This window comes from Clavibacter sp. AC415 (genome assembly GCF_979252985.1).
Window position 1 is genome coordinate 164,645 of sequence record NZ_CEEDAR010000015.1, and the last position, 41,333, is coordinate 205,977.

The following is a 41,333-nucleotide window of genomic DNA, read 5'->3' on the forward strand; positions in this document are numbered from 1 at the left end:
GAGCGGCGCGTATCCGGGGAGCGGGGTCGCGCCGGCGTCGAACGCATCCGCCCGATCACCGCGGGCGTCCACCGGCGCCCGGCCGCTCTCCGTCATGTCCCGGCGTGCGCGCGCCTCCGCGACGGCGACCGCGAGCCATCCTCCCGTGCCCAGCATCCGGCTTCCCCTCTCGTGGTCGTCGGGGCGATCCTCTCGCCCCCGACGCGCGCGCACCAGGGCGCTCACGGGACCTCACCCCATGTCGGAGCCGAGCTCGACCGTCGTGAAGATCGAGCCGATCAGCACGCCCGCGGGCGGGGACGTGTCGGCCCCGAGCTCCGGGAAGCGGTGCGCGAAGACCTCGGCGTCGTCCTCCGGGTGGTACCCCATCGCCTCGCCGGCCGCGAGCGAGACCCAGCGGCGCGTGTTGCGGGAGACGCCCCAGACGATGCGGTGGCCGGGCTCGTCGAGCCGGAGCGCCGCCTCCACCAGCCGGGCCGCGTCGCCCGGGGAGAGCCAGGTGGAGACGCTGCGGGCCTGCGACGGCTCGGGCTCGGCGGTCATGATGCGCACGCTCACGACCACGTGCCCGTTGCGGTCGGCGTAGAGGCTGCCGAGCCCCTCGAGCAGCACCTTGCTCAGGCCGTAGAAGGTGTCGGGACGCGGGGCGGGGACGTCCTCGCGCGCCGCGTCGACGGCGGGCAGGAAGCCGACCGCGTGCACGGAGCTCGCCGCGAGGATCCGCGGGACGCCCGCCCGCACCACGGCCTCGTGCACGGCGTGGGCGCCGTCGTTGTTGACCGCCTGGATCGCCTCCCACGGGCGCTCGGCCGCGTGCGCCGCGAGGTGCACCACCAGGTCGGATCCGCGGAACGCCTCCGTGCACGCGTCGACGTCGGTCATGTCGACGATCGCGGAGGTCTCCCCCGCCTCGAGCGGCGTCGGCGGCTCCACCACGTCGAGCAGCCGCAGCTCGTGCCCGGCGGCGCGGAGGAGCGGACGGATGCTCGTCGCGATCCGGCCGGATCCTCCCGTGATCGTGATCGTGCCCATGTCGGATCCCCTCGTCGTCGAAAGCGCCGCGCCCGCGCGGCCGTCCTCCCATCCTCCGGGACGGACGGCCGCGCGAGAAGGGCCGATCGCCTCACTCGAAGAGCCGGTTGACCCGCTCGTTCACCCGGTCGAGGGAGTCGACCGGCTCGCTGCCGATGTAGATGCTGTCCATCACGGGCTTCATGATCGAGAGGATCTCCGCCGCGTTGTTCGTGACGGGGAACAGGATCGTGTCACCCGCGTCGACGAGGTCGGTGAACGGCTTCACGTCGAACCCCTTGTCGGCGAACGCCTCGATGGCGGCCTCCGTGCCGGCGGGACGCGCCGGGAAGATGACCCCCTCCTCGCCGACGATGGTCTGGCAGGCGTCCGAGCCGAGGAAGGCGACCCAGCGGGCCGACTCCTCCGGGGCGTCCGTCTGCGCGCTGATGGAGTCGCCGAGCCCGTTGTACATGGAGACGGGGTGCCCGATCGGCCCGACGGGCACGCTCGCGATGCCGAGGTCGACGCCCTGGAGGCGCGCGTAGCTCGAGATGGTCCACGAGCCGTCCGCGACGAGGGCCGCCTGGCCGGACCCGAGCTGCTGCACGAGGTTCGGCGCCGTGCCGACGCGCTCGTACGACGGCAGGTAGCCCTTGTCGACGAGGCCGAAGAGCCACGCGATGGAGTCCTTGAAGCGCGGGTCGTCGTAGTTGTACCGATCGCCCCAGACGGGGGCGTTGGTGAACTCCCACCCGGTGGCGCCCGCCAGCCACGACCACTGCGTCTGGCCGTTGGTGTCGCCCGCGCCGTTGGACCCGAGCCCGTAGGTGACGACGTCGTCGGGGTCGAAGCCCTCCTCGTCGCCGCGGACGCCGTTCGCGTCGATCGTCAGGTGCGCGATGACCTGCTCGAACGTGCCGCCGTCCTCCGGGTTCCAGGTGAGGCCCTGGAGGTCGGCGGGCGTCATGCCGGCCTCGGCCAGCACCGCCTCGTCGTAGAAGAGCGCGATGGTGTCGAAGTCCTTCGGCGACCCGTACTGCTTGCCGTCCTGGCCCACCCACAGCTCGGCGAGGCCCTCCTGGTAGTCGGCCGGGTCGAGGTCGGCGGTCGCGGCGAAGTCGTCGAGCGGCAGGATCACGCCGCGGCTGACGAACTCGGGGTACTTGGTGAGGTGGTCCGTGAAGACGTCGGGGCCGGCGCCCGCGACGAGCCCCTGCGGTGAGCTTCTGCCAGTAGTCGCCCCACCCGTACTGCGTGATGCGGATGTCGATGTCGGGGTTCTCCGCCTCGAAGGCGGTGGCGCACTTCTCGTAGCCGGGCAGCTGCAGGGACTCCCACAGCCAGTAGTCGACGGCCGTGGTGCCGGCCGCCGCGCCGGGGGCCGCGGCGCAGCCGGTCAGGGCCGCGAAGGAGGCGGCCGCGACGGCGGCGCGCGGCGAGCCTCCGCAGCCGGCGGCGCGCTCGGGTCGGACGGGGGGCGCGTGATGTCGTCGTCGACATGGTCGTGGTCCTCACTTGATGCCGTTGAAGCCGATGTTGTTGACGATGCGCTTGGCGAAGACCCCGAACAGCACGATCATCGGCAGTGCCGCCACGAGGGTCGCGGCCATGAGCCCCGACCAGTCGGGCCCGCCCTGCGGGCTCTGCGACTTGAAGGCGCCGAGGGCGACCGTCAGCACGCGCGAGTCGTCGGTGTAGCTGACCATGAGCGGCCAGAAGTAGTCGTTCCAGCTGGTCATGTAGGTGAGGATGCTCACCGTCGCGATGGGCGCCGCCGACATGGGGATGATCACCTTGAAGAAGATCGCGAGCTTGCTCGCGCCGTCGACCAGAGCCGCCTCCTCGACCTCCTTGGGCACGTTGAGGAAGAACTGCCGCAGGAAGAAGATCGCGAACGGCGTCATGAACAGCGACGGCAGCATGATGCCGAGCAGGCTGTCGATGAGGCCCAGCTGCTTCACGAGCAGGAAGTTCGGCAGCAGCGTGAAGATCACCGGGACCATGAGGGACAGCAGGAAGAACCCGAACACGAAGTCCCGGCCCCGCCAGACGAGGCGCGAGAACGCGTAGGCGGCCATGGCGGAGAAGAACACCTGGCACACCGTGACGGTCGTGGAGACGACCACGGAGTTGCCGAGGTAGCGCCAGAAGTCGAGCTTCGCGCCCGACCCGCCGTCGGCGATCGCGTCGTCGACCGACTGCAGGCCGAACACGCGGAGGAAGCCGTTCCAGGTGAAGTCGACGGGCAGGAGCGAGGTGGCGTTGCCGTAGAGGGCGCCGTTGCTCGAGAGCGCCGTGCGGAGGATCCAGTAGAAGGGGAACACCGTCGCGAGGATGAGGAGGCCCATCACCACCCACGCGGCGATGCGGCCCCAGGGGACGGGACGGCGGGGACGGGCCGGGGCGGGGCGCCCGAGGCGGGGCGTCGGCGGCGTCGGGACGGGGACGCGCCGTGGGCGGGCTCTGCAGCTGGGTCATGACGTCTCCTAGTTCAGGTCGGACTGGCCGGCGCGCGTGAGGCGGTACTGGAAGTAGGTGACGATGACCAGGATGATCAGCATCGCGACGCTCAGCGTCGAGGCGTAGCCGAAGTCGAACTGCGCGAACGCCTTGTCGTAGATGTAGACCTGCAGCAGCCGGGACGAGTCGACCGGCCCGCCGTTGGTCGTGACCGAGACGGTGTCGAACACCTGGAACGAGCCGATCACCGAGATGATCAGCACGAGGCCGAGCACCGGGCGGAGCAGCGGCATCGTGATGCCGCGGAACATGCGGAACTCGCTCGCGCCGTCGACCCGGGCGGCCTCGTAGTAGTTGGCGGGGATGGCCTGCAGGCCGGCGAAGATCAGGAGCGCCGTGTAGCCCATGTGCCGCCAGACGTTCACGCCGGCGATGGTGGGGATGACCCACGCCTCGGTCGTGAAGAAGCCGATGCGGTCGAGGCCGACCCACTCGAGCAGCTGGTTGCCGATGCCGAGCTGGAAGTCGAGGATCCAGAGGAACACCAGGGCCGCGACCACGTTCGAGACGAGGTAGGGCGCGAGGATCACGCCGCGCAGCAGCGTCGACTGCGTCAGCCGCTGCATGAGCACGGCGATGCCGAGCGCGATCACGGTCTGGAACCCGATGTTGAGCACGACGTAGTAGATCGTGACGCGGGCCGCGTTCCAGAAGATGGGGTCGGCGAGCATCCGCTGGTAGTTCTCGATGCCGATGAAGCGGGCCGGGGACAGCAGGTCCCACGACGTGAAGCTCAGCCAGATGCCGCGCAGCAGGGGCCAGAAGTAGAAGACCACGAGCCCCAGGGAGGCCGGGATGAGGAACAGCGCGGCGAGGCGGGTGTCGTCCCGCCGTCGCCCCCGGCGGGGCGGCGCGCCCTGGGAGGGCGGCCGCAGGCCGGTGGTGAGGGGACCGCCGCCGGCGCGGGATCCGCGCTCCGGGCGTTCACGGAGAGTGCCATCGAGACTCCTTCGTCCATCCCGCTCCATCGCGGGCGGCGCGGCCGGTGGGGGCCCTTGCCGCCCTCAGTGTGACCACCGGCGCCGGGAGGCACAACGCGCTTCGGTCACAGAACGGTAACGAATGGAAACGCTTCCATTCAGTGCCCGAGCCGGGCTAGGGTCGCTCGTGACACCTGCCCGACGAAGCGCAACGGAGCCCTCGTGACCGTCATCGACACCGCCCGCACCACCCGGATCGAGTGGGAGGGCGGCGGCCTCGCCCTCGCCTTCGAGCACGACGAGGACGGGCCGGTGCGCCTCGTCGCGGTGGACGGGCCCGACGGCGGCACCGCCGCCCGTCCCGGCACCGACGCCGGGCGCGACGACCGGTCGACGCCCCGCCAGCCGCTCGTCGAGGTGCTCTCCCCCGCCTGGGGCCGCCTGAACAACAGCTACCGCTACGACGGCACCGCGCTCGGCGCGGGCCTCCGACTCGTCGACTCCACCGCCACCTCCCGCGACGGCGTCGACCGGCTCGAGATCGTGCAGCGTCACGCGGCGTCCGGCCTCGTCGCCACCACCGTGCTCGAGGCGCACGCGGGCGTGCCCGCCGTCCGCACCACCACCACGCTCGCGGTCGAGCCGGGCCACGCGCCGCTGCCCGTGTGGTCCGTCACGAGCCTCGCCACGGGCGCGTTCGTGTCCGACTCCCCGAACGACGTCGACCTGTGGTGGGCCGACAGCGGCTGGTGCTCCGAGAACCGGTGGACCTCCCGCCCGCTGCGCTCGCCCGGCCTCGTCGCGATCGACCGCACCGCGCGCGGCGAGACCAGCCGGAACCGGCTCGCCGTGTCGAGCCTCAGCACCTGGTCCTCCGGCGTCGCCAACCCCGCGGGAGCCGCGCAGGACCGTCGCACCGGACGCACGCTCGCCTGGCAGGTCGAGCACAACGGCGCCTGGGCGTTCGAGCTCGGCGAGGACCCCGACTGGGGCCACGGCGGCGTCCCCCTCGAGGACCGCCTGTTCAGCGAGACGCCCTTCGGCCCGCCGCGCGCCGACCGCTCCCGCGACGGCGCGTACGTCGCGGTGCTCGGGCCCACGGACGCGCTGCACCAGTGGTCGGTCGTGCTCGACGGGTCGACCTCGTTCACCACCGTCCCGGTCTCCTTCACCGCGGCCGGATCCCTCGACGACGCGCTCGGCGCCCTCGCCGCGCACCGCCGGGCGACCCGACGCCCCCACGCGGCCGGCGACGCCCTGCCCGTGGTCTTCAACGACTACATGAACACGCTCGAGGGCGACCCCACCGAGGGCAAGCTCCTGCCGCTCATCGACGCCGCCGCGCGCGTGGGCGCCGAGGTCTTCTGCATCGACGCGGGCTGGTACGACGACACCGCGGGGTGGTGGGCGAGCGTCGGCGACTGGCAGCCGTCGACCGCCCGCTTCCCCTCCGGCCTGCCGTCGGTGCTCGACCGGATCCGCGCGCACGGCATGGTCGCCGGGCTGTGGCTCGAGCCCGAGGTGGTCGGGCTCGAGAGCCGGGCCGCCCGCACCCTCCCGGACTCCGCGTTCCTGCAGCGCGGCGGCGTCCGCGTCGTCGAGAACGCCCGGTACCTGCTCGACCTCCGCTCGCCGGAGGCCCGCGCGCACCTCGACGAGGCCGTCGACCGGCTGGTGGGCGAGCTCGGGGTCGGCTTCTTCAAGCTGGACTACAACGTGACGCCCGGCGCCGGGACCGACCTCGACGCGCCCTCCGTGGGCGCCGGGCTCCTCGAGCACAACCGCGCCCTGCTCGGCCTGGCTCTCCGACGTGCTCGACCGGCACCCCGACCTCATCCTCGAGAACTGCGGATCCGGTGCCATGCGGTCGGACGCCGCCATGCTGCGGGTGCTCCAGATGCAGTCCACCTCGGACCAGCAGGACCCGCTGCTCTACCCGATGATCGCGGTGGGCGCCCTCGCGCACATCCTCCCCGAGCAGGCCGGCAACTGGGCCTACCCGCAGCCCGACATGGACGACGAGATGGTCGTCTTCACGGAGTGCACGGGGCTCGCCGGGCGCCTCTACCAGGCGGGCGTGCTCAGCGGGATGGACGACCACGGGCTCGACCTCGTCGCCGACGCAGTGCGGGTGCACAAGGAGACGCGTCACGACCTCGCCGCCTCCACGCCGCGCTTCCCCACCGGCCTCCCCTCGTGGGACGACGCGTGGACGACCGTGGCGTTCGACGTCGCCGACTCCCCCGACACCTACGTGATCGCCTGGCGGCAGGCGCACGCCGACCGCACCGTGGACCTCGCCCTGCCGCACCTGGGCGACGCGACCGTGGACGTCGCGCAGCTCTACCCGCCGCAGGGGATCGGCGCGGAGTGGTCGGCGAGCCGCACCGCGGAGGGCCTCCGCCTCGACTCGGGCGACGCCGCCCCGGGCGTCGCCTCCGCGCGCATGTACCGCGTGCGGCGCGCATGATGCCGCGCCGCCCCCGACGGGCTCCGTCAGCGGGGCGGCGCGGTGCTCTCGCGCACGATGAGCCGCGCGGGCAGGTCGACCTCGAGCGGGGCGGGCGTCCCCTCGATGCGCGCCACGAGCTGCTCGAGGACCGCGCGGCCGAGACCGCGGAAGTCCATCCGCACGCTCGTGAGGGCGGGCGAGAGGACCTGCGCGTAGGTCGCGTCGTCGAAGCCGACGACGCTCACGTCCTCCGGGACGCGGACCCCGCGCTCGGCGAGGGCCCGCAGCGACCCCAGCGCGATGTCGTCGTTGAAGCAGAACAGCGCCGTCACCCCGTCGTCGAGCGCCCGCTGGGTCGCGTCGTGCGCCTGCAGCGGGTGCCACCCCGTCATGGCCACCTCGGGAGCGCGGGCCCCCGCCCGGGTGAGCGTCTCCAGGTACGCGCGGGTGCGCCCGCGCCCGGACTCCGACGGGTGGTCGACGCTCAGGTGGTGCACGGTCGCGTGGCCGAGGTCGAGCAGGTGCTGGGTCGCGAGCCGCGCCCCGACCTCGTCGTCGATGTGCGCGTGGGGCACGCCCGACAGGTGCGTGCCCATGAGCGTGGCCGATGCGACGGGCAGGTCGGCGGGCAGGAGCTCCAGCGCGCGGCTGACGGGGCTGTCGAACTCGATCCCCACCACGCCCGCGAGCGGCAGCCGCAGCAGCAGGTCGACGGCCTCGCGCGCGTCGTCCGCGTGCCCGGTGCGCACCACGGCGACGGTCACGAGGAGGCCGTGCGCGATGGCGGCCTCCTGGATCCCCTGGATCGTGGAGGCGAAGCCGTAGCGCGTCGTGTCCTCCGCGAGGACGCCGACGAGCCGGTTCCGGCCGCTGACCAGCGCCCGCGCGGCCTCGTTCGGCCGGTAGCCGAGCTCGTCGACCGCGCGCATGACCGCGGCGCGACGCCGCGCGCTCACCTGCGGGCTGCCGTTCAGCGCCCGCGACGCGGTGGCGTTCGAGACCCCGGCGAGCCGGGCGACGTCGGCGAGGCCGGGCTGCTTGGCGCGTCGCGGCTCGCTCATGCTCCGACAGTAGCGGGAGCGCTCTCCCGCCGACCGGACCGCGGGGGCTCCCCGCGTCCCGCGGCCCGGGCGGCACCTGCCTCCCGCAGCCCCCGCATCCCGACCACCCGCACGATGGAAGGACACCGATGACCGCCCTCACGCCCCCCATGGGATGGAACAGCTGGGACAGCTACGGCACGACCGTGACCGAGGAGGAGGTCCTCGCCAACGCGCGCTTCATGGCGGAGCACCTCCTCCCCTCCGGCTGGGACACCGTGGTCGTCGACATCCAGTGGTACGAGCCGACCGCCCGCGCGGGCGGCTACAACGAGGACCCGCCCGTCGAGCTCGACGGCTTCGGGCGGCAGATGCCCGCCGTCAACCGCTTCCCGTCGGCGGCGGGCGGGGGCGGGCTTCGGGCCGCTCGCCCGGGCCGTCCACGACCTGGGGCTGCGGTTCGGCATCCACATCATGCGGGGGATCCCGCGCCGGGCCGTGCAGCTGGACCTCCCCGTGGAGGGGACCGACAGCACCGCCTCCCGGATCGCGGACACCTCCTCCGTCTGCGCCTGGAACCCCGACAACTACGGCCTCGACCACGACCACCCCGACGCGCAGGCGTACTACGACGGGCAGCTGGCGCAATTCGCGGCATGGGGTGTCGACCTCGTGAAGGCCGACGACATGCTCAGCCCGTACCACCACCGCGAGATCGCCGCGTACCACCGGGCCATCGAGCGGAGCGGGCGCGACATCGTGCTGAGCCTCTCCCCCGGCACCCACCTGTCCACCGCGCACCTCGACCACCTGCGCGCCTCGGCCGGGATGTGGCGCGTGTCCGACGACCTGTGGGACCGCTGGAGCGACGTGCACGACCAGTTCGCGCGCATGGCCCGCTGGGCGCCGTTCCAGCGCGCGGGCGGGTGGGCGGACGCCGACATGCTGCCGCTCGGGCGCATCGGGATCCGGGCCGAGCGCGGCGAGGACCGCGACAGCCGGCTGACGCTCGAGGAGCAGCGCACCCTGATGAGCCTGTGGATCATGTCGAGGTCGCCCCTCATGTACGGCGGCGACCTCCCGCGGAGCCGCCCGGAGACGATCGCGCTGCTGACCGTGCCGGACATGATCCGGATCCTGCAGCGCTCCGAGGACAACCGGGAGGTCGTCCGGGAGGGCGACCTGGTCGTGTGGACGGCCGTGGCGACGGACGCGGACGCCCGGTACGCGGCCGTGTTCCACCTGGGCGACGCACCGGCCGAGCACCGCGTGCCCGTGACCTCCGTCGGCGTGCGACCCGGGGAGGCGGGCTCCTGGACCGACGCGTGGACGGGATCGCGCGTGGCGGTGCACGGCGACGCGCTCGTGCTCGACGTGCCGGCCCATGGATCCCGCGTGCTGCGCTTCGATGCCGCCTGATCCCGTTCTACTCGAATAGCGCCATCCGCCGACTGCATGGCAACTCGCCGATAAATCCGCGGGCATTCGGGGTTTACACGAGTAGACCATGACCGTCACACTGGGGAGGCGCCGCAGCCGGGGACGATGCCGGTCGGCGCCTCCCGCACCCACCGAGCGATGACGCTCACCACCGAAAGGCCGTCCATGCTCTCCCTCGGGATCGTCGGCGCCGGGCAGTTCGCCGGGCAGTTCGCCAAGCTCTTCAGGATCCACCCCGACGTCGACCGGGTCCTCATCACGGACCTCCTGCCCGAGCGCGCGGAGGAGCTCGTCGCCCGCGAGGGGCTCGACGGCGCCGTCGCGTCGTTCGACGCGCTGCTCGAGTCCGACGTCGACGCCGTCGCCCTGTTCACGCAGCGCTGGACCCACGGGCCGCTCGTCGTGCGCGCCCTCCGCGCCGGCAAGCACGTGTACTCCGCCGTGCCCATGGCCGTCTCCGAGGAGGAGATCGCGGAGATCATCGAGGCCGTCCGCGAGACCGGGCTCACCTACATGATGGGCGAGACGAGCTACTACAACCCCGCCACCGTGTTCGCCCGCAAGAAGGTCGCCGAGGGCGCGTTCGGCCGGATCTTCTACGCGGAGGGCGACTACGTCCACGACATGGACCTCGGCTTCTACGCCGCGTACCAGTACAGCGGCGGCGACGACTGGAAGCGCACGGCCAGCTACCCGCCCATGCACTACCCGACGCACTCCATCGGCGGCGTGCTGGGCGCCATCCCCGGCCACGCGGTCAGCGTCAGCTGCATCGGCGTGCGCGACGACCGCGGCGACGGGGTCTTCGACCGCGAGGTGAGCCAGTTCGGCAACGACTTCTCCAACGCGACCGCGCTGTTCGAGCTGGACAACGGGGGCATCATGCGGATCAACGAGATGCGCCGCGTGGGCTACCCGTCGCAGATCCGGGAGTCGCGCTTCCGCTACTTCGGCACCGAGGCGAGCCTCGAGCAGATCGCGACCGTGAGCGTCTGGCAGGACAAGCAGGACGTGACCGACATCTCGGAGGAGCTCACCACCCGGCCGAGCATGCCGCTCGACGACCCCTCGCTCGCCCACATCGCGCCCGAGCTGCGGGAGGCCTTCGTCTCCGGCTACGCGCCCGTGCACGACGAGGACCGCCTGCCGGCGGTGTACCACGGCGTCCCGAGCGGGCACGAGGGCAGCCACCACTTCCTGGTGGACGACTTCGTGCGCGCGGTCGTCGACGGCACGCTCCCGCCCGTGAACGCGTGGGTCGCGGCGCGCTACACGATGCCCGGCATCGTCGCGCACCGCTCCGCCCTCCAGGGCGGCGAGCGCCTCGACGTGCGGGACTTCGGCGACGCCCCCGCGAGCACCGCCGCGAGCATCCCGGCGACCACCCCCGCGGACGCCGCGTCGGGCACCACGTCGGATACCGCGTCGGGCACCGCGGAATAGGATCCCCTGAGGATCCCGCCGACCGGCCGGGCGGGAGGAGCGAGGCGCATGCCGTCCCCCTCCCCCGCGGCCAGGTCACGCGGTCCGATGTCGCCCGGTACGCGGGCGTCTCCACGGCGGTCGTCAGCTACGTCGTCAACGGCGGCCCCCGGCCCGTCGCGGCGGCGACCGCGGCGCGGGTCAGCGAGGCGATCCGCGTCCTCGGCTACCGGCCGAACGCGAGCGCCCGGGCCCTCCGCACCGGCAGCACGCAGATGCTCGGCCTCGTCGTGCCGGAGATCGGCAACCCCCTCTTCGCGGAGCTGGCGGTCGCCGTGGAGCGCGCCGCGGCCCGGCGCGGCCACGCGGTGCTGCTCGTGGACAGCGGCAGCGACCCGCGGCGGGAGCGGACCCTGATGCGCTCGCTCACCGCGCGGCAGGTGGACGGGATCATCGTCAGCACGGCCCAGCGCAGCAGCCTCGCCGACGACCTCGCCGCCCTCGGCGCCCCGGTCGTCCTCCTCAACACCTTCGACGCGTTCGAGGGCGTCGAGACCGTGGGCGTCGACGCCCGCGAGGGCGCCCGGGTCGGCGTCGCGCACCTCGTGGAGCACGGCCACGCGCGGATCGCGCTGATCGTCGGAGGGCCCGAGGGCGAGGTCCGCGAGCACGGCTGGCAGGACGCCACGCGCGCCGCGGGCCTGCCGGACGGCCCCCTCGCCCGAGAGCCCTTCACGCGCGCCGGCGGCTACCGCGGTGCCCTGCGGCTGTTCGGCGGCGCCGACCGCCCGACCGCCCTGTTCGCGAGCTCCGACATGCAGGCCGTCGGCGCCCTGCGGGCGCTCGGGGAGCTCGGCCTCCGCGTGCCCGAGGACGTCGCCGTCGTGTCCTTCGACGGCACCGACGAGGCCGAGTACGCGACGCCGCGGCTGACGGTCGTGCGCCAGCCGGTCGACGAGATGGCGGAGGAGGCCGTGGCGCGGATCGTCGCGCCGGATCCCGACCGCGCCCCGCACCACGCGTCGTTCACCCCGACGCTGGTCGTCGGCCGGTCGTGCGGGTGCGCGGGGGCCCTGGAGGCCGGGACCGCACCGGCCGGCCCGGCGCCCGCCGCCCCGGCGCCGACCTCCTAGCCCGCGCCGCCGCGCGGCACGGTCGACCCGCGGACGATCAGCTCGAAGCCCATCGTCTCGCTGCGGAAGGGGCCCGCCTCGGCGCCGTGCTCGATGCGCTCGGCGAGCATGGCGACCGCGCGGCGGGCGATGGCGCGGCGACCGGGCGACACCGTGGTGAGCGGCGGCTGGGCGAAGCGGGAGTCGGCCGTGTCGTCGAGTCCCGCGACCGCCACGTCCTCGGGCACGCGGAGGCCGCGCTCCTGCAGCATCCACTGGGCGCCGAGCGCGATCGAGTCGTTGAAGCCGAAGACGGCGTCGAACGCGATCCCCTCGTCGAGGAGCCGCGCCGTCGCGGCGGCGCCGCCCTCGCGGCGCCAGGGGCCGGGATCCGCCCGGAGGCGCGGGTCGGGGACGATGCCGGCGGCGGTCAGCGCCTCCTCCGCGCCGCGGAGCCGCAGCGCGGAGCCGGCGGGCTCCCCGGCGTCGCGCGCGCCGATGAGGGCGACGCGGCGCCGCCCGGTCGCGACGAGGTGCGCGACGGCGGCGTGCGCGGCGTCCCGGTCGGCGATGAGCACCTGGTCCGCGAGCCCCTCGAGGAAGCGCTGCCCGATCATCACGAGCGGCATGCCCGGGTCGATGGATCCCACGTCCTCCTGGTGCAGGGCCAGCGGCTCGTAGATCACGCCGTCGAGCACCTGCCGGTGCAGGCCCGAGAGCGCGCCGATCTCGCGGTCGCGCCGGCCGGCGGTGGTCTCCACCAGCACCGACAGGCCCAGCTCGTCGGCGGCGTCGATGACGTCCTGCGCGAGGGGCGCGAGGTAGGCGCTGTCGAGCTCGGGGATGACGAGCGCGATCATGCGCGAGCGGCCCGAGCGGAGGCTCCGGGCCGACGCGTTCATGCGGTAGCCGAGCTCGGCGACCGCCGCCTCGATGCGCGCGCGGGTCCCGTCGCGCATGTACGGGTAGCCGTTGAAGAAGTTGCTGACGGTCTTGACGGAGACGCCCGCGGCCCGCGCGACGTCGCTCATCGTGGCCGCCATCCGCTCCCCCTCGCATACCGGCGCCGCCCGTCCGACCGTGCGGGCGTCGGGTGCGCCGCCCCAGCCTCGCACGCGGGGGCGGCGCGTCCCGCCGACTCGACCGCGCCGCTGATGAGGCCGGCCACGTAGTAGCGCTGGAGCAGCAGGTAGAGCACGACGCACGGGATCACCGTGACCGCGACGCCCGTCTGCATCAGGCCCCAGTCGACCGTGTTGTTCTGCCCGGCGGAGAGGATGTTGAGGCTCACCGGCAGCGTGTACAGGCTCTGGTCGGTGATGAGGATGAGCGTCGCGAAGAAGTCGTTCCACGCCGAGAAGAAGGTGAGGAGGGCGGTGGACACGACGCCGGGGATCGCGATGGGCAGCATCACGCGGCGCATCGCCTGGAGCGGCGTGTTGCCGTCGATGAGGGCCGCCTCCTCGAGGCTGGCGGGCACCGCTGCGAAGGAGTTCCGCATGAGGAAGATGCCGAACGGCAGGTTGAAGGTGGCGAGCACCAGCGAGAGGCCCACGAGGCTGTTGTCGAGGTCGAGCTCGATGAGCGTCAGGAACAGCGGCGTGATGATCGCCTGGAACGGGATCATGAACGTGATCAGCACCAGGAAGAACACCACGTCGCTCCCGCGGAACGGCAGCCGCGCGAACGCGTAGCCGGCGAGCGTCGACACCACGACCGTGAGCGCGGTGACCAGCAGGGACACGAACACGCTGTTGCGGAGGCTCGTCACGAGGTCGAGCCCGCCGGTGGGCGTGAGCAGCCGCTGCAGGTTGCCGAGGCCGACCGTGCCGTCCGGCGCCGTGAGCGCGGTGCCGAGCATGATCCCGAGCGGGTAGAGGAACAGCAGCGCCACGCAGGCGCACGCGGCGTACCAGGCGACGCGCGGCATGGAGGCGCGGACGGCGCCGAGGCCGCGGGCGTCCCGGCCGCGGACGGCGGGCGCCGGTCCGCGCGGGGCGTCGGCGGGCGAGGCGGGGGACGGGCGGGGGCCTGGGTGCTCATGCGTGGTCCGAGTTCCTGAGGAGCAGCATCTGCGCTGCGCTGACGAGGCCGAGGACGACCATGAGGATGATGGAGAGCGCGGCCCCGTAGCCGAGGTCGAGCCGGATGAAGGACGAGCGGTAGATCTCGTAGACGGCCGTGATCGTGCCGTTGTCCGGCCCGCCCGCGGTCATGATGTAGAACTGGTCGAACGCCAGCAGCGACCCGGCGACGCTGAACACCAGCACGAGCGCCAGGGTCGGCCGCAGCAGCGGGAGCGTGATGTAGACGAAGCGCTGCCAGCGGGTGGAGCCGTCCACCTCGGCGGCCTCGTTCACCTCCTGCGGGATCGACTGGAAGCCCGAGAGCAGGAGCAGCATCTGCAGCCCCGCGGACTTCCACGCGACCATGCTCACGACCACGAGGAACGCGGTCACGGGGCCGCCGAACATGTTGGTCGAGACGTCGACGATCCCGAGGCCCGCGAGGGCCGTCATGGTCGGCCCGATCACCGGCTGCCACATGAAGAGGAAGAGGTAGCTCGCGGAGGCGAGGCCCACCACGACCGGCAGGAAGAACACCGACTGGAACACGCGGGCCGCGCGGGTGCGGCGCTGGATGAGGAGCACCAGCGCGAAGCCGATGACGAGCAGCACCGGGGTCACGACCGCCGTGTAGACGAGCGTGAAGCCGACCGCGCGGAGGAACGCCTGGTCCTGGAACGCCTCGACGTAGTTGGCGAGGCCGGTGAAGGCGCGGTTGCCGAGGAGCGGCCACGTGTACGTCGACATGGCGACCGTCCGCATCAGCGGCCAGATGAAGAACGTGACGAGCATCGCGACGGCGGGCAGCACGAGGAGCATGCCGGTGCGGCGCCGCCGCCGGGCCATGCCGCCGCGGTCGCGCACGGCGGTGCGGGCGGGGGACGCGACGGCGCCCTCCAGCCGGGTGATCACGGGTGCGGTCACTTCTCGTCCTCCTCGACGTAGACGACGGAGTCGAGGATGCGCTGCGCGTCGGCCTGGGCCTCGCGCTGCGCCTCCGGGATGTCCCCGCCGAACACGGACTGCGAGATCAGGTTGACCCAGACCCCGTTGTTGTCGTTGAACAGCTCGTTCTCGACCGGGCTGAAGGGCACGTGGCCCACGCGGAGCGCGTCGGCGAAGACCTGGTAGCGCGGGTCCTGGGGCACGTACACGTCGTCGAGCAGGTCGGTGCGGATCGGCACGACGGACTGCTCGGCGAGGATCGTCTGCGCCTCCTCGCCCGTCGCCCACTCCACGAACTCCCACGCGGCGTCGACGTTCCGCGAGCCCTCGAGGATGGCGAGGGTGTCGCCGCCGCCGAAGGACGCGGATCCGCCGTCCCTCCCGGGCAGCGGGGTGACGCCGAAGTCGACCTTCCCGCCGGCGACGAGCGCGCCCATGGTGGCGGTGCCGTCGGCGATCATGCCGACGGTGCCCTGCTGGAACGCCGTCGCGGTGTTCGGGCCGGCGTCGGTGCGGGCGAGGGACGGCATGCTGCCGTCGGTCCACATGCCGCGCATGAGCTCGAGCGCGTCGGCCACCTCGGGGCTGTCGAGGGTGGCGGTGCGGCCGTCCTCGGAGAGCACGTCGCCGCCGCTGCCCCAGATGAGCGGGGTGAAGCCGAAGATGAGGCAGCCGCCGCATGCCCCGGGGATGGAGTAGCCGTAGGTGCTGCCGCCGAGCTCCGTGATGGCCTTCGCGGCGGCGCGGATCTCCTCGTGCGTGGTGGGCGGGTCCTCCGGGTCGAGCCCGGCCTCGGCGAACAGCCCCTTGTTGTAGAAGAGCACGGAGACGTCGCCGGTGAACGGGACGGCGTAGGTGCGGTCCTCGAAGGAGGAGACCGACGCGTGCGCGGGGCTGAAGTCGTCGGCGTAGCCGAGCGCGTCGACCCGGTCGGTGATGTCGACGAGCGCGCCGGCCTGCGCGAAGTAGGGCGTGAAGACCAGGTCGAGCGCGGCGACGTCCGGCGGGTCGCCGCCGGCGATGGAGGTCGCGAGCTTCTGCACGTAGCTCGGCGACGGCACGAGGGTGATCTCCACCTGCGTCTCGTGGGTGGCGTTGTAGGCCTCGGCGAGCGGCTCGACGAGCGCCTTCTCGTAGTCGCGGATCCAGAGCGTGACGGTGCCGTCGTCCGCGGATCCGGATCCGGACGAGCACCCGGTGAGCGCGAGGCCCGTGATCGCCAGGGTCGCCGCGGCGACCAGCCTCCTCGTGGTCCGCTTCATCGCGCTCCTCGTGTCCGTGACGTGTCGGCCCCGCGGGGCTCGGCCTGTCGGCCGCGCGCGCCACCATGGCGCCTTCTACATCGTTGTACTAGATTATGTGCATCGATGTACTGCCCGTCAAGGCCGCCACCTGGCCGCAGCGGGACCGCCCGGACCGCGTCCGGCATCGCGTCCCCGGCACCGCCGCCCGGGACCCGCCCCGTGGACCGACGGCCCGCGGCAGACCGACCCGAGGACCCCGATGACCGTCGCCCCCTCCGCCCCGCGCCTCGACCCGGCCGCCGTCCGCGGCTTCCCCCTCTCCGCCGTGCGGCTCGGCGACGGCCCGCTGCGGCACGCCCAGCTGACCGACGTCGAGTACGTGCTGCGCCTCGACCCCGACCGGCTGCTCGCGCCCTACCTGCGGGAGGCGGGCCTCGACTCCCCCGTCCCCTCCTACGGCAGCTGGGAAGCGATCGGCCTCGACGGGCACATCGGCGGGCACGTGCTCTCCGCGCTCGCGCAGCTGCACGCGGCGACCGGCGACCCGCGCCTCCTGCCCCGGCTCGAGCACATGCTCGACGTGCTCGAGCGGTGCCAGGAGGCGGCGGGCGACGGCTTCCTCGGGGGCGTCCCCGACGGGCGCGCGTTCGGCCGCGCCATCGCCGCGGGCCGCATCGACGCCGACACCTTCGACCTCGAGGGCCGGTGGGTGCCGCTCTACAACCTGCACAAGACGCTCGCCGGCCTGCTCGAGGCGCACGTGCACACCGGATCCGCGCGGGCGCTGCGCCTGGCCGAGGGCATGGCCGACTGGTGGCTCGGGGTCTCCGCGCACCTCTCCGACGACGCGTTCGAGGGGATGCTCGCGACCGAGCACGGCGGCATGTGCGACGCCTTCGCGACGCTCGCCGACATCACGGGACGCGACGACCTGCTGCGGGAGGCGGGGCGGTTCGTGCACCGGGCCCTCGTGGATCCGCTCGCCGCCGGCAGCGACCCGCTCGACGGCCTGCACGCCAACACGCAGATCCCCAAGATCGTGGGCGTCGAGCGCCTCGGCTCGATGACCGGCGACGCCCGGCTGCTCGCCGCCTCCGACGCCTTCTGGGACTCGGTGGTGCACCGGCGGAGCGTGGTGATCGGCGGGAACAGCGTGCGCGAGCACTTCCACCCGGCGCGCGACTTCACGCCCATGGTGCTCGACGAGCAGGGACCCGAGACCTGCAACAGCCGCAACATGCTCGAGCTCGCGCGGCTCCGGTACGCGCGCACGGGCGACGCGGCGATCCTCGACCAGGTGGAGCGCACCACGCTCGACCACGTGCTCTCCACCCAGCACCCCGAGCACGGCGGGCTCGTCTACTTCACGTCGCTCCGCCCCGCGCACCACCGCGTGTACTCGGTCGCGGAGGAGTCGATGTGGTGCTGCGCCGGCACCGGGATGGAGAACCACGCCCGCGCCGGCGAGCAGGTCTTCGCGCACGCCGACGACGCCCTGCTGGTGGGCCTGTACGTGCCGGCCGAGCTGGACTGGGCCGAGCGCGGGATCCGGGCGAGGATCGACGGCGACGTGGCGCGCACCGGCGCGACCACGGTCACGCTCACCGCCCAGGCTCCCGTCGACCTGGAGCTCCGGCTGCGCCGGCCGGGCTGGGCGACCTCCATGGTGGTCGAGGTGGCGGGCTCGGCCCCGGTCGCGCCCGAGCCCGGCGCCGCGGCCGCCGTGGTCCGCCGGACCTGGTCGGGCACCACGGTCATGACCGTGCGGCTCGGCATGGAGGTGCGCGCGGAGCCGCTGCCCGACGGATCGGCGTGGACGTCGTTCCGCTACGGCCCGGTCGCGCTCGCGTCGCGCGACGGCCGCGACGGCATCGCCACCTCCCTCGCCGCCGACACGCGCATGGGCCACGTGACGCCCGCGCCGAGGGTGCCGCTGGAGCGGACGCCCGTGGTGACCGCCGCCGATCCCGCGTCGGCCGTGACGCTGGTGGACCGCGACGCGCTCTCCTTCCGGCTCGACGCGTGGCGGGACGGCGGCCGGGTGGCGGTCGCGCTCGAGCCGTTCGCGGGGATCCATGACGAGCGCACGACGCTCGTCTGGCCGACCGGCGCGGATCCCGCGGCGCGCGTCGAGGAGCTGCGGGCGATGGACGCCGCCGGGACCGATGCGGACGTCCTCGACCGGGTCGCGGCGGGCGAGCAGCAGCCCGAGGTCGACCACGGGTTCCGCGGGGAGGGCACGCGGGCCGGCGGCGCGGACGGCCTGCACTGGCGGAGCGCGACGGGCTGGTTCTCCTACCGGCTACGCGCACCCGAGGGCGCCGCCGTCGTGCGCCTGCGCTTCCGGGCCGTCGACGGCACGGCCGGCCCGACGGACCAGGTCGTGCGCGTGGGCGGCGTCGACGTGCCCGGCCCGGCGGCGGGCGCCGACGTCCTCGACGTCCCCCTCGCCGACGCGATGCGCGGGGGCGGAGCGGACGGCACCGTGGAGGTCGCCCTGCGTGCTGCGGCGGGCGGCCGCACGCGCGACCTGGTCGAGGTGCAGGTGCGGCGCGCGCCCGGCGCCTGACCCGGGACGCGCGGAGCGCCCGGCACCCGAGGCGATCGGGTGCCGGGCGCTCGTCGTCCGGAGGGGTCGCGGCGGTCGCGGCGGTCGCGGCGGCGTCCGGCCGCGCGGTCAGGCCCGCGCGGCCTCCGCGCCCACGGCGTCGTCCGCGGATCCGCCCGGGTGCGCGGCGGCCGCCACGAGCCCGTTGGCGTGCCGCAGCACGAGCGGCGACAGGGCGGCGTCGGCGTCGATCGGCCCGTCGCCCGTGAGCGTGAGCACGCACGTCTCGCCGGGCAGCAGGCTGACGAGCCCCCGGTCGACCGCGGCGGACGGGTGCGCGCGGTCCGCGAGCACCGTGAGGTCGCGCACGTAGGAGGTCGCGGTGACGGTGATCCGGCAGCCGGTCGCGGTCTCCTCCACCGCGGCGACGAGCGGGTCGGCGTCGAGCGCCTGGTCGACGACCTCGGCGAGGTCGAGGATCGCCCGGTCGAGGCCGGACGCGGCGGTCGCCACCAGGAGCTCGCGCGCGGCGTCGCCCGCCGTGGCGAGGTCGGCCGGCACCGGGAAGGACGCCGATCCGCGGGCCGGCACCTCCACGCGCACGGTGGCGCTCGCCCGCACGTCGCCGTCGAGGTCGACGCGCGCGAACTCCACGTCGGTCGCGAGCGCCTCGGCCGTGTCGTTGAGCACGACGAGGGCGAGGCCGCCGTCGCGCGGCTGGAACGTGGCGAGCCGCGGCCGGTACGCGTCGCGGAGGGCGTGCCACAGGGGCTTCCGGCGCTCCGCGAAGTCGACGGCCGCCCAGGAGACCACGGGCCAGTCGTCGTTCAGCTGCCAGACGACCGTGCCCGTGTTGTACGGCGCGAGCGAGCGGAAGTGCTCGATGCCGAACCGGATCGCGTGGGCCTGGTTGAGCTGCGTGGCGAAGTGCCAGTCGTCGATGCCGCCGGGCGCGGGCAGGTGGCCCTGCATGCCGCGCTCGAGCTTGAGGTTGCCCTCGTGGGCCTTCTGGTGCACGAGCATCTCGTGGCCGTAGGGGTCCAGCGGCTCGTCGTGCACGGTGCTCATGAGCGTCGTCCAGGCGGCGGGCCCCTGGAAGCCGAACTCCGCGACGAAGCGCGGGTTCCACTCGCGGTAGGCGGTGTAGTCCTTCTGGTTCCAGACGTCCCAGATGTGGACGGTGCCGTCGGTGTCGACGTTGGGGTGGAGGTAGTCGTCGAACGAGTAGGGGCTGCCGGGCGTGTAGACGCGGCTCGGGTCGAGCTCCGCGAGGATCGCCGGGAACAGCTCCCGGTAGTAGCCGTTCCCCCACGTGCGGCCCGCGAGCCGCGGGCGCCAGCCCCACTCGGCGAACGCGACGATGTTCTCGTTGTTGCCGTTCCAGACCACGAGCGACGCGTGCGGCGACAGCCGCGTGACGGCCTCGCGCACCTCCGCGCGGACCTCCGCGGCCAGCCACTCCTCCTCCGCGTACGCGGCGCAGGCGAACAGGAGGTCCTGCCAGACCAGCACGCCGCGCTCGTCGCACAGCTCGTAGAAGTCCTCGGACTCGTAGATCCCGCCGCCCCAGACGCGCAGCAGGTTCATGTTCGCGTCGAGCGCGTCGTCGATGCGGCGGCCGTAGCGCTCGCGCGTCATCTCGGTGAGGAAGGCGTGGTCGGGGATCCAGTTGGCGCCGCGGATCATCACGAGCTCGCCGTTCACGCGCAGCTCGAACCGGTTGCCGTGCTCGTCGGGCGTGGTGTCGAGGGAGACCGTGCGGAAGCCGACGCGGGTGCGGCGGACGTCGCCCGCGACCTCGACCTCCACGTGGTGCAGCGGCTGGGCGCCGTGCCCGACGGGCCACCAGAGCGCGGCGTCGGGGACGGCCACGACGACGCTGCCGGAGGCGAGCACGTCCGAGGTGGCCGCCGCGAGCTCGCGGCCGTCGCGGGAGACGCGGACGGTGACGGGCACCGAGGCGCGCGCGCCCGACTGCTCGATCTCGACCGCGGTCGTGAGGATCCCGGTGCCGCCGGACACGTCGACGAGCGGGCGCACCGCGGCGATGCGGGCGCCCGACCAGGAGTGGATCCCGATGGGGCGCCAGATGCCGCTCGTCGCGACGTCGATGCCCCAGTCCCAGCCGAAGTTCGACGCGTTCTTGCGCAGCGCGTTGTAGGGGTGGTGGTTCACGTGCGGCAGCGCGCCGCCGTGCTCCGCGGAGAGGCGCTCGGCAGCCTCCACGGGCGCGTCGAACACGACCTCGATGCGGTTCTCGCCGGCGACCAGGAGGTGCCCGACGCTGAAGCGGTAGGACCGGTGCTGGTTGCGGGTCTGCGCGACCACGGTGCCGTTGAGCACCACGGTCGCGAGCGTGTCGAGCCCGTCGGCGACGAGGTCGTGCCGCTCCGAGCCGTCGTCCTGCCAGTCGAACGTGCGCGCGTAGCGCCAGACGGTGCTGCCGATCCACTGCTGCGCGGCCTCGGCGTCGCCGTCGAACGGATCGGTGATGAGGTCGGCGGCCAGCAGGTCGGTGTGCGCGCATCCGGGCACGGTGGCGGGGACGTCGCGGCCGAGGATCCCCTCGGGCGCGGCTCCGGAGACGGCGGTGAGGGTCCAGGGGCCGTCGAGGCTCAGGTGGGGCATGGGGTCCTTCCAGGGTCAGCGCGGCACTGCGCTCCGCCTGCCGGACGACCCGGTCCCAGGCGACCGACCTAGTTTCGTTCCCGACTTAAGTAATGTCAACCGACACGTCGGCGCGCGTCCCGGGACGGGCCCCCGCGTCAGTCCCGCGCGGGCGTCACGAGGCCGAGCGTGCGCGGCGAGAGCTCCTGCTGCAGCACGAGCGCGGCGCCGCCGACGGCCGCGGCATCGGCCACGTGCGCCGACAGCTGCACGCGCACGCGGTGCCGCGACCGGGCGAAGAACCCCGCGTCGAGCCGGCGCTCGACCACCTGCAGGTACAGGCTGCCCGCGGTCTCGAACGACGGGCCGGCGAGCGACAGCGAGTCGAGGTCGAGCAGGTTCGCGAGCGCGATGGCGGCGTCCGCCAGGTGCTCCGCCGACTCCGTGACGAGCTCCACGGCGAGCGCGTCGCCCTTCACCGCGGCGGCCGAGACGGCGGCGAAGTCGGCGAAGGGATCCGCGTCGGCGCTCAGCGCGAAGCCGGCCTCCCGGCCCTGGTCGACGGCCTGCCGCGCGCGCGCCGCCACCGCGGCCGGTCCCGCCAGCTCCTCCGTCGACGGCCCGCGCGGCGCCTGCCCGCGGTGCATGCGCATCTGGCCGAGCTCGCCCGCGTTCGAGCTGGACCCGCGGAAGACCGTGCCCCCGAGCACGATGCCGGCGCCGACGCCCGCGCCCATGTAGATCGTGGAGTGCGCCACCGCGTCGGCGACGTCGCCGCCCCAGAAGTCGCCGATCGCCGCGGCGGTCGCGTCGTTGTCGAGGAGCACCGGAAGCCCCGTCGCGTCGGCGAGGGCGCCGCGCACCGGGTAGCCGCTCCAGCCGGGGAGGGTGGGGGCGTCGAGCACGCTGCCGGCGGCGAGGTCGAGGGGGCCGGGCGCGACCAGGCCGATGCCCGCGACGCGCGTCGGATCCAGGCCCAGCGCCGGCAGGAGCACGTCGATGCGGCGCCCGATGGCGGCGGTCACGTCGTCCGGCGGCGCATCCCGGGCGCCGCGCGTGCGGGTCCGGCCGACGATCGACCCGTTCACGTCGGTGACGACGTAGGTGATCGAGTCGGCGCCGAGCTGCACCCCCACGGCGAAGCGCGCGGTGGGGTTGATCTGCAGCATGACGCGCGGCTTGCCGCCCGTGTACTCGCGCTCGCCGGTCTCCGCGACGATGCCGTCGGCGAGGAGCGCGCGGACGATCTTGGAGATGGTGGCCTGCGTCAGCCCGGTCAGCTCGGCGATCTGCACGCGGCTGATGGGCCCGCGGCTGCGGACCAGGTCGAGGACGAGGCCCCTGCTGGTCGCCGTGGTCAGCGTCACCCGTGGATTGACCACCCGACCCCGCTCTCGTCCCTGCGATCCTAGGGCTCCCCGGCTGTCCGTCCGCGTGCGCGCCGCCGGGGCCTCCCGCCCGATGGGCGATACTGCAACCATGCCCGCCCCCGCGCACCCCGCCGCGCTCGCGGCGCCGACCGTCCCGGAGCCCGTCGGGGCGGGAGCGCTCGAGGCCCCCGCCCCGCCCGGACCCGATGCGCCCGGAGCAGAGCGCCCGTCCGTCGGCCTCGTGGTCGTCCAGCCGCCGCACTCGCACTCGCTCGACCCGTTCTGGGGCGAGCTCGTCCGCGGCATGGAGGAGGCGCTCGACGCCGAGGACCGCACGGTCCTCATGCAGATCGCCCGCGACGACGCCGAGGAGCGCGACATCCACCGGCGGTGGGCCGCGGACCCGGCCATCGCGGGGGTCCTCGTGGTGGACCTCGTCGACCCGGATCCGCGCGGCGCGCTCCTGGTCGAGCTGGGGCTCCCGGCCGTCATGCTCGGCGACGCCGTGGACGCGCACCACACGACCGTGGTCGTCGACGACTCGGCGCCCATGCGCACGGCGATCGGCCACCTGGCAGCGCTCGGGCACCGCCGGATCGGGCGCGTCGGCGGGCGCCCGGAGCTCCGGCACACGCGCTCCCGCGACCGCGCCTTCGACGCCGCCGTCCGGGAGGCGGGCCTCACCGGCCGGACGGTGCACGGCGACTACGCGGCGGCGTCGGGCGCGGAGCTCACGCGGATCCTGCTCGGCGAGGACCGCCGCCCCACCGCGCTCGTCTACGACAACGACGTGATGGCGGTCGCCGGGCTCGCCGCCGCCCAGGCCGCCGGCCTCGACGTGCCGGGTGACGTGTCCCTCCTCGCCTGGGACGACTCGGCGCTCTGCCGCCTCGCGCACCCGCCGATGACGGCGATGCGGCGGGAGATCCAGGACCTCGGGCGCACCGCGGCGGGCGCGCTCCTCGATGTGGTGGCGGGGCGCGGCCGGACCGTCCTGCACGTGGACGCGGCGACGCTCGTCACCCGCGGCACGACCGCGCCCCCGCGCGCGGGCTGACTCCGGCCGGACCGTCGACCGGCGGGCGCCGCACGGCGGACCCGCGTCAGGCGGAGGCGGCCGCGGCGTCGGACGCCGACGCCGACCGCGCGGCGGCGCCCACGAGCGCCGCCGCCCCGGCGGATCCCGCCCGTGCCCCCGCCCGCGCGGGCTGCGCGAGCTCCCGCCGCAGCAGCAGCATCGCGCCGCCGATGGCCGCCGAGTCGCGCGGGCGTTCGGCGAGCACCGCCCGGGTGGGCCGCACGCGCCGCGTGAACACCGAGCGCTCGAGCTCCCCCTGCACGGCCTCCCGGTACACCTCGCCCGCGATCTCGAAGCTCGGGCCGGCGAGCACGACGCGGTCGAGGTCGAACAGGTTCGCGAGCGTCACGGCCGCGCGGCCGAGCCAGCCCGCCGCGGTCCGGACGATGCCGAGCGCCTCGGCGTCGCCGTCGACCGCGGCGCGGGCGACGCGGTCGAACTCCACCTGGGTGGCGTCGAGGGCGCCGGTCAGCCCGAGGCCAGTCCGGAGCCGGGGGACCGCCATGGCGCCGCGGACCACGGCCATGGGCCCGGCGACGCCGTCCACGCACCCGCGGTTGCCGCAGCCGCACGGCGTCCCCGCGGGGTCGAGCGACACGTGGCCGATCTCGAGCCCGTTGCCGGACGCCCCGCGGTAGACCTCGGCGTCGACGACGACCCCGCCGCCGATGCCGCCGGCCATGAAGATCACGCCGTGCGTGCGCCGGCTGCCGCCGTGGTCCGACCCGCTCTCCCCCACGGCCGCCGCGTCGGCGTCATTCGCGAGCAGCACCGGCAGCCCCACGAGCGACTCGAGCACGTCGACGGTCGGGAAGCCGCGCCAGAGCGGCGTGGGGTCGTCGGTCATGAGCGCGCCGGCGTCGCGGTCCTGGGGGCCGTGCGTCGCGAGCCCCACGCCGAGCACGCGGGAGCGGGGCAGCGCCGCCTCGGCGAGCACGCGGTCGACGCCCGCGGCGATGCCGGCCAGCACGTCGGCGGGCGCGCGCGTGGAGGCGCCGGGCAGGTCGGCCCGCGCGATCACGGCGCCCGCGAGGTCGACCACGACGACCGCGCAGGTCGAGCGGTCCAGCTGCACGCCCACCATGGCCCGGGCCGACGCGTCGATCCGCAGCAGCCGGCGGGGCGTGCCGCCGCGGGACTCCCCGCGCCCGACCTCCACCACGAGGCCGTCGGCGATGAGGTCGCGCACCACGTTCGTGATGGTCGCGCCGGTGAGCCCGGAGGCGGCCGTGAGCTCCACCCGGCTCACGGTGCCGCCCGAGCGGATGCAGTCGAGCACGGCGGTGCGCGACGTGAGCCGCGCCGCCCTGTCGGACGGATGGGACATGGGCGACCTCCTGCATCGTCACCCCATCGTGATGCTGAGGTGGTCCGACAATACTTGACACACTTAATTTATCGAGTGAGGATTACCGGCACCGGCCCCTCGGGGCCGCTCTGAGCACTCCCCGGTCACTGCCGACTGTCCGCCTCGAGGCGGGAAAGGAACGACGATGTCCCTCTTCACTCCCTCCGGATCCGCCCGTCGACGGAGGAGGGCCGCCGCCGGCGTCGCCCTCGCCGCCGCCGCCGCGATCGCCCTCACCGGCTGCGGGGCGGGCTCCGGCTCGTCCGCCGCCGACACGCTCGTCGTCTGCACCGGCCAGGCCGGCGACTACCAGCTGAACCTCAACCCCTACTCGCCGTCGTCCATCGGCGGCATCGGCTCGATCTACGAGTCGCTGTTCTTCATCACCAACGTCAACACGAAGGACCCGGTGCCGCTCCTCGGCACCGACTACGCCTGGAACGAGGACGGCACGCAGCTCGACGTCACCCTCCGCGAGGGCGTCAAGTGGTCCGACGGCGAGGACTTCACCGCCGACGACGTGGTGTTCACCCTGCAGATGATCGCCGACACCCCGTCGATCAACTCGACCGGCTTCGACGGCCAGGTCAGCGCCACCGACGACACCCACGTGTCCATCACGTGGGACCACCCGGCGTACGTCAGCCTCCCCAACGTCCTCGGCCGCATGCCGATCGTCCCCGAGCACCAGTGGAAGGACGTCGACCCCGCGACGGACGTGATGAAGGAGCCCGTGGGCACCGGCGCGTTCACCCTCGGCAACTTCAAGGCGCAGGCGTTCACCCTCGCCGCCAACCCCGACTACTGGGACGGCGAGCCCGCGGTGAAGCAGATCCGCTACCTCTCCCTCTCCGGCAACACCGCCGGCGCCGACGCCCTCGCGGCCGGCACCATCGACTGGCAGACGGGCCCGGTGCCCGACATCGCGAACGTCGAGGAGAACTACCCCGGCTACAAGGCCGTCACCATCGGGCAGAACCAGATGGCGCTCATCACGTGCTCCAACGCCGACCTCGGCTGCGCCGGGCCGCAGACCGACCCGGCCGTGCGCCACGCGCTCTACCAGGCGATGGACCGCGACCAGATGAACGCCCTCGCGTTCCAGGGCACCTCGAGCGAGGTCTCCCCGACCTTCGCGCTGCTGCCCACGCAGGAGGACACCATCTCCGCCGACGTCGAGGAGAAGGTCGCCCCGATGAAGGCCGACCCCGAGGGCGCCGCGGCGACCCTCGAGGCCGCCGGCTGGGCCAAGGGCTCCGACGGCATCTACGCGAAGGACGGCGAGCGCCTGGCCCTCACGGTCGAGGTCGTCACCGGCTGGACCGACTACATCACCGCCATCGACACCATGTCGCAGCAGATGAAGGCGGCCGGCATCGAGCTCGACGCCGCGCAGTCCTCCTGGAACGAGTGGACCGACAAGCGCACGAAGGGCAACTACGAGCTGGTCATCGACTCGCTCGGCCAGGGCCCCTCGAGCGACCCGTACTACCTGTACAACAACTTCCTCAGCTCGGCGAACACCACCGAGGTCGGCACCCCGGCGTCCACGAACCTCTCCCGGTTCGCCGACCCCGAGGTCGACGCGGCGCTCGAGGTGCTCGCGGCCACGTCCACGGACGACACCGCGGCCCGCCAGGCGCAGTTCGACATCATCCAGCGCAAGCTCGTCGACGTCATGCCCTACGTGCCGATCATGACCGGCGGCACGACGAGCGAGTACAACGACGCCGGCTTCACGGGCTGGCCGACCGACGACGACCTGTACGCCTTCCCCGCCATCTGGGCCTCGCCGGACAACGCGCAGGTCTTCAAGGCGCTGAAGCCGGCCGGGGAGTAGCCGCATGACCGAGGAGGAGCGCGTGGCCCGGACGGGCGCCGGAGAGGAGGACGGGCGGTGATGTACTTCGTCCGCAAGGCGGGGTTCTACGCGGTGGCCCTCTGGGCCGCCCTGACCCTGAACTTCCTGATCCCCCGGCTCCTGCCGGGGAACCCGGTCGACATCCTGCTGGCGAAGCTGCAGCAGCGCGGGGGCACCATCACCCCCGAGACCCGCCGGGCCTACGAGCTCCTCCTCGGGGGCGACACCTCGCAGCCGCTGATCGCGCAGTACGGGAGCTACCTCGTCAACGTGTTCCGCGGCGACCTCGGGGTGTCGGTCAGCTACTTCCCCGCCCCCGTGTCGGAGGTCATCGGCGGCTCGCTGCCGTGGACCATCGTGCTGGTGGGGCTGTCGACGATCGTCGCGGCGGTCATCGGCGTCACGCTCGGCGCCTTCGTCGGCTGGAAGCCGGGCACCTGGCTCGACTCCCTCGTGCCGGCGACCACGATGCTCGCCGCGGTGCCGTACTTCTGGCTCGCGCTGATCCTCGTGTACGTCTTCGCGACGACGCTGAAGCTGTTCCCCTCGCAGGGCGGCTACGACGTGGTGCTCGACCCGGGCTGGAACGCGGAGTTCATCTCCTCCGCCGTGCAGTACGGGATCCTGCCCGCCGCGACCATCGTCATCGCGTCCCTCGGCGGCTGGCTGCTCGGCATGCGCAACATGATGGTGTCCACGCTCAGCGAGGACTACGTGCTCACCGCGCAGGCCAAGGGGCTCACGCAGGGCCGGATCCTCCGCAGCTACGCGGCGCGCAACGCCGTGCTGCCGTCGGTGGCCGGCTTCGCCATCTCGCTCGGGTTCGTGGTCTCGGGGTCCATCGTCACGGAGCAGGTCTTCTCGTACCCGGGCATCGGGTCGAAGCTCCTCAACGCGGTCACCAACAACGACTACGCGCTCATGCAGGGCATCTTCCTGTTCATCACCCTCGCCGTGCTCGGCGCGAACCTCGTGGTCGACCTCCTCTACGGGATCGTCGACCCGCGCACCCGGGCCCGGGCCTAGGGCGGGAAGGAACGGACATGACCAACATCCAGTCCTCCACGGAGCCGGACGTCGCCCAGGCGACCGAGGGCCTCGCCGCCGCGGCGGCCGAGCGCGGGAAGCCGCCGCGCTCCGCCTGGCGCCTCATGCTGCCGACGATGACCCCGTGGCTCGCCGCGGGCCTCGCGCTCGTCGGCCTCATCGCCCTGTTCGGCCTCATCGGGCCCCTGCTGCTGCAGGACCCGACGACGATCCGCGACTCCGGGCTCCAGCCGCCGAGCTGGGAGCACCTGCTCGGCACCACCCAGACCGGGCAGGACGTGCTCGCGCAGCTGGCCTACGCCACGCGCGGCTCGCTGCAGATCGGCCTCCTGGTCGGGGTGCTCGCCACCGTCCTCTCGGCGTTCTTCGGCATCTTCGGCACCTACGTCGGCGGCTTCGCCGACGAGGCGTTCTCGCTGCTGTCCAACGTCTTCCTCGTGATCCCCGGCCTCCCGCTCGTGATCGTCATCTCCGGCTTCGTGCCGCGCGAGTCCCGGGGCCTCTGGACCATCGCGGTGGTCCTCGCGGTCACCGGCTGGGCGGCCTCCGCCCGGGTCCTCCGCGCCCAGACGCTCTCCATCCGCACCCGCGACTACGTGGCCGCCAGCCGCGTCGCCGGGGAGCGGGCGTGGCGCGTCATCGCGGTGGAGATCCTGCCGAACCTGCTGCCGGTGCTCGCGAGCCAGTTCGTGTTCGCGGTCATCGCGGCGATCCTCGGCGAGGCGGGCCTGTCCTTCCTCGGCCTCGGGGCGTCGAACTCCTCGACCCTCGGGACGATGCTGTTCTACGCGCAGAACGGGTTCGCCCTGTCGCTCGGCGCCTGGTGGTGGTTCGGGCCTCCCGGGCTCCTCATCGCCCTGTTCGGCACCGGGCTCTCGCTCATCAACTTCTCGATCGACGAGATCATCAACCCCAAGCTGAAGAACGTGCGCCTGCACCGCAAGCGCGCACGCCTCGCCAGCCGCCTCGAGCGCAGGAAGGCCGCCTCATGACCGCCACCGTCCCCACCGCCCGCACGGGCGGCGCCCCCGGCGGCGGGAGGTCGAGCGTCCTGACGGTCGAGGACCTCACGGTCGTCTACGAGACCGAGAACCCGGTCACCGCCGTCAAGCACGCGTCGTTCACGCTCGCACCCGGGGAGATCCTCGGCCTCGCCGGGGAGTCCGGCTGCGGCAAGACCACGCTCGCCTACGCCATCAACCGCCTGCACCGGCCGCCGGCCCGCATCGCGTCGGGCTCGGTGACCTTCCACGACCGCGGCGGCGAGGACGTCGACCTGCTGGCCCTCGGCGACGAGGAGCTGCGGGCCTTCCGCTGGTCGAAGCTCTCGATGGTGTTCCAGGGCGCGATGAACGCCCTCAACCCCGTCACGAGCGTCCGCGCCCAGCTCGACGACACGCTCCGGGCCCACCGACCCGGCATGTCGAAGGCCGAGCGTCGCGCCCGCTGCGCCGAGGTGCTCGAGCGCGTGAGCGTCGACCCGGCCCGCCTCGCGTCGTTCCCGCACGAGCTCTCGGGCGGCATGCGGCAGCGCGTGATGATCGCGATGGCGATGCTCCTCGAGCCGCAGATCATGATCATGGACGAGCCGACGACCGCGCTCGACGTGGTCGTGCAGCGCGACATCCTGCGCGAGATCGTGCGGCTGCGCGACGAGCTCGACTTCGCCGTCGTGTTCATCACCCACGACCTCCCGCTGCTGCTGGAGATCAGCGACCGGATCGCCGTCATGCTGCGCGGCGAGATCGTCGAGCTGTCGAGCGCGGAGGAGATCTACCGCGCGCCCCGGCACGAGTACACGAGGAAGCTGCTGCGCTCGTTCCCGAGCCTCAGCGGCGAGCGCGGCGCGTTCATCCGCAGCGGCGAGGACATGGAGGAGGCGCGATGACCCGCGTGTCGGTGACCGACCTGACGAAGGACTTCTCGATCCGCAAGGGCGTGGGGCGGCAGGCGTTCCGCGCCGTCGACCGCGTCTCGTTCGACCTCCTGCCCGGCCGCACGGTCGCGCTCGTGGGCGAGTCCGGATCCGGCAAGTCCACCATCGCCCGCATGCTCGCGAAGCTGGAGAAGCCCACCTCGGGGCGCATCGACGTGGGGCTCGACGACGGCACGCCCGTGGTCGGGGTCGCTGTACCGGCGGCACGTGCAGATGGTGTTCCAGGACCCGTTCGCGTCGCTCAACCCGTTCCACTCGGTCGAGCACCACATCGCCCGGCCGCTCCTGCTGCACCAGCGCACGCGCGGCCAGGCGCAGACGCACCAGCGGGTGCTCGAGATGCTCGAGCGCGTGAACCTGACCCCGGCGGAGGACATGGCCGCGCGTCGGCCGCACGAGCTGTCCGGCGGGCAGCGGCAGCGCGTGGCGATCGCCCGGGCTCTGGCGCCGGGCGCGCAGGTGGTCATCGCGGACGAGCCCGTGTCGATGCTCGACGTGAGCATCCGGCTGGGCGTCCTCAACCTGATGGGCCGGCTGCAGCGCGAGGACAACCTCGCCGTGCTCTACATCACCCACGACCTGGCGACGGCCCGGCACTTCTCGGACGAGATCCTCGTGCTCTACAAGGGCCGCGTGGTGGAGCGGGGGCCGAGCGACCAGGTGATCCTCGACCCGCACCACGACTACACGAAGCTGCTCGCGCTGGCGGCGCCGGATCCGGAGCGCCTCGGCAAGGTCGTGTCCGACGAGGCCGTGCCCGACCGCGCGGGCCTCGACGGGAGCGTCTGCTACAACCACCACTCGGGCGAGTGGGAGGGCGTCGGCGATCCGGTGGGACGCGCGGTGCGCGCCGGCTGACCGGCGCCGCGCACGACGGAGGGCCCCGACGATCCCGTCGGGGCCCTCCGTCGTGCGCTCGGCCTAGGCGGAGACGGCCGCGGTGTTCCGGGCGATGTGCGCGTGGAACGCCTGCAGCCACGACAGGAGGAACTCCTCCGTGCCGGCGTCGGAGATGGCGCCCTCGGGCGAGATGAGGCCCTCGGTGCTCTGGATGTACGCCTCGGGCTGCGAGAGCTCGGGCGACGCGAGGAACGACAGGATGCTGCGCAGGTGCTGCTGCGCGACGGCCGTGCCGACCGCGCCGATGGACGTGCCTATGACGGCGCTCGGCTTGCCCTGGAACGCGTTCTCGCCGTAGGGGCGGCTCGCGAAGTCGAGGGCGTTCTTGAGGACGCCGGGCACGGAGCGGTTGTACTCGGGCGTGACGAGCATGATCGCGTCGGCGTCCTGGATGGCCTGCTTGAAGGCGTTCGCGGTCTCGGGGAAGCCGCCGTCCATGTCGGCGCTGTAGAACGGCAGCGGCGCGATGGGGATCTCGGTGAGCTCGAGGCCCGCCTGCGCGCCGAGGCGCTCGAGGGCCGCGGCGAGGGCGCGGTTGATGGAGGTGGACGAGAGGCTGCCGACGAGGTAGCCGACGCGGTAGGTGGTGCTCATGGTGTGCTCCTTCTCGCACGGATCATTTCCATGCGCGCGCATCGACCCTAGCGCCGACGGATGCGCACCTCCTCCACGCCCACGGCGTCCTCGGTTCCTGCACAGCGCGCGCCGAGGATCGGCGGACGAGGAGTCGCGGATGCTACGTTGAAGGAGTCAGCGCCCCCCAAGGCTAGAGCCCACGGCTTCCCGAAACGAGGGGGGCCTTTCCATGCCGGGAGCAGGTGATCCATGGACAAGCCGCACCTCAGCCTGGCCGCCCCACGCGAGCTGCTGCGTTCACGCGGGCTCGAGCTCGCCTCCGACGAGGAGACCGACCGCGCGCTCTACGATCGCGGCTACTACCGCATCAGCGGATACGCGAGGCAGTTCCAGGTCGACCCACGGGATGCGCGGAACGACTTCGTCCCGGCACCTCCCTCCATCACATCCTCGAGCTGATGGACCTGGACGAGGAGCTGCGCAAGCTCCTCCTCTCCGGCCTGACCGAGGTGGAGCTCAGCGTCCGGTCGCGATTCGCCCATGAGGCCGGCAGGCGTCCTCGGGCTCGGACGCCTTCTACCTGCGACCGGAGAGCTACCTCCGCATAACCCCCGACCTGGATTCCCACGTGACGAGCATCGAGCGGGAGCTGCTGCCGCCCGTCAGTCACCGTCAACCGCTGACCGCACTGGAGACGATCTCTCGGCGGTCCCCGTCTGGGTCGCCATCGAGATGGTCGGCTTCGGGGGTCCTGGCGCGCATGGTGCAGTACCTCGGCGACTCCACTCCCGCTCGGCTCACCGCGCAGTCCCTGTCGCTCCCGTGGACGGGCTTCCAACCCACGATCCATGCGCTCGCGGTGCTCCGCAACGCCTGCGCGCATCACGCGCAGCTCTGGCACCGACGCTCGAACATCGTGGCGGCACCCGAGAGGAAGGACCTGCGGAACGAGCGGGCGTACGCCCGGAACGATGGATCCATCTACGCCACGATCATCGCGCTCGCAAGCGCTACACGCGAGCACTCGACCGGCAGAGCCCCTTCGGCGACCGCGTGGACGAGCTCCTCGACAGGAATGCATCGTTCGCGGACGGGATCTGCTTCCCCTCCGCTCGGTGACCTCCGCCGTCGCGTGGTGCCCGGAGGCGCGTCCTACCCCAGAAGCACCTCCCACGTGCGCAGGGACGGCCCGAGCGCGTGGCGCGGGAGGACGTCGGGGCCGCAGGCGCGCGAGCCGAGGCCGTGCTGGGCGTCGTCGAGGATCAGGTGCAGGCCGTCGGGCGCGGGCAGCTCGTGCGGGTGGCCGACGTCCGTCGATCCGCTGCGGGGTCCAGCGGCTGAGCTGGAAGCCCGCGCGGTGGCCGGACGCGTCCGGGAGGGTGGTCACGGTGAGCGGGGTCATGGACCCGTCGCCGACGAGGAGCGAGCGCAGCTCCGGCCGGTGGCCGGTCTCCTGCGGGCGCGCGTACTCCACGGACAGGCCGTCGACGCTCGACGAGAACCGGCCGACGCGGACCGCGGAGCGGCTGTCCGGGTACGACTCGCCGGGACCCGTGCCGTGCCAGGAGACCGGATGGTCCGCGAGCTCCAGCGGCAGGTCGATGCGCACGCCGACCCGCGGCCACGTGCAGTCCCATACGCCGAACGGCACGACCTCGGTTGCGAGCAGCAGGCCGCGGTCGGTCGCGCGCCAGCGGAACGCGACGTCCGCGCCCGCGCCGCTGTGCGCCGCCTGCACCCGCACCCGCCGCTCGAGGCCGTCGGCCGTGCGGGCCACCCCGAGCAGCCGGTGGGTGAGGCGGTGGAGGCCGCGCTCGCGCCAGCGGTCCGCCGACGGCGGCGTCTCCTCGGCGCCGCGGCCGCGGGTGAGCTCCGGCTCCGCCAGCTCGTAGGAGCCCTGGCCGGCGCCCCGGTCCGTTCTCGGTGGGGCGCGCGCCACAGCTCGAGGCGCGGGCCGCGGACGGGCACGCCGTGCCAGCGCACCAGGTCGCCGCGCGCATCGAACCGCCCGACGCCGAGCGCGTCGCCGCGCCAGCCCCCGGTGGTTCGCGAGCGGACCGTGGGCCGGTCGCGCACGAGGGCCTGGTGCCGCGCGACCACGTGGCCCGCCTCCGCCCAGGGCGCGTCGCGACGCGTGACGACCTGCACGGTGAGGTGCGCCTCCTCCGCGTGCCCCGCGGCGCGCGCCTCCTCGGGGAGCCGGAGCGTCACGGCGTCCCCGGCGTCGAGCGCGGGCGTGCTCGAGGACCCCGCGGGCAGCCTGCCGGCCGTCGTGGTCGAGGATCCAGACCAGGTCGACGTCCTCGGTCGTCGCGCTGTGCCGCCGGTTCTCGACCCGCACGGTGGTGCCGTCGGCGGCGACGCGAACGCGCACGGGGGCGATCACCGCGGACAGCTCCGCGAGGCCCGGTGTGGGGGTGCCGTCGGAGAGCAGCAGGCCGTCCATCACGAACGGGCCGTCGTGCACGGGCTCGCCGAAGTCGCCGCCGTAGGCGTGGAACGGGCGGCCGTCGGACGTGCGCGCCCGCAGCCCGTGGTCGCGCCACTCCCAGACGAAGCCGCCGTGGAGGCGCGGCCAGCGGTCGATCGCGTCCTCGTAGTCGGCGAGGGATCCGGGTCCGTTGCCCATCGCGTGCCCGTACTCGCAGAGGATGAAGGGCTTCGCCCGCTGCGAGGCGCCCGTCGCGCCGGTCGTCTCGTGGATGCTCGCGACCGGGGTGCCGCAGACGGAGTCGATCTCCTCGAGCGTCGGGTACATGCGCGAGTACACGTCGGTGTGCTCGCCCGTGAGGTCGCCCTCGTAGTGCACGGGCCGCGTCGGGTCGGAGCGGCGCACCCAGGCCGACATGGCCGCGATGTTCCGGCCGGTGCCCGACTCGTTGCCGAGGGACCACATCACGATCGACGGGTGGTTCCGGTCGCGGCCCACCGTGCGGCCGATGCGGTCGAGGTAGGCGTCCCGCCAGCGCGGGTCGTCGGACGGGTTGCCGTGCCACTCGACGTCCCAGAAGCCGTGCGCTCTCCAGGTCGCACTCGAGCACGACCCAGAGGCCGAGCTCGTCGGCCAGGTCCAGGAGCCGCGGGTGCGGCGGGTAGTGGGAGGTGCGGATGGCGTTCACGCCGCTCCGCTTCATCAGCTCGAGGTCCGCCCGCGCCTCCGCCTCGTCGAACACGCGGCCGCGCTCCGGGTGGGACTCGTGCCGGTTGACGCCGCGGAAGGTGAGGGCGGCGGCCGTCGACGAGGAGGGCGTCGCCGTCGATGCGCACGGTGCGGAAGCCGATGCGCAGGGTCGCGGTCTCCCCCGGCGACGCGACGGTCGCGTCGTAGAGGCGGGGCAGCTCGGCGCTCCACGCGTCGACCGCGGGGATCGCGAGGGGCGCGACGTCGGCGGCGGTCGCCCACGTCGCGCGGATGCCGAGCCCGGGCACGCGCACCTCCACCGGGAAGGCGCCGTCCACCTGCACCTCGAGGAGGCCGGAGCCGTCGACCGGGTCGCGGGGGTCGGCGCGCACGCGCACGTCGTCGAGGGCGTCGGCGGGGCGGGCGAGCAGCTCGACCGAGCGGAAGATCCCCGGGAGCCACCACTGGTCCTGGTCCTCGAGGTAGGAGGCGGCCGACCACTGGTGCACCCGGATCCCGAGGCGGTTGACCCCGGGCACGAGGAGGGCCGTCACGTCGAGCTCCGTGGTGAGGCGGCTGCCGGTGGTCCAGCCCGCCTCGACGCCGTTGACCCAGAACGTGGCGAGCCCCTCGATCCCGTCCGTGCGCAGCAGCACGCGCGCGGCGTCGGCGAACGACGCGGGCAGCTCGAAGGCCGCGCCGGCGCTCACCCGTGGGGTTCGCGTCGGGCACGTGCGGCGGGTCGATCGGGAACGGGTACTGCAGGTTCGTGTACGGCGGGGGCGCCGTGCCCGTGCAGCACCCAGTGGGAGGGCACGGGCAGCGTCGTCCAGCCGGCCGCGTCGAGGGCGGCGTCGTCGAGGGCGGGATCCGCCACCTCGGGCGGCCCGTCCGCCGGGTCGACGGGCGCCTCGGGCAGCAGCCGGAATCGCCAGTCGCCGTCGAGGGCGTGCACGGGCGCGTCGGTCGCGAACCGGGCGCGCGGCGGTAGCCGGTCCGCGGGATCCGGGGGCGACGTCGTCGAGGTGGGACATGCGGGTCCTTCCGGGCGGGGCGGGCGGGCGGATGCCGGGCGGGGCGGGTGCCGCGCGGTGTCGCGCGGATGCCGGGCGGTTCCGGCGGGTGACGTGCGGGGTCCGGCGGACGCGCTCAGGCGAGCGCGGCCAGCCCCGCCAGCAGCGCCGCGCGGTCGGCGACGACCGTCACGTCGGGGTGCCGCTGCAGGATCGACGCGGGCACCTCCTCGGTGACCGGCCCCGCGAGCGCGCGCGCGAGGGCGTCGGCCTTCGCGGCGCCCGACGCGACGAGCAGGATGCGCCGGGCCGACATGATCGTGGCGATGCCCTGCGTGATGGCGCGCGGACGGCACCCGCGCGGGGTCCCCGTCGAAGTACCGCGCGTTGTCGCGCCGGGTCGCGGCCGCGAGCTCCACCACGCGGGTCGTGCCGGTGGACGGCGAGCCCGGCTCGTTGAAGCCGAGGTGCCCGTTGGCGCCGATGCCCACGATCTGGAGGCCCGCGCCGCCGAGCGCGCGGATCCGCCGCTCGTGCTCGGCCGCGGCGGCGTCCGGGTCGGCGGCGGTCCCGTCGGGCACGACGACGCGCGCGTCGGGCACGCCCAGCGGCCCGGCGACGCGCGCCCGCACGAAGGAAGAGGCACGACTTCTCGGGTGCCCGGCCGGCAGCCCCACGTACTCGTCGAGCGCCACGAGCGCGATGCCCGCGACCGCGAGCGCGCCGTCCGCGTGCCGCCGGGGCGAGCTCCGCGTACAGCGGCTCGGGGCTCGACCCGGTGGCGACGCCGAGCACGCCCTGCGGGCTCACCGGCGAGGAAGGCCTGCACCACGTCGGCCGCCGCGGACCCCAGGGCGGCCCGGTCGTCCACGGCCCGGACGCGGGGCGCGCGCGTCGACGCGGCCGTCACTTCAGGGCGCCCTTCGCGATGTCGCCGATGAACTGCTTGGCGCCGATGAGGAACACGATGATGAGCGGGATCACCGCGAGCAGGGCGCCCGCCATGACCATGCCGTAGTCCTTGCCGCGGGCGCTGTTCAGCTGGCTCATCGCCACCTGCAGCGTCAGCGTGCCCGGGTCGTTGAGCACGATGAGCGGCCAGAGGTAGTCGTTCCACGCGGCGATGAAGGTGAAGATCCCGAGGAAGCCGAGGCCCGGCCGGATGAGCGGCAGGCACACCGTGAGGTACTGCCGGAAGAACCCGGCCCCGTCGATGCGGGCCGCGTCGATGAGCTCGTCGGGCACGCTCGAGACGATGAACTGCCGCAGCCAGAAGATGCCGAACGCGTTCGCGGCGGCGGGCACGATGAGCGCCTGCAGCTGGCCGACCCAGCCGAGGTTGATCATGGTCACGAACTGCGGGATCACCGACAGCTGCGCGGGCAGCATGAAGGTCACGAGCAGCAGCGCGAAGAGCGGGCGGCGGCCGGGGAACTCGTACTTCGCGAACGTGAACGCGGCGATCGAGTTCGAAGAACAGCACCAGCACCGTGATGGAGACGGCCACGATGACCGTGTTCATGAGCGACCCGCCGAAGTCGATCGTGCGGAACACCGCCTGGATGTTCTCCCACAGGTAGGGCCCGGGCACGAGCACCGGCGGCGACTTGTAGATGTCGCTCGTGGTGTTGCTCGCCATGACGACGAGCCAGTAGAGCGGGAACAGGCTTGACGATGGACCCCGCGAACAGGACCCCGTGCAGGATCACCCGACCGGGCGGCAGCTGGCGGCGCCCGGCGGGACGGCCGGTGCGCTCGTCGCGCGGGCGCCCGGAGGCCTGGTCGGCGATGCGGGCCGCGGCGGAGCCCGCCGCGTGGACGGTCGTGCTCATGCGCGGTGTCCCTTCCTACGTGCCGGGCGCCTTCGCGACCTTCTCCTTCTTCTCCGACCCGAGCCGGAAGCTGATGATGGAGAAGATCACCACGAGCAGGAAGACGCGCCACGCGATGGCGGCGCCGTAGCCGAAGCGGTTGTAGTTGAAGGCCTGCTGGTAGAAGTACAGGACGGTCGTGAGGCCGGCCTGGCCCGCGCCGCCCGAGTTCGGGTTGGTGGTGCTGGAGGAGGCCGTGAGGACCTGCGCCTCCGTGAAGCTCTGCAGGCCCGTGATGGTCGAGACCACCAGCACGAAGAGGATCGTGGGGCGCAGCAGCGGCAGCGTCACCGACCAGAAGGTGCGGATGGCGCCGGCGCCGTCGAGCTTGGCGGCCTCGTAGACCTCCGTGCCGATGGCCTGCATGCCGGCGAGGAAGATGATCGCGTTGTAGCCCGTCCACTGGTACGTGATGAGGACGGCGATGGTCACCTGGATCGCCCACGGCGTGGAGAGCCACGGCACGCCGTCGAGGCCGATCGCACGGAGGCCCGCGTTCACGAGCCCGAAGCTGTCGCCGAAGATGGAGCCGAAGAGCACGGCCATGGCGACCACCGAGGTCACGTTCGGCACGAAGTAGCTGATCTTGTAGAAGGTGCTGAGGCGCTTCGCCGAGTTGAGCATGGCGGCGACGACGACCGCGATGGCCATCATCGGGAACGTCGACAGCGCGAAGATGATCAGCGTGTTGCGGATCGACAGCCAGAAGGCTGGCGTCGGCCGCGAGGGCCTGGAAGTTGGCGAGCCCCACCCACTCCGCGGTGCCGAGCCCGTTCCAGTCCTGGAACGAGAGCACGAGCGAGTAGAGCGCCGGGAACAGCCCGAAGACGAGGAACAGCAGGAAGAACGGCGCGATGGCGACGTAGTACGGCCACGTGCGGCGGATGCCGCGGGTGCCGGCGGCCCCGCGGGAGCGCGCGGGGCCCGGGGCACCCGCGCCCGCCCGGGAGGACGCGCGCAGGCGCCCGCCCGGGCGGACGACGGTGGGGATCACTGCTTCGCGGTCTTCAGCGCGGCCTCGCCCGCGGCGACGGCGTCGGTCCACGCCTGCGCCGGGTCCTTGCCGAGCGACGTGACGTTCTGCAGCTCGGTGACGAACGCGGCCTGGACCTGGTTGTCGTAGGGGCTGACGTAGGCGGTGGGCATCTCGGCGGCGGCGTCGGCGAAGACCCCGACGGTGGACTGGCCGCCGAAGAACTCGTCGCCCTGCTGCAGCTCCGGGGAGTCGTAGGCGGCGGTGGCCGAGGGGAAGATGCCCTTGTCGGCGTACGCGGTGACCTGGTTGTCCTCGCTCAGCACGTCCTTGATGACCGCGAACGCGGCCTCCGGGTCCTTCGTGCCGGCGGGGATGGAGAGGAACGAGCCGCCGATGTTGGCGGGTCCCCCGGGCATGGGCGCCACGCGCCAGTCGCCGGACGTGTCCGCCGTCGCGCTCTTGAGGTCCGCCTGGTACCAGGAGGCGCCGAGGAGGGCGGGGAGGGATCCGTTGGTGATGGCGGATGCCCAGTCGGGGCTGCCGTCGGTCACGTTGGCCGTGAGGCCGTCCTGGTAGGCGAGCACCGCGCGGTCCCACGCCTCCTTGATCTCGGGGGCGTCGCCCGTGAAGTCGCCGGACTCGTCGACGAAGCGGGTGGTGCCCTGGCCGATGGACTTGGTGAACACGTCCGACGCGTCGACGAAGATCGCGCCGCCGGTCGCGTCCTTCAGCTTCTTGCCGAAGGCGAAGTAGTCGTCCCAGGTGGCGGTGGCCGCGGCCACCTCCTCGGGCTCGCTGGGGAGGCCGGCCGCGGCGAACACGTCGGCGCGGTAGTAGAGGGCGGTGGGGCCGATGTCGATGGGGAGGCCGATGAGGTCGCCGTCCTCCCGTCGTCGCCTCCTTGAGCTTCCACGCCGGGTACTGGTCGACGATGTCCTGCGCGCCCAGGTCGTCCAGGTTCTCGAAGAGGCCGTCCTCGCTGAGGAAGTACGGCATGTCCTCGCCCTTGACGCCCGTGACGGAGGGCAGGCCCGAGCGGCCCGTGAACGTCGTCACGAGCTTCTGCTTGAAGTCGCCGCCGATGGTCGAGACGTTGAGCGTGGTGCCGGGCACCACGTCCGGGAACGTGCCGAGCACCGTCTGGCTGAGGCCGTCCTGGCGAGAATCCACAGGTCGAGAGCTCGCCGCCGGCCGAGGATCCCGACGACGACGAGCAGGAGGCGAGGACCGGCGCGACGAGCGCGAGGGTCGCGACGCCGACGACGAGGCGCCGGGCACGGGTGCGGCGGGCGGGGTGGTGGGACATGGTGGTTCTCGTTATCGGTGGGGTGGGGCGGAGGGGCGGGCGGGGGGATCCGGGGTACGTGGGCGTCAGGCGAGGAGCCGGGCGCCGTCGGGGGTGGTCGAGGGCGTCGGCGAGGTAGTCGTAGCGGCCGGGCTCGGCGGCGTCGGGGCGGGCGCGCGGCCAGGGAACGAGCTCCGCGAGCCGCGGGGCGCCGGACGCGCCGCCGGGGCGGGTGACCGTGATCCCGGCCACCAGGCACGCGAAGTCGACGCGCTGGGTCAGCGTCCAGGGCGCGGCGGCGGAGGCGGCGAGCGCCGCCCCGAACACGTCGCCCGCACCGGTCGCGTCGATGGCGCGGACGGCGAGCGGCGGGCGCACGACCTCCTCTCCGCGGGCCGCGTCGACGGCGACGACGCCGTGCGACCCGGAGGTGACGACGCTGAGCGGCACGCGCGGGCGGCGAGCGCGCGGGCGGCGCCCACGGCGGAGTCGGCGCCCGTGTAGGCGGCGGCCTCGAGCTCGTTCGGCAGGAAGGCGTGGCGCTCGTCGAGCTGGTCGAGGATGGCGGGGTCCCAGCGCTCGGACGGGTCCCAGCCGACGTCGGCGTAGACGTCGGTGCCCGCGGCGGCGGCGCGGCCGACCCAGGAGCTGCGGTGCGGGTCGAGATGGACGAGCGCCGCGGCGGCCGCCGGCACGTCGCCGGGGATCAGCTCGTCGGAGCCGAGCGGGCACGGCACGCCGCCCGTGACGAGGGCCCGGTCGTCGTCGTAGCCGAGGGAGGCGGTGACGGGCAGCGCCCAGTGGTCGAGCGTCACGAGGTGGTCGAGCGCGATGCCCTCGGCGGCGAGGGCGCCAGCGGAGCCAGGTGGAGAAGGGATCCCGGCCGACGGCGGCGGCGATGGCGGTCGGCACGCCGAGGCGCGCGCCGGCGAGGGCGAAGTTGGCGATGCCGCCGGGGCCGTGGCCGAAGGACGACGTCCAGATCTCGTGGCCGGGCCGCGGGCCGCCCGGCAGCTCGCCGAACACGACGTCCGCGAACAGCTGGCCGACGACCAGCAGGCCGGCGGACCGCTCGGGGCGGGGTGCTGCGGACACTCGGGACCTCTGCTTCGTCGGGTGGCGCCGTGCGGGACGGCGAGCGGTGGGGGTCCGCCGACGGCGACGCTGCCGGCGGGACCGGGTCGACGGGAGCCGTCGACCGGTAGTGACGTTTCTAGCCCATGTGAGCACATGGATGGAAGACTTTGATTATTACAAGATTGTTTCTGCTCGATCCTGCGCGCTAATGTTGCCACTCCATGAGAGACGCCCGAGAGTTCGTGATCCTCGACCGACTGCGCGCCACCCGCAGCGCGACGGTCGCCGAGCTGGCTGAGGCCGCCGGCACGAGCGACGCGACCATCCGCCGCGACCTGGCGCGCCTCGACGAGCAGGGGGCGCTCCGCCGCACCCACGGCGGCGCCGTGCTCGTGGAGGCCGACGCGCCCTTCGCCGAGGTTGAAGCGGCGCACGAAAAACGCGAAAGCGTTTCACGATAAATGCGAAAACATCTCTTGACACTGCACGAGGAACGGTTAATAGTCAAGTTTTCGATAACCGTCTTAAGGAGATGAACATAACA

At 73.4% G+C, this 41,333-nt stretch carries 33 protein-coding genes and 9 pseudogenes (1 of these 42 cut by a window edge); 16 read left to right on the plus strand and 26 right to left on the minus strand.

Going from position 1 to position 41,333, the window contains the following annotated elements:
* The 6 genes and pseudogenes from ACZ411_RS07195 to ACZ411_RS07220 all read right to left on the minus strand — a co-directional run.
* Positions 1–156: the 5' portion of a hypothetical protein gene (locus ACZ411_RS07195; RefSeq protein ID WP_464169558.1), read on the minus strand. 48 nt of this gene lie to the left of the window's left edge; 156 of the gene's 204 nt are visible here — the first part of the coding sequence; its start codon is at positions 154–156; its stop codon lies off the left edge, out of view.
* A gap of 75 nt (positions 157–231) precedes the next feature.
* Positions 232–1,032, minus strand: a complete 801-nt coding sequence (locus ACZ411_RS07200; protein WP_464169560.1) for an NAD-dependent epimerase/dehydratase family protein — start codon at positions 1,030–1,032, stop codon at positions 232–234.
* Positions 1,033–1,123: 91 nt separating this feature from the next.
* Positions 1,124–2,158: pseudogene (locus ACZ411_RS07205) on the minus strand (extracellular solute-binding protein); the annotation flags it as partial.
* A 367-nt stretch (positions 2,159–2,525) separates the two neighbouring features.
* Positions 2,526–3,362, minus strand: coding sequence for a carbohydrate ABC transporter permease (locus ACZ411_RS07210; RefSeq protein ID WP_104291317.1), 837 nt, complete (start codon positions 3,360–3,362; stop codon positions 2,526–2,528).
* Between the two features lie 138 nt (positions 3,363–3,500).
* Entirely contained in the window at positions 3,501–4,502 is a 1,002-nt protein-coding gene (locus tag ACZ411_RS07215; protein WP_464169562.1) for a carbohydrate ABC transporter permease, read from the minus strand.
* A gap of 503 nt (positions 4,503–5,005) precedes the next feature.
* Positions 5,006–5,320, minus strand: a complete 315-nt coding sequence (locus tag ACZ411_RS07220) for a hypothetical protein (protein WP_464169564.1) — start codon at positions 5,318–5,320, stop codon at positions 5,006–5,008.
* A gap of 415 nt (positions 5,321–5,735) precedes the next feature.
* On the opposite strand from ACZ411_RS07220, the pseudogene ACZ411_RS07225 reads away from it, so the two are divergent.
* Positions 5,736–6,110 (plus strand): annotated as a pseudogene (locus tag ACZ411_RS07225) (glycoside hydrolase family 36 protein); the annotation flags it as partial.
* A gap of 154 nt (positions 6,111–6,264) precedes the next feature.
* Positions 6,265–6,924, plus strand: a complete 660-nt coding sequence (locus ACZ411_RS07230) for an alpha-amylase family protein (RefSeq protein WP_464169566.1) — start codon at positions 6,265–6,267, stop codon at positions 6,922–6,924.
* Positions 6,925–6,950: 26 nt separating this feature from the next.
* Here the strand turns inward: ACZ411_RS07230 and ACZ411_RS07235 are convergent, their stop codons facing one another.
* Positions 6,951–7,967: a LacI family DNA-binding transcriptional regulator gene (locus ACZ411_RS07235; RefSeq protein WP_464169568.1), complete on the minus strand. Its 1,017-nt coding sequence runs from the start codon at positions 7,965–7,967 to the stop codon at positions 6,951–6,953.
* A 453-nt stretch (positions 7,968–8,420) separates the two neighbouring features.
* On the opposite strand from ACZ411_RS07235, the gene ACZ411_RS07240 reads away from it, so the two are divergent.
* The 3 genes from ACZ411_RS07240 to ACZ411_RS07250 all read left to right on the plus strand — a co-directional run bounded on the left by ACZ411_RS07240 (position 8,421) and on the right by ACZ411_RS07250 (position 11,941).
* Positions 8,421–9,365 (plus strand): alpha-galactosidase, encoded by a 945-nt coding sequence (locus ACZ411_RS07240; RefSeq protein WP_464169570.1) that lies wholly within the window; start codon positions 8,421–8,423, stop codon positions 9,363–9,365.
* A gap of 186 nt (positions 9,366–9,551) precedes the next feature.
* On the plus strand, positions 9,552–10,829 hold the full coding sequence (locus tag ACZ411_RS07245; protein ID WP_464169572.1) for a Gfo/Idh/MocA family protein: 1,278 nt from the start codon (positions 9,552–9,554) through the stop codon (positions 10,827–10,829).
* On the plus strand, positions 10,826–11,941 hold the full coding sequence (locus tag ACZ411_RS07250; protein ID WP_464169622.1) for a LacI family DNA-binding transcriptional regulator: 1,116 nt from the start codon (positions 10,826–10,828) through the stop codon (positions 11,939–11,941). Before ACZ411_RS07245 ends, ACZ411_RS07250 begins: the two co-directional genes overlap by 4 nt.
* Here the strand turns inward: ACZ411_RS07250 and ACZ411_RS07255 are convergent.
* The 4 genes from ACZ411_RS07255 to ACZ411_RS07270 all read right to left on the minus strand — a co-directional run bounded on the left by ACZ411_RS07255 (position 11,938) and on the right by ACZ411_RS07270 (position 16,193).
* On the minus strand, positions 11,938–12,951 hold the full coding sequence (locus ACZ411_RS07255) for a LacI family DNA-binding transcriptional regulator (protein WP_464169574.1): 1,014 nt from the start codon (positions 12,949–12,951) through the stop codon (positions 11,938–11,940). The genes ACZ411_RS07250 and ACZ411_RS07255 overlap by 4 nt on opposite strands.
* Positions 12,948–13,850, minus strand: coding sequence for a carbohydrate ABC transporter permease (locus tag ACZ411_RS07260; RefSeq protein WP_464169576.1), 903 nt, complete (start codon positions 13,848–13,850; stop codon positions 12,948–12,950). The genes ACZ411_RS07255 and ACZ411_RS07260 overlap by 4 nt, the downstream gene beginning before the upstream one ends.
* Before the next feature lie 109 nt (positions 13,851–13,959).
* Positions 13,960–14,910 (minus strand): carbohydrate ABC transporter permease, encoded by a 951-nt coding sequence (locus ACZ411_RS07265; protein ID WP_258070402.1) that lies wholly within the window; start codon positions 14,908–14,910, stop codon positions 13,960–13,962.
* Positions 14,907–16,193, minus strand: a complete 1,287-nt coding sequence (locus tag ACZ411_RS07270; RefSeq protein WP_464169579.1) for an ABC transporter substrate-binding protein — start codon at positions 16,191–16,193, stop codon at positions 14,907–14,909. Before ACZ411_RS07270 ends, ACZ411_RS07265 begins: the two co-directional genes overlap by 4 nt.
* 241 nt (positions 16,194–16,434) lie before the next feature.
* Between ACZ411_RS07270 and ACZ411_RS07275 the strand changes: the two genes are divergently transcribed.
* Positions 16,435–18,744 carry a beta-L-arabinofuranosidase domain-containing protein gene (locus tag ACZ411_RS07275; RefSeq protein ID WP_464169581.1) on the plus strand — a complete coding sequence of 770 codons (2,310 nt, stop codon included), beginning with the start codon at positions 16,435–16,437 and terminating at the stop codon, positions 18,742–18,744.
* A 108-nt stretch (positions 18,745–18,852) separates the two neighbouring features.
* On the opposite strand, the gene ACZ411_RS07280 is transcribed toward ACZ411_RS07275, so the two are convergent.
* The gene (locus ACZ411_RS07280) at positions 18,853–21,351 is read right to left on the minus strand and encodes a glycoside hydrolase family 2 protein (RefSeq protein ID WP_464169583.1); all 2,499 of its coding nucleotides are present in this window, start codon (positions 21,349–21,351) and stop codon (positions 18,853–18,855) included.
* A 137-nt stretch (positions 21,352–21,488) separates the two neighbouring features.
* Entirely contained in the window at positions 21,489–22,697 is a 1,209-nt protein-coding gene (locus tag ACZ411_RS07285; RefSeq protein WP_258070403.1) for an ROK family transcriptional regulator, read from the minus strand.
* Positions 22,698–22,809: 112 nt separating this feature from the next.
* Between ACZ411_RS07285 and ACZ411_RS07290 the strand changes: the two genes are divergently transcribed.
* Entirely contained in the window at positions 22,810–23,757 is a 948-nt protein-coding gene (locus tag ACZ411_RS07290) for a LacI family DNA-binding transcriptional regulator (protein ID WP_464169586.1), read from the plus strand.
* 46 nt (positions 23,758–23,803) lie between these two features.
* Here the strand turns inward: ACZ411_RS07290 and ACZ411_RS07295 are convergent, their stop codons facing one another.
* A complete protein-coding gene (locus tag ACZ411_RS07295) occupies positions 23,804–25,105 on the minus strand; it encodes an ROK family protein (protein ID WP_104344842.1) in 1,302 nt (433 codons plus the stop codon).
* 166 nt (positions 25,106–25,271) lie between these two features.
* Between ACZ411_RS07295 and ACZ411_RS07300 the strand changes: the two genes are divergently transcribed.
* The 6 genes and pseudogenes from ACZ411_RS07300 (at position 25,272) to ACZ411_RS07325 (ending at position 30,828) form a co-directional block, all read left to right on the plus strand.
* On the plus strand, positions 25,272–26,966 hold the full coding sequence (locus tag ACZ411_RS07300) for an ABC transporter substrate-binding protein (protein WP_464169589.1): 1,695 nt from the start codon (positions 25,272–25,274) through the stop codon (positions 26,964–26,966).
* Positions 26,967–27,026: 60 nt separating this feature from the next.
* The gene (locus ACZ411_RS07305; protein WP_374953174.1) at positions 27,027–28,013 is read left to right on the plus strand and encodes an ABC transporter permease; all 987 of its coding nucleotides are present in this window, start codon (positions 27,027–27,029) and stop codon (positions 28,011–28,013) included.
* 17 nt (positions 28,014–28,030) lie between these two features.
* On the plus strand, positions 28,031–29,026 hold the full coding sequence (locus ACZ411_RS07310; RefSeq protein WP_094114833.1) for an ABC transporter permease: 996 nt from the start codon (positions 28,031–28,033) through the stop codon (positions 29,024–29,026).
* Positions 29,023–29,922 carry an ABC transporter ATP-binding protein gene (locus ACZ411_RS07315; RefSeq protein ID WP_094114832.1) on the plus strand — a complete coding sequence of 300 codons (900 nt, stop codon included), beginning with the start codon at positions 29,023–29,025 and terminating at the stop codon, positions 29,920–29,922. The genes ACZ411_RS07310 and ACZ411_RS07315 overlap by 4 nt, the downstream gene beginning before the upstream one ends.
* Positions 29,919–30,068 (plus strand): annotated as a pseudogene (locus ACZ411_RS07320) (ABC transporter ATP-binding protein); the annotation flags it as partial. The gene ACZ411_RS07315 and the pseudogene ACZ411_RS07320, both read left to right, overlap by 4 nt.
* A gap of 115 nt (positions 30,069–30,183) precedes the next feature.
* Entirely contained in the window at positions 30,184–30,828 is a 645-nt protein-coding gene (locus ACZ411_RS07325) for an ATP-binding cassette domain-containing protein (RefSeq protein ID WP_464169625.1), read from the plus strand.
* Between the two features lie 63 nt (positions 30,829–30,891).
* Here the strand turns inward: ACZ411_RS07325 and ACZ411_RS07330 are convergent, their stop codons facing one another.
* Complete coding sequence (locus tag ACZ411_RS07330) at positions 30,892–31,464, minus strand: NADPH-dependent FMN reductase (RefSeq protein WP_094114830.1); 573 nt, start codon at positions 31,462–31,464, stop codon at positions 30,892–30,894.
* 231 nt (positions 31,465–31,695) lie between these two features.
* Between ACZ411_RS07330 and ACZ411_RS07335 the strand changes: the two genes are divergently transcribed.
* Positions 31,696–31,905: a hypothetical protein gene (locus tag ACZ411_RS07335; protein WP_464169593.1), complete on the plus strand. Its 210-nt coding sequence runs from the start codon at positions 31,696–31,698 to the stop codon at positions 31,903–31,905.
* Positions 31,905–32,054 (plus strand): hypothetical protein, encoded by a 150-nt coding sequence (locus ACZ411_RS07340; protein WP_464169595.1) that lies wholly within the window; start codon positions 31,905–31,907, stop codon positions 32,052–32,054. The genes ACZ411_RS07335 and ACZ411_RS07340 overlap by 1 nt, the downstream gene beginning before the upstream one ends.
* Before the next feature lie 764 nt (positions 32,055–32,818).
* Here the strand turns inward: ACZ411_RS07340 and ACZ411_RS07345 are convergent.
* The 11 genes and pseudogenes from ACZ411_RS07345 to ACZ411_RS07395 all read right to left on the minus strand — a co-directional run.
* A pseudogene (locus ACZ411_RS07345) lies at positions 32,819–33,385 on the minus strand (beta-galactosidase small subunit-related protein); the annotation flags it as partial.
* A gap of 200 nt (positions 33,386–33,585) precedes the next feature.
* Positions 33,586–33,657, minus strand: a pseudogene (locus ACZ411_RS07350) (hypothetical protein); the annotation flags it as partial.
* 217 nt (positions 33,658–33,874) lie between these two features.
* A pseudogene (locus ACZ411_RS07355) lies at positions 33,875–34,375 on the minus strand (glycoside hydrolase family 2 TIM barrel-domain containing protein); the annotation flags it as partial.
* Between the two features lie 142 nt (positions 34,376–34,517).
* Positions 34,518–34,619 (minus strand): annotated as a pseudogene (locus tag ACZ411_RS07360) (glycoside hydrolase family 2 TIM barrel-domain containing protein); the annotation flags it as partial.
* A 424-nt stretch (positions 34,620–35,043) separates the two neighbouring features.
* Positions 35,044–35,601, minus strand: a pseudogene (locus ACZ411_RS07365) (sugar-binding domain-containing protein); the annotation flags it as partial.
* A 115-nt stretch (positions 35,602–35,716) separates the two neighbouring features.
* Entirely contained in the window at positions 35,717–35,896 is a 180-nt protein-coding gene (locus ACZ411_RS07370) for a hypothetical protein (protein ID WP_464169597.1), read from the minus strand.
* A 590-nt stretch (positions 35,897–36,486) separates the two neighbouring features.
* On the minus strand, positions 36,487–36,978 hold the full coding sequence (locus ACZ411_RS07375; RefSeq protein ID WP_464169599.1) for a carbohydrate ABC transporter permease: 492 nt from the start codon (positions 36,976–36,978) through the stop codon (positions 36,487–36,489).
* A complete protein-coding gene (locus ACZ411_RS07380; protein ID WP_464169601.1) occupies positions 36,975–37,412 on the minus strand; it encodes a hypothetical protein in 438 nt (145 codons plus the stop codon). Before ACZ411_RS07380 ends, ACZ411_RS07375 begins: the two co-directional genes overlap by 4 nt.
* A gap of 15 nt (positions 37,413–37,427) precedes the next feature.
* Positions 37,428–38,105, minus strand: a complete 678-nt coding sequence (locus tag ACZ411_RS07385; RefSeq protein ID WP_464169603.1) for a carbohydrate ABC transporter permease — start codon at positions 38,103–38,105, stop codon at positions 37,428–37,430.
* Between the two features lie 336 nt (positions 38,106–38,441).
* Complete coding sequence (locus ACZ411_RS07390) at positions 38,442–39,299, minus strand: extracellular solute-binding protein (protein ID WP_464169627.1); 858 nt, start codon at positions 39,297–39,299, stop codon at positions 38,442–38,444.
* A 677-nt stretch (positions 39,300–39,976) separates the two neighbouring features.
* Positions 39,977–40,942: pseudogene (locus ACZ411_RS07395) on the minus strand (PfkB family carbohydrate kinase); the annotation flags it as partial.
* Positions 40,943–41,010: 68 nt separating this feature from the next.
* On the opposite strand from ACZ411_RS07395, the gene ACZ411_RS07400 reads away from it, so the two are divergent.
* On the plus strand, positions 41,011–41,250 hold the full coding sequence (locus tag ACZ411_RS07400; RefSeq protein ID WP_464169605.1) for a DeoR family transcriptional regulator: 240 nt from the start codon (positions 41,011–41,013) through the stop codon (positions 41,248–41,250).
* Positions 41,251–41,333 lie beyond the last annotated feature (83 nt).

Coding starts and splice junctions, on each gene's coding strand:
- ACZ411_RS07200 (WP_464169560.1), bottom strand. CDS start 1,032: ATGGGCACGATCACGATCACGGGAGGATCCGGCCGGATCGCGACGAGC.
- ACZ411_RS07210 (WP_104291317.1), bottom strand. CDS start 3,362: ATGGGCCTCCTCATCCTCGCGACGGTGTTCCCCTTCTACTGGATCCTC.
- ACZ411_RS07215 (WP_464169562.1), bottom strand. CDS start 4,502: ATGGAGCGGGATGGACGAAGGAGTCTCGATGGCACTCTCCGTGAACGC.
- ACZ411_RS07235 (WP_464169568.1), bottom strand. CDS start 7,967: ATGAGCGAGCCGCGACGCGCCAAGCAGCCCGGCCTCGCCGACGTCGCC.
- ACZ411_RS07240 (WP_464169570.1), top strand. CDS start 8,421: ATGCGGGGGATCCCGCGCCGGGCCGTGCAGCTGGACCTCCCCGTGGAG.
- ACZ411_RS07245 (WP_464169572.1), top strand. CDS start 9,552: ATGCTCTCCCTCGGGATCGTCGGCGCCGGGCAGTTCGCCGGGCAGTTC.
- ACZ411_RS07255 (WP_464169574.1), bottom strand. CDS start 12,951: ATGAGCGACGTCGCGCGGGCCGCGGGCGTCTCCGTCAAGACCGTCAGC.
- ACZ411_RS07260 (WP_464169576.1), bottom strand. CDS start 13,850: ATGCCGCGCGTCGCCTGGTACGCCGCGTGCGCCTGCGTGGCGCTGCTG.
- ACZ411_RS07270 (WP_464169579.1), bottom strand. CDS start 16,193: ATGAAGCGGACCACGAGGAGGCTGGTCGCCGCGGCGACCCTGGCGATC.
- ACZ411_RS07275 (WP_464169581.1), top strand. CDS start 16,435: ATGACCGTCGCCCCCTCCGCCCCGCGCCTCGACCCGGCCGCCGTCCGC.
- ACZ411_RS07280 (WP_464169583.1), bottom strand. CDS start 21,351: ATGCCCCACCTGAGCCTCGACGGCCCCTGGACCCTCACCGCCGTCTCC.
- ACZ411_RS07290 (WP_464169586.1), top strand. CDS start 22,810: ATGCCCGCCCCCGCGCACCCCGCCGCGCTCGCGGCGCCGACCGTCCCG.
- ACZ411_RS07295 (WP_104344842.1), bottom strand. CDS start 25,105: ATGTCCCATCCGTCCGACAGGGCGGCGCGGCTCACGTCGCGCACCGCC.
- ACZ411_RS07300 (WP_464169589.1), top strand. CDS start 25,272: ATGTCCCTCTTCACTCCCTCCGGATCCGCCCGTCGACGGAGGAGGGCC.
- ACZ411_RS07305 (WP_374953174.1), top strand. CDS start 27,027: ATGTACTTCGTCCGCAAGGCGGGGTTCTACGCGGTGGCCCTCTGGGCC.
- ACZ411_RS07310 (WP_094114833.1), top strand. CDS start 28,031: ATGACCAACATCCAGTCCTCCACGGAGCCGGACGTCGCCCAGGCGACC.
- ACZ411_RS07315 (WP_094114832.1), top strand. CDS start 29,023: ATGACCGCCACCGTCCCCACCGCCCGCACGGGCGGCGCCCCCGGCGGC.
- ACZ411_RS07325 (WP_464169625.1), top strand. CDS start 30,184: ATGGTGTTCCAGGACCCGTTCGCGTCGCTCAACCCGTTCCACTCGGTC.
- ACZ411_RS07330 (WP_094114830.1), bottom strand. CDS start 31,464: ATGAGCACCACCTACCGCGTCGGCTACCTCGTCGGCAGCCTCTCGTCC.
- ACZ411_RS07335 (WP_464169593.1), top strand. CDS start 31,696: ATGGACAAGCCGCACCTCAGCCTGGCCGCCCCACGCGAGCTGCTGCGT.
- ACZ411_RS07340 (WP_464169595.1), top strand. CDS start 31,905: ATGGACCTGGACGAGGAGCTGCGCAAGCTCCTCCTCTCCGGCCTGACC.
- ACZ411_RS07370 (WP_464169597.1), bottom strand. CDS start 35,896: ATGTCGGCCCGGCGCATCCTGCTCGTCGCGTCGGGCGCCGCGAAGGCC.
- ACZ411_RS07380 (WP_464169601.1), bottom strand. CDS start 37,412: ATGAGCACGACCGTCCACGCGGCGGGCTCCGCCGCGGCCCGCATCGCC.
- ACZ411_RS07385 (WP_464169603.1), bottom strand. CDS start 38,105: ATGATGGCCATCGCGGTCGTCGTCGCCGCCATGCTCAACTCGGCGAAG.
- ACZ411_RS07400 (WP_464169605.1), top strand. CDS start 41,011: ATGAGAGACGCCCGAGAGTTCGTGATCCTCGACCGACTGCGCGCCACC.